This is a genomic window from Cytobacillus mangrovibacter, assembly GCF_042865275.1.
GTDB classification, from domain to species: domain Bacteria; phylum Bacillota; class Bacilli; order Bacillales; family Cytobacillaceae; genus Cytobacillus; species Cytobacillus mangrovibacter.
Genome location: NZ_JBIACJ010000009.1, coordinates 57,672 through 113,654, shown reverse-complemented (window position 1 = coordinate 113,654; position 55,983 = coordinate 57,672). Strand labels below are relative to the sequence as shown.

Sequence of the window (55,983 nt, the reverse complement as noted above, 5' to 3'; positions counted from 1 at the left end):
CTAATGGAAGTGAAGGTGTTCTATCACCTCTTTCAATAGCTCCAAGCATTTGAGGTGTTATTTTCAAATCTTTAGCAACAGTTGGACGAGATTTATCACCACGTAATTTAATTAAAGTTTTTCGTTCCAATTATGTCACCACCTTCCAGAAACATTTCGTTTCTTTGTATAAATCAAATATACAGAAACATTTTGTTTCTGTCAACGGTTTACAGAAACTTTTTGTGTCTATTATTTGAAACAGATAGTTTCTACTTTATAATGGACACAACGAGGTGAGTTATATGTTAGGAGAGAGAATCGCTAGTCTTAGGAAAAAGCGCAACCTTAGTCAATATGAATTGGCTGATCGATTAGGTTTTTCCAGAGGTAAACTAGCAAATTATGAACAGGGATCGAGGCAACCTGACTACGATACGTTAATTAAACTTGCTGATTTCTTTGAGGTTTCTACTGATTACCTTCTTAGAGGTAAAGAGTATGAAGAAAAAGTTGATGAGATCCTCGAAGATAAAGATACACAGATAGCAGCTCGTGATGGGGATATTTCAGATGATGAGGCTCTTGAATTATTAAAATTGCTTTTAGAGAGAGAAAAAGGTCGTAAGCCAGGGGATAAACAAAAGAGGAAATAACTTTATTCTTTAATGTCCGATATAAAGGGGATATAACGTGAATAAATTACGGAGCTGGTATTCAGAAAAGCTTAGTAGTAAAGCTAGATTATACTTGAAATGTGCAATGCTATTAATAGTTGCAATGATTTTTTATTCCATTGGTGAAAAATCTGCCTCTACAGAGTTGAGTAATGAAAAAGTGAAGTACAACGAACTAATGAATACTATAAACAAGAAACAAAACGAGTTATCGACTTTAGAAAAGAAAAAAGATGATTTAAATAGCGAAATTAAAGCAAAAACAAAGGAAAACACTACGATCGCCTCTGAAGTAAAAGAGAATAAAACGGCGTTTGATGAAGCAATGAAAATAATAGAAAACAAGATTGCTGCTTTAGAAGAAATTAAGACGCTTGAAAATCGAGCGAGCGCCAAAAAAACTGAAATTAATAATTTAAGTAACGATATAGAGAGTAAAAAAAGTGAATTAGCAAGTGTATCGGGCCAAATAAAAGAAAAACAAGGTGCACCTAAAAAATTAAGTGCCGGAACATTTATAGTTGGAAAGGATATCCCTGCAGGTCGCTATAAAGTTACCCCAGTAGGCAGAGGAAGTAATTTTGCTGTATATGATTCAACTGGTAACATTATTGAGAATACTATCATTAGCAGTATTCCAGATCATGGTGTTCCTGAGTTTATTGTTTATTTAGATGAGGTTAATATAATAAAGAACCATTCTCCCTTTCTATTTACTCCAATTGAATAAATCCTGAGCCTATTAATAGGCTTTTCTTTTACAGTCAAAACGAACATACGTTTGAAAGAAGGCGTTATTATGAAATATCAGATGACAACATTAGAAAATAAAATCCAAGAATTGTATTCATATCTTTCCATTAGCTCACCTGAGGATATTGAAATATACTGCATAGCAGAAAAATTAGATATTTGGATTCATTACTGGAGTCGGGGAAGTAAAATGCAATGTACAGATGGTTTATATAGTATTGTACTTGACGAAAGGAAAATCTTTAAAGAACAAAGGCAAGACTTTTTTCATGAATTAGGACATGTCATTAGACATGTAGGCAACCAAAATAAAATGTATGAACACTTTAAAAACCTACAGGAATACCAAGCTAATAACTTTATGTATCATTTCTGCGTTCCTACTTTCATGCTATTAAACTACAACCTTACTAATTATATGAATGTTAACGATGGAGTTGATTTCGTTTCAGATACATTCAATGTCACTAAGGGCTTTGCAAAGAAACGGTTAGTCCATTTTAGAAATCAATGGTCACAAGCAAAGTCAGATGAAGAACATAGACGATATATGGAATCACGTTATCCGAAAGCTGCACCCTATTCGGATGAGACAAATAATATCCTTGCCCTCGCGCTTGAAATGAAAGCAAAGAAAAGAAAGGAAGATCACCAATGCCAAAACAATATTTAGATTATCAGTATGTAGACGGAGAATTATCACCTTTTTATTATGTTTTAAAGTTGTTTAAGGGTGAAGTGAATTGGGATAAGCATGTGTTTTACTTCGATTTATTCCCTCCGATTAAATCAGAAGAGTACAGTGAAATAGACGAATCACTTATTAACTATTGCGTGCATGCTTCAGAATTAATTATAAATAAAGACTATCCAAACAAACTAGGCGTCAACCTTAAAGCTCTGAAAAAACGATTGGCATTTGACATTCATGATCCTAGTGTAATTGAACAATTTTTCCTCTATGCACCAGATGTAATATCTATTGTTGGTGAGTTTCCAACAGAGTACAAAATGGGATTTATGATAACTGTTTAATAGGGAAAAAGAGTAGTCTATTATTTTTTTACATCAGAACAGAACGTATATTCTTAAATGGAGGGATAAGTATGGGGTACATCGAACCACGAGGAAAAAATAGTTATCGTTTAAATGTAGTCATCGGGTATAAAGAAGATGGGAACAAACTTTATGAACGACAAACTGTAACAGCAAAAAGTCCGACAGAAGCTAGAAAAAAATTGACTTTATTTGAAGCTGAGGTCCTTAATGGTCAGTATTCGAAACCTGAAAACATTCGGTTAAACGAATTTTATAAGGAGTGGTTAGAAAAGTATGCCAACGAACCAAGCAATTTATCTCCTGATACCCGGCAAAATTATATTAGTATTCTTAAAGAAAGAATACTTCCAAACTACGGTCATATGAAGCTCGCTGATATTAAAACGATCCACATCGTAAATTTCGTAAATGATTTAAAAAAAGATGGAAAACGGTTAGATGGAAAAGAAGGAAAGCTTTCCTCTTCCACTATTAGGAATTGTTACAGAGCCTTTGATAATATACTTTCTAGAGCTGTGGAGTGGAAATTCATAAAGGAAAATCCTGCTGATACGGTTAAACTGCCAAAACCTAAATCTAAGAAATCAGAAGTTTACAATGTAGATGAATTGAGGCAAATATTCTCGTTACTTGAATCATATCCATTACACTGGAAAATACTTATCACACTTGCAATTACCACCGGTGCCAGACAAGGTGAAATTGCTGCACTTGAATGGAAACATATTAATACGGATAAGCATACTGTTCTCATTGAGCAAGCATTAACAGAAGTTATCGGTGAAGGTGTAAGGTTAAAATCCACAAAGAATGATAGAAATCGTATTGTGTCTTTTCCTGAATCCCTTAGTAAGATGTTAAAAACACTAAAAGCAAGGCGAAATGAGGAAACTTTAGCTATAAAAGATATTCAGGATGAGACTTGGAAAGATCATTACTTTATTTTTGCTAATGAGTTTGGAAAGCCCGTTCGTCCAGATAGTATCGGCCAATGGTGGAGTCGTTTTATCACTAAAAATAAAGTAAAGAAAATTAGATTTCATGATTTAAGGCATACTTCAGCTACAGTTCTAATTAATGAGGGTATTCATGCTAAAGTTATAAGTGAACGATTAGGACATGCCGACATTTCAACTACCATGAATATTTATGGCCATGTACTAGCAGAAGCTGATCAAGCTGCAGCAAGTCATTTTGATACCTTCCTTGAAAATAAGGCAAATAAATAAAGCCGCTCCCACATGGGAGCGAAGTGGGAGCGAATTCTATTATTTTTAAATTTTATTAACTTGGAAACATCATAGATAACTAGGTTTACCTGTTGTTAGAACTGTCTCTCCCATAAACCAACTTGTTGGTATTTTTATAGTCCATCCGACTCCTAAGCTGTAGGTCGTGAGTTCGAATCTCGCCTGGGACGTAAATTATAAACAGCCGCTAGCCCTTGGTATGTAAGGGATTTGCGGCTGTTTTATTTTAGAAACATTCGTTCTCTTCATCGCATATTTTTGAGTTTTGGGGTCGGTTTGGGGCCGGTTTTGAAAAATTGTATTTTACACTGCATTTCCGACTTGTTTTAAGACATTTAATATCAATAGAGACACTTGAATAAGCACATAACCCAATCCAGCATTTTGAATCAAAGTCCACGCTCTTTCAGCACTACCAAACATGAATAGAAAACACGCTCCTACGATTACAACACTGGCAACAGGAAATGCCAAAGCTACTAAAATATCAACTACTGGATCAAGTACATGAGCCAGTGCTGATAAAGTTTGTTCTCCCATCCATTCTTTTGCTGTAGCCGAATGATATTAGAGAAGCATTTAAACATTTCAATATGATTAAGGTTGATAGGAGAGTAACTCTCCTATCAAAAGTTTCGTAAATTATCGAACTATGTTTTAATCTTCTTCTTGGATGTCAAATTGCAACTTAGCAATTAATTTACTTAATCTCCCAATTCGTCCTTTTTGTTCCTTATGATTTTTTACAACAATCACAGAATAAGAAAAAGTTGCTTTTTCTAACTCTTCCAAACTGTTGTGATAGCCGTCGGCAACTCCATAACCTATAAGACTGAGTAAGAAATATTTCGTTCCGATTAAAGACCCTGGGTGAAGTTTAGTCACCAAATAAGTTCCTAATAATTCTCCTTTCTACTGGTCCTCAATGATGTCACCAATTTTGAATCTAGCCAAAACTGTCCCTCCTTTTCATTAACCGGGAAACTGCCTGCTTTTTTTTCAGTATTTATCTTCATGTTTCATTACCCTAATATTGGACAAACTATAATTAGCATTCTTAGAAAGGCTGATTACATGATTTTTATTTATAATGATTATGGAGGAACGCATACTACATCATTAGCTGCAGCACTTCATTTAAAAATAATCAAACCATCATCCTTCCCATTGTCCAAAGAAGAAATATTAGCTGTTCCTTATTTCAATAAATTGACAAAAAAAGACTTTGGAAAACTTATATTTCATGGTAAGGATCAAGAAGGGAACCCGGTTTATACAATAGGTAGAAAATCTCAAAACCTTGTAGTACCCTCTCTTGAAAGTCTAGGATTAATGTTATTTAAACATTTTAAAATTGAAGAGAAATTGATTCTTTCGAACACCTCACCAACAGTACCTAAAATAATGTCAGTTGGTGGTTTTTTCTCCCGTGGATTGAAAATAGATTCCATTGGAGTACCTTTATTAATAATAGGTGCAAAGCAATGTATAAAAGACATTTATGAATTGGTTGAAAACACCAAGCAAGTAGCTCTTACTTCAACAGAAGATCAAATAATAGTGTTGGAAAATAAACAATTTCAAAAATAAAGAGATTATGTTTGCCCATTTCGGATCACAAAACAATAAGCACCAATTTAAAATAAAATTTATTTTGAAGATTTAACACTGTTTATAAAAGCTGTTATTTTGCATAATACTGAACCTCTTGCATAAATTTATTATTAACATTCTCAAATAGGTAGCAAGTAAAGGGGAGATTTTATGAATAACTCTGATTCCAATTCAGAGCAAAATAACACATCCTCAGAACTTTCAAGTCTAAAACTCGCCCTAATTGCAGCTGCAATTACTACAATTGGAGATGGTATTGCAACAATAGCAGCATTAACAGCTATAGATGAGGCAAAAATAGCTGAGAAAAAAGATTCTAAAGCTCAAAAAGACTTAGATGAAAAGTTGCTAAAAATGCAAAGGCAAATTGATAGACTATCAAGAGAAATGTCAAAAATGAAACACATGCAACTTAAATAAAATATTAACTATCTAAAACACTGGGAGCGAAGGCTCCCTTATTTACTTTCTTACTCTTTTGTTCAAATTATGGACTCAACTGTTGATGTTTTACGAAAACTATACCAAGATGATTCTAAAGTGAAATAACAAGTGAAATTATTTCTGAGGTTTAAACTTTTGCTCTTCCAGCCACCGTAGATCGTGAGTTCGAATCTCTCCTGGGCGTAGAAAGGCAAAATGCCAACCCCTTATATATCAAGGGATTGGCATCTTTTTATTTTAGAATCATTCCTTCTCAAATACTTTTTCAAAATTTAAATGTGGTCAGTTTAGGAGCAGGTTTGAATTAATCTATTTTATCTCACTATCTACTCACTCTGTTGGATGGTTATTAAGAGTCATCTGAAAGTTCTCTATACCCTCCTATGGAACTAGACAAGTATGCTACAAAGTAAATAGTTAAAAAGATAAAAAAGTCATAAAATGTGCTCCAACCCTTTGACTCATATAGATCGATCATTTCAAAAAATTTCATTCCACCAAATGCAGCGAGTGCTGCAAATACAATCCCCTTTATAATTGGGTTTACTCTTGGTTTAATTTGAAGAAAAAACATGATTACAACTGGTGTTAATGAAAAATGATAGGGCAGAAACAACAATGGTGCTATGGTTGTAATGGATACTGGATAAGACCATAGACCTTTAGAGAGAGCCACAAGGTCGATAATGATTGATAATAATATCGATACAATTCCAGCCATAAATAGCCGGCCCTGAATGTCCCTTTTCCTAAATATGAGCCATAAAATCCAAGGAATAATAAATAATGAGACCCCAAGCCACCAGCGCCAAGTAAAAATGTAAGCATTGACTACTGCGTCAGAGAGTAGTGAATTAACTTCAGTTAATAGATCATAAGCTTCTTTTGATTGTTTGATTCCTTCTTCAATTGACATGCAGTGGTCCACCTTTTTCAAGTAATGACACTTTTATAAAAGATTTATTTTAGCATAGCTTAATTTCACCTTAATAAAGGTAGCTTTTCCCATTTGCTTTTCTATTATGTAACTGAGCTGAATCCCTTAATTTATTTTTGTGAAACGTTTTCATCTTCAGAACCGTCTATTAGTAAGTAACGCCTACTTTTAGAGTTAGAGGGGAAATATCAATGTTCTATCCAACTGTGGATAATAATAATAAAATACATGCTATTCAAAACCAAAACACCTGTGTTTGTGGTTTTAATTTTCGACAGGTCATTCCTGCCACACAGAAGAATTGTTTAAGATCTATCAAATTCAGAAATATAAGCTTAATTAATTGTAAAAGGTGTAAATCTATTCTTAGAGAGCATGCAGACCATTTTGATTGTTAATAAATATTTCTTTTTTAGCATAATTAAATTCCAATTGGGGTACCGTATTTATACCGAGCAAGGCCAATCCTCACTGCTAACTACATACATGATTAAGGTCCTTGCTCGGAACAAGTTCCTTGATTAGATTAAACAACACTCCTCCACTAGTTTTACAAAATCCCTTTATTACCGTACAAATATTCTCTTAATTTATATCCCCTTTAAGTTTTCAATCTACCTATTTTGACTACAATGAGTTATAATAATTAGCTGATGTTTTAATACTCTTAAAGGGGCTTCTGATATGAAGATTATTTGTTCGACGTTAAATGCTAAATACATTCATACAAATATTGCTATCCGTTATTTAAAGGCGTTTGCACAGCCTGAATTTGATGTTGAAATTGCAGAATATACGATTAAAGATCCGATTATGAATATTGTTACTGACCTAATCCGGAAAAAGCCTAATGTTATTGGCTTTAGCTGTTATATTTGGAATATTGAAGAGACGATTAAAGTGGTAAAAATGATTAAAAAGATTGACCCTTCTATTCAGGTCATAGTGGGAGGACCAGAGGTATCTTATGATGTGATCGAATGGATGGAAAACGTCAAAGAGTTCGATTTCATTGTAATTGGTGAAGGGGAAGAAACGTTCAAGCAAATGCTTATCGAGCTAAGCGGTGAAATGCAAATGGAAAATGTGCATGGCATTGCCTTTCGTAAAGATGATCAAATCAAAATCAATCCACAACGAAACAAGCTGGATCTTCGTGAGCTCCCCTCTCCTTTTAGATTTGAGGAGGATATTCCTCATCTGGGCAAAAGGGTTATTTATATTGAGACAAGCCGTGGCTGCCCATTTAGCTGCCAATTCTGCCTTTCTTCTATTGAAGTAGGTGTTCGATACTTCGACAGGGAGAAGGTAAAGGATGATATACGCTATTTAATGCAAAATGGAGCAAAAACGATCAAATTTGTTGATCGCACCTTTAATATTAGCCGAAGCTATGCCATGGAAATGTTCCGATTTCTCATTGATGAGCATTTGCCTGGTACAGTATTCCAGTTTGAAATCACTGCTGATATCATGAGGCCAGAGGTAATTGAATTTTTAAATGAAGAAGCACCTCCTGGATTATTCCGCTTTGAGATAGGTGTTCAATCGACGAATGATTTTACAAATGAGCTTGTCAAGAGAAAGCAAAACTTTGAGAAGCTGTCACGCACCGTTAGGATGGTAAAGGATGGTGGAAAAATTGATCAGCATCTTGATTTAATTGCTGGACTGCCTGAAGAGGATTATCATTCATTTAGAAAAACATTTAATGATGTTTTTGCGATGCGGCCAGAAGAATTGCAGTTAGGGTTTCTAAAATTATTAAGAGGGACAGGACTCCGACTAAGTGCCAAAGAACATCAATATATTTATATGGATCATTCACCATATGAAATGCTTGGTAATAATGTTTTATCATTTGATGACATTATCCGCATTAAACAGGTTGAAGATGTACTCGAAAAATATTGGAATGACCATCGAATGGATTTTACCGTCGAATACCTTGTAACGCACACATTCCCATCCCCATTTGATTTCTTTCAGGAATTCGGAAGTTATTGGGAAGAAAAAGGCTGGTCAAGAATCGGACATCAGCTAGAGGACCTATTCAAACGCCTCTACGAATTTCTCCAAATGAGGGGAACTGCTGATCTTGATGTCGTTGAAGGGCTTATGAAATATGATTATCTTTCAAGACAAAAATATAAACCAAGAAAACCTTGGTGGGAGCAAGCTTCAATTTACGATAAATCCGAAAGATCTGTCATTTATCAAAGGATAATTCAGCACCCTAATCAATTAGGCCAGGGTTTCGTCCAGCTTGGACTGACCGAAAAGGACTTATTCAAACACACTCTTATTGACAAACTTTCTTTCGATCTGGATAAATACTTTACAGAAGGAAAGATCGTAAAAAGAGAAACTACCATCCTATCCTATTTTGATTCGAGCACAGAAACAACCACAATTTATTCTGTTGTTGAGAATGCTTTATAACACAAGAAGCCGGCCTATACTAGCCGGCTTCTCGTATTAAGTTCTCCCTTTTCTTCCTTGCTTTGAATTTCGATTTGCTCCCTTCATCGGGTTCTCTCCTTGACTAAATTCAGTAGAAAATTCAGCTTCAGCTAAATTTTTCTTCGGTGTCTTACTATATTTCTCAGCAGCATCAAATTGTGCTTTTCTTTTGGCCATTTTGATTCCTCCTTACTTTATTACTATCCTATTTTTCACCTTTGCCATTTTTTCATTCACCATTTAAACTTCCTATTTTTTCTTAAATAAAATAAGCAATATTTCAAACACTATGGAAAAAAGGAATGAAGTAGTGATGAAAAATAAAAAGGAACTAATTAACAAAAATATGGATATTAATGAAACACTTCCACATCAAATTGAAGCGCCAAGTTTTAAAAATACTGGAATCAAAATGGAGCCTCCGTTTAAGAATTCACAAGGGGTAATAATTGGGGACAGCTTCTACGCATCCAAAAATTCTCCACTGGAAAACTGGAGTGATGAGATTGATCCAGCAATAATGGCTGGAGATGAATGGGTTCACCCAACAAATGATATTGGATGGAACACAGCGGAAAATAAAGCACTGTTAGAAAGCAAAAAACCACCACAAGCATACCCCTTTATGCATCCTACAAAAGATGTCAGCCGGGGAACAGATTGATTAGAGTTGACACATGGAAAATGTCCCATAGCATAAGGCTATGGGACATTTTTCATGGAGTGGGACACAAGTTTTGTGCAAGAGCTACAAAGTATTAGGTACCCCTTTTTCACCCAATAATAACTCTTTCCTTCGGATAATGATAGTTTGGCTTCTTTTCCTTCCCACCTATAATAAATAAAAAGGAAGTTAAACCAATTCGTCCAATAAACATCAAAATCATTAGAATACATTTGCCAAAATCGCTCAGATCAGCCGTGATCCCCATCGAAAGTCCAGTTGTTCCAAACGCAGAACAAACTTCAAAAAGAATTTCTATAAGCCCGTGCTGTCCATCAGAAATACTTAAAAGAATTACAGAAGTGAAACACATAATAGTGGCTAAGATCGTAATTACTAATGATTTCAAAATATCATTCTGGTCGAGTTCCCGATTAAATATTTTCACATCTCGATTGCCCTTGGCGAAGTGAAAAAGAAATAAAATATTAATCGCAAATGTCGTTGTCCTTATACCGCCACCAACAGAACTTGGAGACGCTCCAATAAACATGAGGAAACTCAAAACTAATTGTGTTGGTATGGTAAATTCACTAACATCCATTGTTGAAAGTCCGCCGCTTCTTGTTGTTGCTGCTTGGAAAAACGCATAAAAAAAGCTTTTATGCCATTCGATCCCTTTAAAATAATGTTGAAATTCAAAAAGAAGTAGAATGAGTGTCCCAAATATAAGAAGGGCTGCAAAGGTCAAAGTTGTAAGCTTTGTAAATAATGTAAAGCGAAAAGGAATTTCATGTTCATTCCTTTTTCTAAACAAGTACTCCTTCACTTCAATTAAAACAGGAAATCCAATTGCCCCAAGGGTGATCAGAATGACATTCATTAATTGGACAAAATAATCACCTGCAAATGGCACAAGCGAATTACCGGTAATATCCATCCCACCATTAGTAGTCGCACTAATGGAAGCGAATAATCCATGAAGAAAAGCCTCTTCCCAAGTAGGATAGTAATTTAAAAAATGAAACCCGAGGATGAGTGCTCCTATAAACTCAATAAGGAAAATAATTTTAATAATTTCTTTAATTAAATGGACAAGCCCCGCTAATGCAAATTGATTATGGTCAACCATGATTAGCCTTCGACTACGCAGTCCGATTTTACGGCCAAGAAGCATCCAGAAGAACGTACCAATAGCCATGATTCCGACTCCACCAAATTGCAGAATAGCCATAATAACAAAGTAGCCAAAAACACTATACGTTTCAGAAATATTAACTACAGTTAAACCCGTTACACTTACAGCACTGACTGCAGTGAAAACTGTATCAATAAAGGGGACTTTAATTCCTGGTTTATGAACAGCAGGAATGCTCAATAATAATACGGAAACCGTTATTGCTAATAGATAATAACCTGTAATCACTTGTGCAGGTGTTAATTTATCTAGCCAGTATCGAATTTTTTTCAACATGGAATACAATTCCTTTCAAACTTTTCATATCCCCTATCATATAGAATTAATCAAGAATTTGAAAGGAGAAAAATAAAAAAGATAGCCATGGTTTTTACTGGCTATCCTCATTCATTTATACGTAATCTGAAGGGTCAATAAAGAATGTATATCCTAAATAAACAATTAAACCAATTCCCATTGTTAAAAATCCCCAACCAAGAATGATTTGATCATTTACTAGGTAATTATTACATAGTTGAGACGTTGAATTAATGTACAACCAACCCATTAATATAAATGCTAGTGTGAAAATGATTATGATTGCATTTTTTCCTTTTTTACCGAGCTTTCCCCAACTATCTCTTAGCGGTAATCCAGCTAAAAAGGGTAGGGTTATAAACTTAAATATTTCCATGCTTACTAAATTCAAGGCCTCATCCATTGTTCGCGGCAGCATCCAATAAGCCATAATAATGATAAATAAAAGAATTCCTGGAATTCCATTGCTATTCCATTTCTCAAAGAAATGTGGAAACTTAACTTGGAAAAACTTCGCCATAAAAAAACCCGCAATGATTAGCAACGGCATTTGCATATGCATATGAATAATCATTACTGACTCCATTAAATTGGCAACTGGGGGAATAATTAAGAAAACAAACAATATTAGTCCTAAAGTAGACTGATTCATAATCATTTCACCCCTTTATTTAGAATACGACTAACTTTTTCAGCTGCTTCATCAACTTTTGTATAATCCATTACATCGATTAATTTGCCTTTTTTATTGACTAAATAGAAAGCTGAATTATGGGCAAAATTCCCTGTTCCATCAGGAATGACGATGACGCCAAACTCCTTAAGCAAGGAGTCTAATTCTTTTTGGTCTGGAATTCTTGCCATTCTCCAAGTTTCTCCGTCACTATTGAAAGCATCCTTATATCGATTTAATGTAGATGGATCGTCTCTGGCTGGATCAAAACTTATACTCAAAAAAACAATCTCTTCTCCAATATACTTAGGAGGCAGCAAATCATAAACTTGTGACATATTCAATTCTAATTGAGGACATACAGTAGCACAGGAAGTATACAAAAACGTAATAAATACATATTTATCTTTAAATTCTGAGATTGAATATTTTCTTCCATTGCTATCCTCAAGAGTCACATCAGGAAATTCAGGCTGGTTATCAATCAATTGATTCACTCTTGCGGTTTCCGCAGTAAAAGCCTGGAAGCCATCAGTACCAATGAAAAATAATACAACCCCGAATAATATAACAATAATAGATGCAATTGTATTATTTCGATTTTTGTTCATGGAGATCACTTCCTAAATCTATAGTAGCTAGCTGTATTTATCTATTCATTCTAACATAAAGAGATAGCTCAATACATCGAGCTATCTCTTTGTTTAAAAGGATCAAATTACCAAGTTTTGAATGGTGGTGATCCTGGTGGTGCATTGACGATAAAGTCTGTTAATGGAATGACATATGCCATCGCTACAACGATAATCATTAATACAACCCAAATTCCCCAACGCTCTGTCCAGTATCCAGTTTTTGGTGCGCCTGGCTCTTCTTCAGCAACAGGGAATTCTGTTTCACCTTTAGGAGCAAAGAACATCATATTGAATACCGCATAAACTTGAATGATTACACCAATCAGTAATAATGTACCACCGATTGCAGTTGCAGTTAAATATGGGTCCCATCCTAAAGATGCAGAGAAATCACCATATGAATTGTAAGATGTTCTACGTGGAGACCCTAGTAAACCAACTGTATGCATTGATCCAGACATTAAGATCATACCTATTGTCCATACTACTGTTTGAACGACACCTAATTTATTCATTTGTGGCGTTAATACACGTTTTGAAAGATACGGTACTAACCAATAACTGATTCCAAAGAATGTCATTACTACAGACATACCTAATGTTAAGTGGAAGTGCCCAACGATCCACATAGTGTTATGAACAACTTGGTCTAATTGGTTTGTTGTTTGAGCGATACCACCTGCTCCGGCTGGAATAAATGCAGCCATCGCGATGAATGGGGAAAGGAAACGTACATCTCCCCATGGAAGTTTCTTATACCAACCGATAAGTCCTTTTCCACCTTTTTTTCTAGCTGTTTTTTCAAATACTGCAAACATTGCATATGCTGTCATTAAAGATGGGAAACCAATTGCTAAACTCATAAATACGTGCATGAATTTAACTGATTCAGAAATACCAGGGTCAACGATTTGGTGGTGGAATCCACCAGTGATATTCATAATAACTAAAGCAATTACAACTACACGAGTTAACGTGTCACTCCAACGATGACCACCAATAATCTTCGGAACAATACAATACCATGCAGATACAGCTGTTAAATACCAGATGTTAACTGCTGTGTGACCAAATGCCCAGAATAGAGTACGAGCAACCATAACGTTGATTGTATCAACCCAACCAAGTGACCAAGGAATGATCATAAAGAGAACTTCTACTGCAACAAATGCTGTTGCACCAACTAATAATATAAATACTCCAGTAGCAAAGAAAGAGAAGATTGGAAGATGCTGACCTTTGTGAGCTTTTCTCCAGCTTGCAACTTGAATAAATCCACCTATACAAGCCATCCATATACCAAGAACAACAAATACTAGACCAAAGTAGAACACTGGGTGAGCTGCCATTGGTGGATAGAATGTATACATCACGGAAGCTTCATTCATTAAAACAGGAATTACTACTAGAACAACTCCGACAATTTTTAACCAAAAGCCGATCCAAGCGATTGTTCTAACCTTTGGAAGTAGCCCTCCTAAAGTATGAGACATTCCCGCATAGAAATAACCGATTGTAAATGTACCCGACAGTACAACTACTAACATTAATCCATGTGCTGTTAAAACTTGATAATAATTCAACCATGATGGTAGTTCTAAAAGTCCTCCACGGTTTAAACCTTGTAAAAATCCTAAAAGTCCACCTATTAATAGTGCAATAAAAGCAACAGATAAATATGATTTCGATAATTTTGCATCTTGTAGATTGACGCCAAGAACTTTATTAGCTTTTGTGTTTAAATTTGCTTTTTCATTTTGTGAGATGACTGTTTCCACAGAGCTTCCCTCCTTTATTTAACTGTAATTGTAGTACTCATTACTTGGTGACCTGCACCACAGTATTCATTACATAACACTAAATAATCACCAGGTTCATCAAATGTTTGTGTGATTTTTTGAACATACCCAGGCATTACCATTGCATTTACGTTTGTTCCAGCAATCTCGAAGCCGTGTACAACATCTTTAGAAGTTAAGATAAAGTGTACTTTTGCTCCAGCAGGAATCTCGATATTTGCAGGATTAAAACTAAAAATTTGAAGTGTCATAACTACTTCATATTCATTTTCACCAATTTGTTTAATACCAGGCTGATCAAATGGTGCAGTTTGATCTACTTTTTGTGGATCTATTCTTTCTTCATGACTCGGTGGTCCCATTTCTAGTGCAAATGTTTGATAACCAGCTGCAATCATAAAGGCCATAATCATACCAAAACTTAATGTTAACCATATCTTTTCAGAACGATGCATTTTTTTCCCCCCTAATATCTAGCCATGAATAGTCCGTATAAGACTACATAAGTAATAAGAATGACCAATCCAACCACACCTACGGAAAACATCGTCCCTTTATGAGTTTCCTCTTCAGTTGAAACGACTTCCGTTTTTGATTTATTTTTTAACTTTGTTTCCATTGAACTAATCCCCTCCTTGTTTGATATCTGTTCTCATTATAGGTGAAGGCATAATGACGAATAGTGCATAATATCACATCACAATTGTGATTTTAAAATTTTGTTCATAAATAGGTATATTATTTCACAAAATGTTCATGAGTCTCTCCATCTTCACAGCTACCGTAAATTTTCCATCAATAATAAACAGTATTTTTCCCAATAATACAGTTACAGGGGAAGATAAAACTCTGTAAGTATTCATTTAAGGAGTGGAATAACAATGGCAAGAAGTAGTAATAAACTTTTAGTTCCTGGAATTGAGCAATATTTAGATCAAGTGAAATATGAGATTGCCCAAGAATTTGGAGTTAATTTGGGCTCAGATACTGTTTCCCGTGCGAATGGGTCTGTTGGGGGAGAAATTACGAAAAGATTGGTCAAGCAAGCCCAATCTCAAATTGCTGGAAACCCTAATTCATAAAACTAAATACAATGGCAAAAAGTCCGGATAACTCCGGACTTTTATTTTTCAGCTTACGCTTAATATACAAATTTTAATTTAGCTTTTGATATTTCCGAACGGATAGAATGATCCACCTTAGCGTGAAACCAACTAACAAACCTGGGATTAGAAAAAGCATAGGCAGAAACACGGGACCGAATAAAATACCAAAGATTGTTAAACGTGTTGAATACATCAGCCCCACCGTGACAAAATAGGCACAGAAAACAAACGGAAGAAAGCTTAGCTCCTCCTTGTCATTCAATGCGATTCGATAAGCGTCCCACATCGCAAACATATACAAGCAAGGGTAAAACATTAACCATTGAAAATCAATAACCTGAATAGCTTCATTAATTTCTCCCATAAAGCTATACATTATCGCAGAATTAAAATTGCTTAACATATTTATAATAAATTCAAGCACAACAAAAAGGATTCCTTTCAACAATTGGCCTGATAATAACTGACTGAATCCAGGCAATGCGATACTCCATAAAACGGCTTCAAGTTTACTAATAGGTTTCATCCATCATCACCAGCTATACATCATCATTATTATCCAATTTATTTACCTGTTTAAGCAAAAGGCGAATTTCCAATTAAATAACATATTTTATATTATTTCTTTAAATGATAATAAAAAACCCTCATCCACTGGACAAAGGGAAATATTTTTTTTTAAAAGAAAAAAGTGTATAAGCAGCTATTAAGCAGCTGCCTTTACACTTTTAGTAATTGTAAAGCCTGTCATTCCATAACCGATCGTTAATAAAGGCGATAATAAGCAGAAAAAGGTGAATGGTAAGTAGTCCATTGTTGATACACCCAATACGCCCGTTAGAAATACACCGCAAATGCTCCAGGGTACTAATGGATTAATAACTGTTCCGGCATCCTCGAGAACACGGGAAAGGTTTTTTCGCTCCAATCCTGCCTTATCATAAGATTCTTGATATGCATTTCCGGTTAATAAGATAGAAAGGTATTGCTCGCCCAATAGAAAATTAATTCCTATCGCTGTCCCAGCAGTAGCTGCTATTAGAGTCGCTGCCTTATTCAAATGCCTCTTCATCCCTTCTAAAAGTGCAGGAAGTATCCCAAGTTTAAAAAGCAAACCGCCCATTGAAAGGGCCAACAGAACTAAAGAAATGGAAAACAACATACTTTCTATCCCACCCCTTGATAAAAGGGAATCGACTTCCTCTAGTCCACTATTCGATTGAAACCCGGAAAATAAAAGATTCATCATCTTATCAATGCCAAAGTCCTTTTGAACAACGAAACCAATGATAAGGGCTGACAGAACACCGATTGACAGAGTAATAATAGCCGATATTTTTTTAATAGCAAGAACTGTTAATAAAATAAATGGAATAAGAGAGTACCAATGCACATACTCAAGTTCTACTAGCTTTTCTTTTAGCAGATTGATATTTTCGAAATTTGAAGAAGCTTCCTCAGGTGATAGAATAGCGAAAAGAATGAAAGAAATGACAAATGCAGGCCCTGTTGTCCAAATCATATTTTTAATATGTTCAAAAATATCAACTTTAACAATCATCGATGCCAGACTAGTTGTGTCTGACAGAGGTGACATTTTATCACCGAAAAAGGCACCAGAAATAACGGCTCCTGCTGTGATTGCTTCTGATAATCCAAGTGCTGAACCTACACTCATAAAAGCAACACCTATCGTTGCAGCCGTCGTAAGAGAGCTTCCTATACTCAGACCTATAATTGATGAAACAAAAAAAGCAATTGCATAAAAAAATCTTCCATCCACTACCTCTAATGCTATAAATATAAAAGTAGGTATTGTACCACTTGCCATCCAACTACTTATTAACATGCCAATAAAGAAGAAAATAAACACAGCACCTAGTCCTGACTTTGCTCCATCTATCAACCCTTCTTCTAATTCCTTTATTGTTACTTTCTTAATTAATCCATAAGACAATAAGAAAATAATTGCTAACATAATGGGAACATGTGGGACGACTCCAGCAAAAATGATAGCATAGCTAATGCCACCTAATATAATAATAGTAATAATTAGTGCTTCCAAGGGCTTAATAGTTAATATTGATTGATCATGCTGCATAGCCTTTTCCTCCTTTTTGCTGTAAATACTGTATCTAGTTAACTATTCTAGATAATATAGTTTCTGTTTTGCTTAGACGCTTTTTAGCGTTAAAGCGAAATAACATGATATTACTATATTATTTTAAAGAAAGAATGTCAAGAACAAATGCGCAAGCGCCTTGATCACCCCCGACAAGCACAAGACGAGCCTCACGGAAAGGTGTCCTTTACCTTTCTGGGAGGATTGGCTTGTGACCTCGAGGGGGTAGGCGCTGGAGCTGGATGCAGACAAACTAGTCGCAAAGTTATCCACAACTTCCAAATTTATAATTTCCTAGACAATAAAAAAAACGGCTCCTTTTCTAGGGAACCGTTCTTCCTATTAGTGCTCTGAATCCATTGGATTATATAATTTAACTTCTGGATTTTTTTCTTGAAACCATCTAAGTGCAAAATCATTTTCAAATAAAAATACTTTCTTCTCAAATCGGTCGTGAACAAGGAGACTTCGGGAACTAGATAGGTTTTCACTGACATCATCTCCCTCGACCCAGCGAACTATTTTGGAACCTATACGTTCCATATACACTTCAGTATTGTATTCATTTTTCATTCGATGTTCAAACACTTCAAATTGAAGCTGTCCGACTGCACCCAGCAATAGTTCCTCTGTCTTTACAGTCTTATAAAGCTGAATGGCTCCTTCTTGAACAAGCTGCTGAATTCCTTTATGGAAGTGCTTTTGCTTCATCACATTTTTTGCAGAAACGCGAACAAAAAGTTCAGGCGTAAACTGTGGAAGACGGTCAAATTGAAAACTGTCTTTCCCTGATGTTAGTGTATCCCCAATTTGGTAAGTACCCGGGTCATAGATACCAATAATATCACCGCTGACAGCAAGGTCGACTGTACTTCTATCATCAGCCATAAATTGTGTAGATTGAGCAAGCTTAATTTGTTTACCTGTTCTTGGAATATTTACAGTCATGCCGCGTTCAAATTGACCGGAACAGATTCTCAAGAACGCAATCCGATCTCTATGAGCAGGATTCATGTTTGCTTGAATTTTAAAAATAAATCCTGAAAAATCATCAGACAGCGGATTAATTTCTCCAGCTGTTGAATTTCTCGGCTGTGGCGGTGGTGCAAATTGTAAATAGGATTCTAAAAAGGTTTGAACCCCAAAGTTTGTTAAGGCACTTCCAAAGAAAACAGGTGTTAATTTCCCTTGAATGATTCTCTCTTTAGAGAATTCGTTTCCTGCTTCATTCAGGAGCATAATTTCTTCAAGGGTCTGCTCGTACAAGCCTGAATCCTTTAGACTATGTTCCCCTTCGATTTCACCTTCATCATTTAAAGTAACAAATCGCTGGTCTTCATCCACACGAAATTGTTCAATTCGGTTATTATAACGGTCATATATGCCAAGGAATTCTTTTCCCATCCCTATTGGCCAGTTCATCGGATAGGATTCAATGCCCATTACTTCTTCAAGTTCAGCAAGCAGCTCTAAAGGGGACCTTCCTTGTCGATCCAATTTATTGATAAAGGTAAAAATCGGTATGCCACGCATTCGACAAACTTTAAATAGCTTGAGCGTCTGCTCCTCGATCCCTTTTGCTGAGTCAATAATCATTACTGCACTATCTACAGCAGTTAAAGTTCTGTACGTATCTTCACTGAAGTCTTGGTGACCAGGTGTATCCAGAATATTTACACGTGCTCCGTTATAGTCAAACTGCATCACACTAGAGGTTACTGAGATCCCACGTTGTTTCTCGATTTCCATCCAATCACTTGTCGCATATTTGCCTGTTTTCTTTCCTTTAACCGTTCCGGCATCACGAATCGCACCACCGAATAGGAGTAATTTCTCTGTTAACGTTGTTTTACCGGCATCCGGGTGGGAGATAATCGCAAATGTCCGGCGCGCTAATACTTCTTCTTCAAATTTCTTTGCCATGTTATTTCCTCGCTGACTCTCTAATTTCATACCTTTCATTTTATCGTTCAGAAAAACAGAATGCAATCCTCCATTTACATATCGTATTTCTTTTTTTCATATTAAGAGATATTTATTTATAGATATTGGGTGAATACAAAAAGACTGAGTGTTGTCAGCACCCAGTCAAAGTATCTCTACTGCCGCATATGAAAACGGCTAGTCAATAAATATTGAGGTTTTTCAAGTAAGAAGTAACACAGGAACCGTCCCCATGTTTCTAATCATTTAAGATCTCCATATCACTAATAATTTCATCATAAGGGACGTCAATGCCGTTATAGCCCTTCACGATTTTTCCTTCTCCATTAATTAAGAAGATTTTTGTGCTATGGATAAATTGGTCTGTTCCTTCTTCTTTTTCGGCAAGTGTCTTGAAATTCTTAGCGATTGCCTTAATTTCGTCCTCTGAATAACCGGTTAGGAAATTCCATGTGGAATAGTCTGCTTCATATCGGTCTCCATATTCCTTTAGAATTTCTGACTTATCCCTCTCCGGATCAACGGAAAAAGAAATGATATTGAACTTTACCTTTTCCTCTTTAAGTTTCTTCTGGAGTTTTGCCATATTGGCTGTCATCGGCGGACAAACTGTCGTACATTGTGTGAACACAAAATTAGCTAACCATGCTTTACCTATTAAATCTTCGCGGCTCACTTCTTCATTGGCTTGGTTCACAGCACTGAAATTCTGCAGCTCCCATTCATACTCTCCTTGAAAAATTGGTTTTTCGGAGCAGCTGACAAGTAAGAGCAGACATGACATAATAATGGCATACAGTTTCACTTTATTACTTGCTTTCATATGTTTTATACCCCTTCTCCCTCACTAGTTTCTCTATTCTAGAGAAATCTAAACTTTTTTCTTGAATTTTACAGTGATAGAGAGCACATATGAAATAGACTTTCATGTCAAAATAAGTACTTTTACTTGATGTAGAAATCAATTAATGTATTCGTTACGAAATGTTAATAATATCTTTAACAATTGTCTAATGGGAGGATGAACCCTATGCCGAATACAAATGAGCATGAAAAAGGTTATAAGTTGTTTGAGTCTAAAGCTAAGAAATACGCTGACAATCCTAAAGAAACTGTCGGTTTACTCAAAAAGTCTGCGCAAAAGGCAAAAAAAAATAAAACATCCTTATCAGGGGTTTGGGAGAAATTTCAACTTCTTATGGAATTAGTCAAGTCCTGGTCAAATGGGGAATACCGTGATATTTCTAAGAAAACAATTGTTTTCATGATTGCTTCCATTTTGTACTTTGTTTCACCAATTGATGTCATACCTGATTTCTTAATTGGGATCGGCATTGTTGATGATGCGGCAGTGATTACATTTGCACTTAAACAATTATCAGGTGAACTTGATAAATTCAAAGCATGGAAACTTAAACAGCCAATTCAAGCAGAGTAAAAATGTCAGCTGACTGCATCAGCCCTTAAGAGATATAAAAAAGCAGCTTCCATTCCAAAAGAATGGAGCTGCTTATATTATTTCGCGAAGCGGTGCTTGCCAATTTCTACTGTGACCGTTTTGGATCTTAACCATGTACTGCTTGTTTGGTCAGGGTTAAAGAAGAAGACAGATCCATTTCCTTTACCTTTAAGAACTAATGCCTCCATAGCTGCCTTTTTGGAACTTTTATCAGCAGGTTCATTAATAGAGCCATTATCAACTGGTTGAAATTGTCTTTTTTCGTAGATAACCCCTTTAATTGTGTCCGGAAAGCGATCATCCTTCACACGGTTCAAAATAACTTGAGCAACAGCAACCTTTCCTTCATACGGCTCACCCTTTGCTTCCGCATGAACGAGTCTCGCTAAGAGATCCTGCTCTGATTTCGTTATCGATTTAGGCAAAATAAGCTTTTCTCCAGTGTGGACCTTTTCCGTTTTTTTATGATTAATCTTCTTTAATTCTAAAACTGAAACCCCGTGCTCCATTCCGATTTCATAAAGTGAATCTCCTTTTTCCACCGTATATATGTCAACAGAATCTAATAATTCAGCATAAGTGTAATTATCATCAGAAAGAACAAAATGGAACGAGAGCATCATGAAGCCCGCAAAAATAGCTGCAAGTTTTTTCATTATATCTCCTCCTTTTTTTGAAAAGAAAAAAGCACCCAGCTTATCATTCAATAAACAAAGATGCTACGTCATCTGGCTGTGTGCCTTTAGTGTATACATAAGCGATATACATAACCTTATCATAGAATAGTAATGACCTCTACCCACAATAATATCCATAGAAATAGAGGAAAATATTAGATTTGTACTACTTTACTTAAACATTTAGCACATTTTTCTAGTCAAATGAAACATATCTGTTATAATGGGTTAGGAATAAAAAATGCTTTAGCATAATTGAATAGGCAGAATTGTAGGGGAACCATATTGGTTGAGATTTCATCTGAAAACGATGATAACCCTTAGAACCTGATCTGGTTGATACCAGCGGAGGGAACATATTCTAAAACAAATAATGTTTAGTTTATATGCGCCCAGGTTCCTGCCTAGGGCGTTTTTTATTATGCAAAATTTCCAGATAATCTGGAGAGCATAAGTATAAATCACCAGGAGGTTCAAAAGATGAAGAAATGGCTAGCCATAATTTGCTCTACCCTATTGCTCGCTGGCTGCGGCAATAACAATGATGAAGCTAAACCTGCTAAGGACGAAGGGCAGACTAAAGATGAATTGAAGAAGGTTTCGGTTGTTCTTGATTGGACACCAAATACCAATCATACAGGCCTTTATGTTGCCAAAGATAAAGGATTCTTTGAAGAAGAAGGACTGGATGTTGAAATTATTATGCCAGGTGAAGCTGGCGCGGATCAGCTTACTGCTTCTGGCAAGGCTGACTTTGGGGTAAGTTATCAAGAAAGTATTACTCAAGCACGAGTACAAGGAGTCCCTCTTGTCTCGGTAGCTGCGGTCATTCAGCATAATACATCTGGCTTTGCTTCACCAGAAGAAAAAAAGATTCTATCACCAAAAGACTTTGCTGGGAAAACATATGGGGGATGGGGTTCACCTGTTGAGCAATCTGTCTTAGACTCCTTAATGAAAATAGAAAAGGCGAATGTTGAAGATGTATCCATCGTAAACATGGGGGATGCTGACTTTTTTACAGCGGTTAAGCGAGATATTGACTTTGCATGGATTTATTATGGTTGGACAGGCATTGAAGCTGAACTCCGCGGGGAAAAGATCAATATGGTCTATTTAACGGATTATAGTAAAAAGCTTGACTATTATACACCTGTACTTGCAACAAATGAAAAGATGATTGAGAACAATCCAGAAACTGTGAAGGCTTTTGTCAAGGCTGTCTCTAAAGGATACCAGTTCACCATCGACAATCCTCAAGAAGCAGCAGACATCTTACTAAAAGCAGCACCAGACCTTGATGAAGAGCTTGTGAAAAAAAGCCAAGAGTGGCTTGCACCTTATTACCAGGATGATGCACCTAGATGGGGTGAACAAAAACTAGAAGTATGGAAGAACTATGCTGATTGGATGTTTGAAAATAATTTACTTGATAAGGAATTAGAGGCAGAAAAAGCATTCACAAATGAATTTTTACCAGAGTGAGGAGAACAAGAAAATGGCTAATGCATTAGTTAGTATTCAAATCATACCTAAAACAAAAAATGGAGAAGATGTGATTCCATATGTGGATGAAGCGATTCGTGTGATTGAAGAATCCGGTGTTAAATATGAGGTACATCCATTAGAAACAACAATGGAAGGTGAATTGACGCATCTATTACAAATCATTGCTGAAATGAATGAGAAAATGATTGCAAAAGGAAGCCGAAATGTCATTTCTCAAGTAAAGATTCTGTATCAGCCATCAGGAATTGAAATGGATCAATTGACGGAGAAATATCGTTCATGAGGAATTATTTATTAAAAGGATGGAGACCTGCATTGGTTCTCCTCCTTTTGTTCATTATTTGGGAAATGGCTGTTTCAATGGCAGAGATTCCAAATTGGCTGCTTCCCCCGCCTTCTGAGATATTTAAAGAAGCAATAGCTGGATGGGGGAATTTCGGCCCTCACCTGCAATCAACCATTCAATTATCATTACTTGGATTTGTCATCGGATCAAGCATTGGATTAATAACTGCCATCATTCTTCATCTAATCCCGTTTGTTAGAGAATCAATCTACCCTTTATTAATTTTATCTCAGAATATCCCGATCATTGTCCTTGCTCCACTATTGGTCATTTGGTTTGGATTTGGGTTATTGCCGAAGTTGATTGTTATCACACTTATTTGCTTTTTTCCGATTACTGTTGCCGCTCTTGATGGCTTTAGACAAACGCCAAATGAGCTAAAGCATTATATGATGATGGCTGGTGCTAATCGAAGACAGCTTTTTTGGAAGCTAGAGCTTCCGTATTCTTTACCTGCATTATTTTCCGGTTTAAAAATATCTGCTACATACAGTGTAATGGGAGCAGTCATCTCAGAATGGCTTGGCGCCAAATCTGGAGTGGGTGTCTATATGACACTTGCTTCTTCATCCTTTCGAACAGATCGTGTATTTGTCGCCATTCTCTTTATTATGATTATAAGCCTATTATTATTTGCACTGATTTTACTTGCTGAACGCATACTTGTCCGTTGGAAATCAAAGGAGGCTGACAACAAGTGACTTTACTATCCATCGAGAATGTTTCTAAGCGCTTCGGGCAAAACGAGGTAATCCACAATCTAAGCTTGCAGGTGAAACAAGGAGAATTTGTATCCATCCTTGGACCGTCTGGGAGTGGAAAAAGTACGATATTTAATTTAATTGGTGGGCTGTTATCTCCTGATGAAGGAACAATCCGATTACAGAATGAAAAGATTAATGGCAAGCGCGGATCAGTCAGCTATATGCCGCAGACCCCTTCATTACTGCCATGGCGGACCATTTTGCAAAATGTCATCCTTGGTCAAGAATTACAGGGAGAAACCAATCGTGAGAGAGCTCAGGAAATGATTCAAAAGGCAGGCCTAGGGGATTATATTCATTCCTATCCCCATGAATTATCTGGAGGGATGAAGCAGAGGGTCGCATTTATTCGAGCTCTTTTAAGCCCACAGCCGATCATTCTGCTTGATGAGCCTTTTTCCGCACTTGACGAACTAACAAGGCTAGACATGCAAAAGTGGCTCTTGGATATTTGGGAGACACATCGACCAACCATACTTTTTGTCACTCATAATATTGAAGAAGCACTTTTCCTTTCTGACCGTATCTTTGTTCTTGCTAATCGGCCAGCACATGTTATTTCAGAGCTCACTGTTCCCTTTAGCAGACCAAGAAACGAAGAGCTATTACTTGAGGACCGCTTTTTAGAAAGCAAAAGAACTGTCCACTTCGCGTTAAAAGGAAGTGAGAGTAATTGAGAAAAATGATCGATTCACATATACATCTTGATCATTATAAAGATAACGAGATTCGTGACATGATCTCAAGTTCATCATTTATTCACTCTCTTATTACTGTATCGTTTAACTTGGAATCTGCCCAAAGAAACCTGACGCTCTCTGAACAATATCCGAAGGTAAAACCTGCCTTTGGTTTTCATCCGGAACAGCCTTTACCAACCGATGAGGAGCTGAAAACACTTATTGACTGGATTGAGTTCCATAAAGAAAAAGCAGTTGCCATAGGTGAAGTGGGGCTACCCTATTATTTTCGACAGGAGTCAGCAACCACCTCTTTTTCACTTCAAGGGTATATAGAATTGCTTGAGACCTTTATCATATTGGCCAAAAGATGGGATAAACCTATCGTGCTGCACGCTGTCTACGATGATGCTCCTATCGTCTGTGACCTTTTAGAAAAACATTCTGTTCAAAAAGCACATTTTCACTGGTTTAAAGGAGATAGCCTAACCGTTAATCGTATAATTAATAATGGTTATTTCATCTCTTTCACACCTGATATTGTTTATGAAAAGGAAATTCAGGAACTGGCAAAAGGTTATCCAATTGATCAAATGATGGTTGAAACAGATGGGCCATGGCCATTTGAAGGACCGTTTCAAGACCAACTCACCCATCCACATATGATGAGTGAGTCAATTGCAATGATTTCCAAGCTTAAAGAAATGCCAATACAAGATGTATATCATCATCTCCTGCATAATACAAAAAGCTTTTACTGCATTTAATTCAAAAAACCAAAAAGAAGCAGGATTTTCTCCTGCTTCTTTTCTATATTCCGTTATCTAAAACAAGCTGCGCCAACAATGATAAGAAGGATGAAAAGGACAACGATTAATGCAAAACCGCCGCCGTAGCCAGCTCCTCCTACATTTCCACAGCAACCGCCACCATAACCAAAGCCGCCGTAACCATACATATAGTTTCTCCTCCTTGCAAAATTAAATTAATTTCTTCCTATTTATTAATATCCGTAACCGCCGCCGTAACCCCAAGAAGCACCAATAATAATTAATAGGATAAACAATACTACAAGTAGAGCGAAGCCTCCACCGTAACCCACGCCTCCGCATTCATTTCCCATGTTCAAATACCTCCTTTGTTTGTTTCCATATATCCTATTCATTTACCCTAAATTGTGCGATAGACGAATGCACAATTTTAGGTGATATCCCTACATAAGAAAGAGGTCCTTATAGGAAAGGACCCCATTCTTATGGACATTATACAGATTTCCACCTTCATTTTTATTCAAAAAATGGGCTATTTTTTACTTAAATCAGAATGAATACCAGATTATTCCCCATTATTATCCACTTTCTTATTTTCCTGCAGTTCCACCGCTAACTTGTCTAAGCTTTCACGAATATTGGATTTACCTGAGAAGTTTCCTAATAGCTCTTTAACATCAATGCCTGAAGACGCTTTTAAACTTTCTTGCATAGTTGACATAAGGTTCGTCGCGTAGCTCGTTACTTTATTCGCTCCGCCGTTCTTGCTGTCACTGCCTGTATCAACAACAGTAATCTTATCAATATTGGATAAAGGACTTGCCACTTGCTTCGCATACTCAGGAAGCATTTTTAAGACCATATCCATAATTGCTGCTTGACCATACTGTTCGAATGCTTCGGCGATTTTCCGCTTCGCTTCGGCTTCAGCAAGACCTTTCAGACGGATAATATCTGCCTCAGATTCACCCTGAGCACGCTGTGAATCTGCTTTTGCTAGACCATCTGCTCTTACACGCTCAGCCTCAGCTTTCGCCTGTGCTTCGATTCGATATTTATTCGCATCTGCTTCTGCAAATTGCTTTTTCTTTTCTGCTTCAGCTGCTTGCTCAACCGCATAACGATCGGCATCTGCCTTTTTCTTCACTTCGGAATCGTATTGGCGTTCTCTTCTTAGAATTTCTTTTTCTTCAAGTTCAATTTGCTTTTGACGCTCAATAATCTTAATTTGCATTTCTTGTTCTGTTACTTCCTGCTTAGCACGAGCAGTTTCAAGATCATAGGCTTGGTCCGCACGAGCTTTTGCAATATCCTGATCCTTACGATAATCGGCCATCTTCATTTTGTTTTCTTTCTCTGCTTCAGCAATTTCTGTCGCTCTTTCAAGCTCAGCTTTTTGTGCTTCTTTATCAGCCTCCGCACGCTTTATACGTGTTTCTTTTTCTGCCTCAGCTGTGGCAATATCGGCATCTCTCTTAACTTGAGCAATTCTTGGCTTACCTAATGAATCAAGGTATCCATTTTTATCACGAACATCTTTAATGGTAAAAGAAACAATGATTAGACCCATCTTAGCAAGATCCTGTGATGCAACCCTTTGAACTTCTTGTGAGAATTTATCCCTGTTTTTGTAGATTTCTTCGACAGTCATTGAACCAAGGATTGATCTTAAATGTCCTTCAAGAACTTCTTTCGCTTCATTTTCACGATCTTCTTTTCTTTTTCCAAGAAATTGTTCTGCAGCTGTTGCAATTTCACCAATTGAACCGCCGATTTTGATAATTGCCGTTCCATCTGCCATCACTGGAACACCTTGCTCGGTATAAACCTCTGGAGTAGAAACCTCCAGTTTGCTAGATAATAGACTTAAAGGTTCAGCCTGCTGGAATACAGGAAGCACGAATGTTCCTCCACCTCTAATAATCTTTATCTTATTTCCAGATTCATCCACATGGACATTTTTGCTGCCTAGATAGCTGCCAGTTACAATTAGTGCCTCATCGGGACCTGCTGTTCTATATTTTGTAATGAAGACTCCCAATAAAGCAATTATTAAAAAAGCAACAATTCCTACTACAATCCAAATCGTAAGCATTTTCCTTCCCCCAATCTAATATTCATTCCGTGGCACAACGTATAGAACTCCATCCTTCACATCGATGACAAGAACTTTTCTACCTTCTTCGATGATTGTATTATCAAAGCTAGCAGCAGGCTTAGATATCCTTCCACTTATGCTTTCAATCAGAATTTCTCCAAATCCGTCCTTAGGTATCGGAATGATAACCGATGCAATTCTTCCTTTTAATGAATCTTCTGTGTAAACAAGTGATTCTTCCGTATTTGCCAATGGAATAAGTACAAAAACATTTAATAATGTATCTAAAATAAGTGAAGCGATTGCAGCAATAACAATAATGATAAGACTATTCATCCCTGTCAAGGATTCTAATAAATAGCCGATTGCTGACAAAAAGGTTAAAAATGCGAGTACAAGCACAGGATTAAGAAATCCTGTTGCTTCAGATAACCCTTCTACCATGTCCCCAAAAAATAAGTAAAGGATGATTAAACTGCCGGAAATAACTAATGTGTATAAATAAAGTGTTTGAATAGGTATATCAAATAACTCCATACTTCACACCCCCTTTTACGATTTTTGCTATTTCTGGCTTACTTTGTATACGAATGAAGAACTGGAAATGTTTCAAAATTCCAATAAAAAAACGCACGAAGAACAATTTGTTCCCCGTACGTCTTTGAAAACTACTTCATTTAATTAAGAAGTCCGTTATTATCTATGAATGCCAAGCGCCAACTGTGCATAGCGGGACATCTTGTCTTTTGTCCAAGGTGGACTCCAAACTACATCTACTTCCACCTTACTTATTTCTTCTATATTATCTAGGATTGCGCTTTTTACATTACTAACAATTTGGCCAGCCATCGGGCATCCCATTGAAGTCATCGTCATAACTACGTGTACATCATTCTCTTCATTTATATTTACTTCATATACTAATCCTAGATTTACTACATCTATGCCTAATTCTGGATCAATAACTAACTCAAGTTCTTCAAAAATTTTATCCTTTAGTTCGTTACTCATAGGTTTTCCTCCTAAAAATGGTGACTTCATACTTCAATTGATATTTATTATCATTATAGAAAATAAAAAAAGATAAAGTAGTGAATCACATCACACTTTATCTTTAATAAAAATCGGCTAGTTCGATTAAGTATACATTCTTGGGTAGAGGTTGATTTCCGCTCCAGGATGCTCGCTTTCCGCGGGGTGGGCGCTGAGCCTCCTCGGAGCAATCGCTCCTGCGGGGTCTCACCTGTCCCACTACTCCCGCAGGACGTTGAATAGGCTTCTTGAATGGACACCGCACGAGGAAATGCGGATGCATTTTCGAGGAGTCTCGCACCTTCCGCTCCAATCAACAACTTTTTTGTAAACTCTCCCCCATTATGCAACCAACCTATTCAAAAACTACAATCTTTTAGAAAACAGCCATTAAGTTAAACGATATCTGGTAAATTGCGATAAATATTTGGGGTTCAGTCGGCTATGCTGTGAGATGAGATAGGCCGATTGGGTTGAGTTTTCTTTTCTTAATGTATTAAGAGCCTCTATCATTCCGTCAGCCGTTTCAATTCCAATTCCGTGTCCGAAATATAACCCACTGCCTAAGAATACCGTATTTTCTCCTGTCCAAACAGGATGGGCAAAATCTGGATTATAAAAATAGACTACATCCCCTGGGATAAAGTCCCTTCCCTCTTTTGTAATAATGCTTAAATCCTGATCATAATTCCAATCCCAAACAAGAAGTCTTTGGAATAAAGTATTGAAATAACTTGTAGCAATTGAATCAAGAACTGCTTTATAAAATATGACTACAATCGCCGTTGAACATTCAAATGCATATTCTTCTCCATTATTAAAAATATCCTTTATGGCATCTGACGGCAAGACAGCCGGATCAAGTAAATATCCATACTTTGTTTTCTTCCAGATTTTCGGATTGAATTTAGAAGTATTAAATGGGGCAAATGATACTTTGCTATCATGAAGCTGTCTTGCAGCTGAGATAATATTTGCCCGTAATTGGATATCAAATAACAATTCATGAAGAGAATCGTACGAATGTATTAATGGACTGTTCTCTAATGCGAGGTAAATTTCCCGTTGCACACCTTGAAAGCGGTCAATAGGCGGTTTCTGACCATAATTAGTAATAACAATCATCTTATTCCCAACCTTCCTAAGGTTCTTCATTTACCTTATGGGGTTTGGAAGCAGAGGGTTCCAGATTTGGCCTATTTTCATTCCAAGTTGTGCCTATTTGAATTAATAGCTTTACAAAAACATACCTTAAGTGCTACCTTAATAAAATAAATTGATTTTATTAAAAGGTGAGAAAATGAATAAAGAGATTATTAAATTTATACGTGAGAGCTATAATATGACACAACGTGATTTTGCCAAAATTGTAAGTTGCAGTTTTTCGCTAATCGCCTTAGTAGAAATTGGAAAAAGACGAGTAACATCCAATTTAGAAAATAAGATTAAAGTTGCCTTTGACCTGGATGAGCAGCAGCTGCAGTCGATAGCGTCCCTAGTTTCAGAATTCAGTAAGGGGATACCACCTTTTATGTGATACCCTTCCAAGCCTCTAAACCCATCAATTACCTATACAAGTAGCTGCTCATGACCAGCTGCAGATGCTTAGGCACTATTTTTGTGATTCCACAACATTACGACCCCCTTAAGGCTAAAGGCCATCGATGAATCAGGATTCCTATAATCGGTTAAATTAATAGCGAGCAATTAGCTAATTGCTCAAATAATCGTGGTGGGAGTGATCATCATGGCAAGAAACAAACTTTTGGTACCCGGTTCTGAAAATGTATTGGAGCAAATGAAACAAGAGATTGCGGGAGAGTTTGGCGTTCAGCTTGGTGCTGACACGACCGCACGAGCAAATGGTTCTGTCGGTGGCGAAATGACCAAGCGTCTAGTAGCCATGGCCGAGGAGCAGCTTAGAAATCAACAAAGCTAATCATGATGATTTCTAGAAAAAGACCCTTTTCAGGGTCTTTTTCACTTTATTTCACCACTGCTTTTGGTCAGCTTCTACTAATAGCTTCGCAAGTATCTTCGTTCCGTAAATCAATGCTTCTTTTTGGAATGTCATTTTCGGATGATGCAATCCAGGCTGAAGACCACAGCCTAATCCAATCATTGTAGCTGATAGATTCGGATTCTTTAACGTGTAAAAATGAAAATCCTCCGCTCCAGGTGATTGACAAATAGGCTGTAGATTCCCTTCACCAAGGATTGAAGCAACTGCTTTTTCGGCAAGAGTAATTGCTGCTTGATTCTTTATGGCAGCTGGCGAATACTCCTCAACACTTACATGAATATTCGTTTCTGTCAGCTCCGCAATCTTCTGAATCGTCTTCTCCGCTTTTGTTATTAACTTTTCCATTGTTTCGTTTGTCTCAGCTCTTAAATCAAATGTAAATTTCGCTGATTCTGGAATCAAATTGGAGGCCTCTCCACCGTATAGCTCAGTTATTTTAATCGAATAGGGATGAGGGTCCTTTAACCGGATCTGCCTAATTGCCTGTACTAATATGGCAGCCGCTTCAAGTGGGTTATTCCCTTCTTCTGGTCTTGCAGCATGTGCCTGTACACCTTTAATTATTCCTTTAATACTTGCTGTCGACCCATGGATAATCACAGGAGAAGCCATTTGATAAGGAACCTCAAAACTAGGGCGCAAATGGACCCCGCCTAAGAATTTCACATTTCTTAATGCGCCTTCTTCAATCATTTTCAGTGCGCCTTCTGCTTTTTCCTCAGCAGGCTGAAAGATAAAGCGGACTGTATGTTTCAGTTGAAGTTGCGATTTAGCAAGCGCAAGAGCTGCAAATAGCACCATTGTACTGTGGGCATCATGTCCGCAGGAATGATTGGCTCTTACTATTCCATCCACTTCTTGCACTAATGCATCCATGTCTGCACGAAGGGCGATCACTTCTGACTTTTCCCCCTTAAATTCAGCCACAAGTCCATAATGATCCTTAAATGTTTGAACAGTTAAACCAGCGTCCATTAGCTTTTCTTTTATATAATTTGAGGTTTTTTCCTCATGCCAGCTTGGTTCTGCCAATTGATGCAGCTCATTAAATAAGTGAAAAATTTGTTCTCTCTGTTGCTCAATAAATGAAATAGGATCCAATCTGATAAACCTCCCTCAAAACAAAATAATCAATGAATTTAAAAAACATTATGATTGAATGATATACAAAAATGAAAATTATTGAAAGAAAAATGATATATTTAAGTAAATGCGAGGAGGGATCCTATGATTGCAAGGTGGCTAATCATTAATATCTTGACCGTTTTCATTATTATTCTGTGGAGTTTGTTTCAAGGATTTGATTCAAACTATATATTATTAGGAAAAATTATTGCACAGGCAGCTTTTATTTTGTTTTTAATTAATATCAATATGTATTTTGTGTTCCTCCTCATCCGCAAGAGCCACATAAGGAATGTAAAAGTAAATCTTGCAAAGATTTCAAAAAAAATGATGAAGTATCATGTTCCTATAGCCATTACAGCCACTATTTTGATTATAATCCACGCAGCTGTAATGATTATTGCCCACTTTGAACAGCTCTGGAAGGCGAAAACAGTCAGTGGTGCTGTCACAATCGGAATACTTCTTATCCTTTTATATAGTGGATTATTGCGGAGATGGAAGGCTTCGGGTAAAAGAAGAAGGTTTCATTATGTAATGGCTTTTATCTTTTTCGGATTTGTGTTGTTCCATGTCTTTATTTAAGGTTAGGGATACGAAACAGTTTGACATATAAAACCATCACTCTATGATAAAATAGAAGTTGAATTAAAAAGCAATTCACTATGATTTATTTGAAGGAGATGTTTAAAAGGTGAATAATGACTTAATCAAACGATTGACTACCTATGTAAAAGTAGACACTCAGTCCAACGCAGACAGTGAAACATGTCCCACTACTACTGGACAGCTGACTTTAGCTAACATGCTAGTCGATGAATTAAAATCAATTGGCATGGAAGAAGTAACGATGGATGCAAATGGGTATGTAATGGCAACCCTTCCTGCCAATACAGATAAAAAGATTCCAACAATCGGGTTCCTTGCACATTTGGATACGGCAACAGATTTTACTGGTACAAATGTTTCGCCGCAAATTATTGAAAACTATGATGGAAACGATATTATTTTAAATAAAGATTTACATATCTTGCTCTCACCAAAAGATTTCCCCCAATTACATAATTATAAGGAACATACCTTAATTACAACTGATGGGACTACTCTTCTTGGTGCAGACAATAAAGCAGGAATTGCTGAAATAATGACAGCAATGGCATATTTAATTAATCATCCAGAGATAAAGCATGGAAAAATTAGAGTTGCCTTTACACCTGATGAAGAAATCGGCAGAGGACCACAAAAATTTGATGTCGCTGCTTTCCAGGCAAAATATGCCTATACAGTAGATGGTGGGCCGCTCGGAGAACTCGAGTATGAAAGCTTTAATGCCGCTTCTGCTAAGATTACAATAAAGGGAAACAATATTCATCCGGGAACAGCTAAAGGAAAAATGGTGAACTCCGGGAAAATAGCAATGGAATTTAACAAGAGACTTCCAGCTGAAGAAGCACCTGAATATACTGAAGGTTATGAGGGATTCTACCATCTTTCTTCTATTAATGGGGATGTCGAGCAGACTGTGCTTAATTATATTATTCGTGATTTTGATAAGGCAAACTTTGATGGCCGTAAAATGAAAATGAAACAAATTGTTGATGAATTGAAAGAAATATACGGTCAAGACAATATCATTCTAGAATTGAAGGATCAGTATTATAATATGAAGGAAAAAATCGAACCAGTGAAGGAGATTGTTGATATTGCTTATGAAGCAATGACGCAATTAGGCATTTCTCCAATTGTCAAGCCAATCCGCGGTGGAACAGACGGTTCTCAACTTTCCTATATGGGACTTCCAACACCTAATATTTTTACAGGCGGCGAAAACTACCATGGAAAGTTCGAATTTATCTCCGTTAATAATATGGTGAAAGCAACGAACGTGATCATAAATATCATTCGAATTTTTGAGGAAAAAGAGAATTGCAAATAAATCTGTTCATTTTGCAAAATTAATTTGTTTTTCGCAAATATAATAGCTGAAATTGTACAAAAAAGAACCCGTGTATATTGCTTTACACGGGTTCTTTCCAATATATCATTTTCAAAGAATTAATAAGCTAAGCTGAATAATCCTTTAATATGCGATAAATAGCGAACATGACTCGCTTCTTTCATAAGTGTTGCTGGAAGTCCTTTAAGTGCTGTATTGTTTGCCCCAATAGATGCAACAGCATCTTTGCGTCCAAGGCTAGCAAGTGTACCAGAATTCACTGGTGCGAAAGATTCGAATGCTTTATCTTGAAGGTATGCATACAGATTATAACCAACAAGCTCTCCCATTTGCCATGCATTTTGAGCAGTTGGCGCGTACGGACGGCCACCTTCTGCAGGGAATGCAACAGCACTGTCCCCAACGACGAATACATCTTCATGTGAACTTGACTGAAGGAATTCATTAACAGTTGCACGGCCGCGATCACAAGTAAGACCAGACTCTTCAACGATTGGAAGTGCCTGAACGCCACCCGTCCATACGAATGTATTCGCAACAATTTTCGTTCCATCTTTCAAATCAATCTCATTGCCGCTTACATTTGTTACAGGCAGTCCTGTTAAGAATTCAACCCCACGCGCTTCAAGGCTTGCAGTTGCACGTTCAATTAGATGATCTGGTAAAACTGGAAGAATTTTCGGACCAGCTTCAACAAGCTTGATCTTTAATTCTTTTGGATCTACGCCATAGTTTTTAGCGATTTTCGGCATATTATCAGCAATTTCACCGACTAATTCTACGCCAGTTAAACCGCCGCCGCCGATAACAATCGTTGCATCTGCTTCATTTTTTGTTTTTGCGTACTCACGAATTTTGCCTTCGATATGATTGAAAATACGATTGGCATCATCGACAGATTTAAGAACCATGCTATTTTCTTCAAGTCCTGGGATACCGAAATAGCCTGTTTTACTACCTAATGAAACAACAAGCGCATCATAAGTAAGAGTAGAACCATCAGATAAATTCACTTTCTTGTTATCTACTGAAAACGATTCAACTTTAGCAATTTTCAAATCAATGTCTTTTCCTTTGAAAAGCTTCTCTAATGGCATTGAGATTGCCTGTTCAGAAATCGTTCCACCTGCAAGACGGTGAAGTTCAGTAATAATTTGGTGTGTTGGATACTGATTTACTACTGTAACATAAGCTTCTTTACTATCTAAATATTTACGAACAGTTAAAGCGGAAAGAAGGCCGCCGTAACCTGCACCTAGAATAACAATATGTTTAGTCATTATTTTTCCACGTCCTTACTTTGTTGTATAGAAAGAATTATTTTTGACTGCTGCGTTCAGAAGAAACTTCAAGATAGGCTGTTATGAAACGGAAAAGTTTCTGCGCTTGTGGATCTTTAATCATTTTTAATAGACCGAAAAGGCCAATAACATCGTGACTCTCTTCTGCACGGTCTTTTGCTTCAATTGCAGTTGCAGCAATACTTTTCACAGAATCTTTAACCGGATCTACCATTTCTTTAATTGCGCCAACAGTATCACTCTTTAATACGTCATCAGTAGCAACTGATTGTGCAAAGTCATAGGACTTGTTTAATACATTAATAAGTTCAGTTAGTTTTGGCAACTGCTCAACTAAGGCTGTTAAGGATTCTTGCACTTCTGGCTTTAATAGCTGATCAAGAATATCAAGTTTTTCTTGAGTGGAAGACATTTCGAAAAATTCTTGTTCAGGCTTTGTTTGTGTAAGCGTAGCTGTCATTTTTCTATTCCCCTTTGCATTAATAAATAGTTTGAAAATAAAAAACTGAAAGGAAATTGTGACTTGTATGATATTTCACAAAGTAATTCAAAAAAAATTCACTTGCCAACTTCTCTCCAGTTACCCCTTAACTACTATACTCCTATCCTCTCAGAATTTCAATTATATATTTATGATAAAAAAATACTATTCCAGAATAATGGAATAGTATTTTAAGGTTACTATTTGTCTATTTACAAATAACTTTTATTGTCCTCTTCAACCGTTATTCTTGGTCTTCTTGTTGCTGGCATATGAATGCCAACAAAAGCTCGTGCTTCATAAACAATCCCAAACAAAGCAGTTCCAATGGCTAAATGAAGGACTGCCCAAGGAATATCAAGATAACTAACAATTGTTAATACACCAATAATCAATTGGATGATAACAGCAAATACTGCCATTAAAAGGCGATTTTGCAGAGCAGCACCCCAATTTTTTGAAAAGGCCCAAAAAACTAATAAGAAAAGATATATCGTTGAAACGACCGCAAGAACTCTATGTAATGTTTGAAAGATTCCTGGTATCGTACTTGGCAGTAGCGAATCGCCACATCCCAGCCACCCACATGCCAACCCATATGATTCATGTTTTATAAAGGCACCAAATGCCAGAGTTAAGATCAGAAGAACGATGATTACGTTCAGGTGAGTAAGAATAGTCTTTCGTTTTCTAGCATTTAAAGTCGTTGACTGTATTTTATACTTTGAATCCATTTTGTTGAAACTTCTCCATAACCAAATGAGGCTCGCTAGGAAAATCATAGCAATGATTAAATGAGCAGACACGATAAGTGACGGCAAATCAAGAACAACAACAACAGCTCCTAAGAGAATCTGCACAGTTAATAAGAAGATCATTCCCCACGCTACCGAACGAATACGTCTATCTAATTGAGCTCGAAGGATTTTAACAAATAATACGATGGCCATTACACCAAGAATAGCGCCAATCACCCTATGAGCAAATTCAATTAGTGTATCTCCTTGCAAAATAGGGATCACACTTCCGTTGCATAATGGCCACTCTGGTCCACACCCCATTCCAGATTCAGAAGAAGCGACATATCCTCCAAAGACAATTAAAGCATATGTAAGTAGAATCGTGAAAAATGCAATTCGTGCTAATTTCAATCTCCACACCCCTTTTTATAAATATTTCGAATTTTATTTCTATTTTAACAAATAGAAATCTAGTTTTCGGTGATATGAATCACAAACTTAATCAAACTGATTAAGTTTTTACAAAAAAAGGGATTATACAATAAGAGTTTTCAAAAAAAGATCATTGTATGATGATACTTGTCACTGATTATTTTCATTATTTCCGTATAGTTAAGATACACTTAGATAATTCAAATGAAAAGGATGATTACTAGATGCCATTTTATAAAGTGATAACACCCTATTATGATCACATTTTCCCCATGAACGATAAAACAAAGCAATTTCTTGCAGCAAACCTAAAAAAAGGTGGAAAAGTATTAGATGTTGGAGCAGGAACAGGAAATATGGCATTATCTCTTGCTAATGATGGATTCGCTGTTACTGCCACTGAACCAGAAGAAATGATGGCTGGACAGATTCTTGTAAAAGCAGAGGAAGGTAAAACACAAATAAATGTCACAACAAAATCGATGCAGCAGCTAGAGGATTTCCCTGAAGGATTCGACGGAATTTATTGCATTGGCAACACTCTTGCCCATTTAAATACGTTGGAGGAATTCAGTCAATTTTTCCAGCAGTCTTATAAGAAATTAAATGAGAATGGGACACTCATTTTTCAAATTGTGAACTTTGAAAAAGTGTTAGCAAATCAGGACTTTCATTTTCCAGTAATTAAGAAAGATGAATTTGAGTTTCAGCGCAGCTATGACCTGCAAAATGGAAAGATTCTGTTTACAACGACCTTACTTGTAGATGGGAAATCACAGTCAAACACTATTCCTTTATACCCAGCAACTGCTGCCGAACTGCTCCCACTTCTTGAAAGAGCTGGATTTGAACAAATTAATACATTTGGAAACTTTAATGAGGCACCTTATTCCATTCAATCACCAGCATTAATTGTCACAGCAGCAAAATAATTGAGTGTCAGGCAGCTGCTGGATCAAGAAAAGCTGCATTCCTTTTTTAGAATGCAGCTTTTGGGAATTCTGTTATAAACTAACCATCTTAATTCATAGGCTTTGATACAGTTTGATCCGTATGAACTCCCCCATGGCTCGGCACACGCAGTAAAAGAGCACCACCGATTATAAATAAAATAACTAGACTAAAAACACCGCTATTCGTATTTCCAGTGATTTGAGCAGTCGCACCAACTAGAACGGGGCCAGCAATTGCGGCAAACTTTCCAAATATATTATAAAATCCAAAAAACTCATTCGAAGATTCCTTTGGTACAAGCTTAGCAAAATAGGCACGACTTAAAGCTTGAACTCCACCTTGAACGGTTCCAACAAGCATAGCAAGAACCCAAAAATCTATTGCTGTTTTCAAGAAATAGGCATATATACAAATTCCTATATATACAAGAATACCCGTCATGATCATTTTCTTATCACTAAATTTTTGTCCTAGCTTCCCAAATAGCACAGTAAAAGGGGCAGCAATCACTTGAGTGGCAAATAAAACAACTAGTAGGGTTGTAGACCCAATCCCTATATCAGATCCATATGCAGTTGCCATTGTAAAGATCGTGTGAACACCGTCAATATAAAAGAAATACGCTAACAAGAACAGAAATAACGCACGATAGGCTTTAATATTTTTAATTGTTACAAATAGCTTTTTAAAACTTGTAGCTACTGGGTTGGGAACGCGTTCTTCATAATATTTTTGCTCCACATTTTTCAACATTGGCATCGTAAAGAGTCCCCACCATAATGCAGTGATAACAAATGCAATCTGGCTGGCAACACCAACAGACAAAGGAATAATGTTCTGCTGGGCCATTATAATAATAGCAATTGAAATAACAAATGGAATGGTACTTCCGATATACCCTAATGCAAATCCATTGGCAGAAATCCGGTTCATTCGTTCATTACTCGTGACATCGACAAGAAATGCATCATAAAAGATATTTGCCCCTGCAAAACCAATGGAGGTCACAACAAAACAAATTAATAAGACCAGCCATTGCTCAGTTGGTACAATTGCAAGCAATAAAGTGAAGATGACTCCTAATGAGGCAAAAAAAGTAAAAAACCTCTTTTTAAAGCCTCTAAAATCAGCAATTGTACCTAATAATGGGGCTAGGATCGAGACGATGAGTGTAGCAAATGAATTGGCATATCCCCAATATGCTGTAGATGTGGCAGCTGAAATTCCTGCCTCTGTTGCAGCAGACTTAAAATATAAAGGAAAAATAGCAGTTACGATGACAATAGAATAAGCTGAGTTTGCCCAATCATAAAAAACCCAACTGCGTTCGGGTTTGGACATCTTTCTCATTAAACGCCCCCCTTTAGTGACCTATAATATTGATTCTGCATTGATGATTTGGTCAATCACTTTCCCATCTGTTTGACCTAAGTTCAAACCTAGCAATCTAGCTAATGTTGGTCCGATATCGACAAGGCGCATAGAAGAAATAACCTCATTAGGGAGAATTCCTTTTCCAGAAGCAAGAAAGAAAGTTGTATAATCTGGTTTTTCTGGTGAGTACCCATGACAAGCAAGCATATATTTATTATTTTTCCAAACATCTTCATGTGAAATATGCTTCAAATATTCACCATGATGATGTTCAAGAAAATAATACCCCTTGCGTGCTTCTATCATATAGGCACAAGTAGCATCAGCTCCTTTCCTGCCAGCCTCTTCTCCTGACATTACTTTCTCTATTCCATTGTCAGGGTCAACCATTAATTCATCTAGAATCTCCTTCACAGCCTCTTTTGTTTCCAAATCGTTTGGATCCTTCAAATAAATATAGGCTGAACCATCACATCCATTACAGTATGCTTTCCAGTCTTTTATTTTCCCATTTAAATCAACAGTCATTAAATTCTTCTCGCGAAAAACAATATTTAAGTGAATCGCTTTATTTACATCTAATGCACTATGATCTCCAAGGATTACAATGGTTGTTTCCTCAGCCTTGCCACTTTCTTCAAGCGCATCCAATATTCGTCCAAGTCTTTGATCATGACGATAAATAGCCCCTGTTGCTTCATTTGAAAATACACCATAATTATGTCTCATCGTATCTAAATCAGTAAAATGAACAAGCAATAAATTAGGCTTTTTTATTTTTATCGTGTGCACAGTTGATTCTAAAACAAAGTCATCTAGTTCTGGCTGGTTTAATCCATTCCTCAAGTGTCCAAAACGTCTGTTAAGCTCCCATTGATAGGAAGGCGTACCGCTCATTAATGAAACAAAGATTTGATTTTGCCACGGCCGATTCGGAAAAATTTCCGGCAGATTGTACTGAATACTTTTAGCCTTCCCAGTAACTGGCCATAGAAGTGCGGCAATAGTCAGGCCGGCCTTATATGCTTCTTCATACAATGTTGTGCCCTTAATCGAACGACGAAACCAATTCCAATCTGGTGATGATACACCTGGCTGCAATAAAGTATTATTTACTACTCCATGACGGTTAGGATAATTCCCTGTCACAATCGTTGCATGACAAGGATAAGTAACCGAAGGATATATCGTTTCCACATTTCTAGCATAAGAGCCCTTTTGAAAAACCCGCTGAAAATTAGGAAGTGTATGAATGTACGAGAAATCTAATGCAGATAAACAATCAAACGAAATAACGATCATATTTTTAGTTAAACCTGTCACAACCATGATCCTCCACTTGTAACTCTTTCCATTTATTTTACCATTATATATGAGAGAGTCCTATGAATATATTATTTATTTATTATGAATTTTGTAAAAAACAATAATAAAAAGGACCTCTTACAGTATGAGGTCCTCGTAAAACAATATGAGTTAAACAATTTTATTTCTTCGAAGTTCTGTCTTTAAATAGGTCATAAATTCATTTGCCTTCTTCTCTGGTGCTTTCGTCATCAAACTAACAATAATAAAAAGCAAAGTAGAAATAACAATTCCCCAAATACCTGAAGCAAGTCCAAGCGGTTTTAGTTTGGCTAGTTCAAAAATAATGACGATCATCCCACTTACAATTACACTAGCAATAACTCCAGCGGCTGTTCCTCTTTTCCAAAAAAAAGCACCAATAATAGCTGGTACAGCAACAAGTAAACCAGCAGAGGAAGCAACTGACAAGACAGCAATTAAATTCACATTAAATTGCGCAAATGCATAGGCCAAAACTGCAATAATTGGAATTATAATTTTCCCAACAAGCAGTTGACTTTTATCACTTGAATCTTTCTTAATATTTCCATATACATCTCTTGCAAATAGTGAAGATAATGTAAGTAGAATGGAATCAATCGTTGAAATCGCTGCAGCCATAATCCCAACCATAACAATAGCTCCAAGAATTGGTGGAACTAGTTCAGAGGATAATATTTTGGGAGTTGCTAAATCGGCATTGGCCAAATCCGGGAATAAAGCCATAGCAGAAAAACCCCATACAACAGAGACAATCGTATAAATAAAACCAAATATTAAGAAGCCCATCAGCATCGTTCTTAAGCTTTTTAATGATGCAGGCATGAACAATCTTTGACTTACTTGTGGATTAGATAAGCTAAAGAAAAACCACGGAATCGTTAATCCCAAGAAGGTCAAAAAGCTAAAGAATCCATTTCCAGGAACCGTCAATAATTCAGGCTTACTTGTTTCAATTGTCTGGAAAAACCCTCCCAAACCACCTAATCCATTAATGATAAGAATAACGACTAAAGTTGCAGAAATAATCATGAATAAGGCTTGCAATGAATCCGTCCATGCAACTGATCTGATTCCAGCAATATAGGAAAAAACAACGGCAAGAACTGTAGCTATGATCACACCTGTTGTAAACGGAATTGCATTATTCGTCATCCCCTGTAACAGATAGCCAACTCCTGCAAGTTGAACAGCGCTGTACGGAATTAAGAAAAGGCAGCTAAAAATAGAAACAACCATTGCAACCTTTTTATTATTATAACGATCACCTAACATCTCTGTTGGTGTTACATATCCATATTTCTTTCCTACTAACCAAAATCTTGGACCAAAAAAAGCAACTAATGAGACACCCATAAAATAGATAATTTCAAAACCAAATGCACCGACTCCGCCTTTATAAGTTAGACCAGCTAATCCAACTAGCATAAAAGCACTATAAGTTGTCGCACTGTAACTTAACGCAGATACGAATCCACCTAACTTGCGATCCCCTAAAAAGTAACTGACCATATTTGTTTGTTTTTCACTTTTTGATAAATAAGCAACAATTAATGAAATAATGATATAAATGGCAATTGTCCACCAAACCATATTTGTACTCACTTTTATTCACCCCATTTCCTTGATATACAATAATTGATTACTATAATGACGAGGGCAAGTATAGTCCACAATAAAAAGCTTCCATACCATGCCGCTACGTTTGTAAGTAAAGTATATGGGAGAATATAACCTAGCAAGATAATAACAAGAATAATAAGCGCCCATTTTAATTCTTTAGATTTCAAAAGATCACCTCCATCATTCTATAAGTTAAAAGGATATGGCATTCAACAAACTTATTATACATTAGAATATACATGTGTAAAGACACTATTTTATAAATATAAATAGCTCTAACTCCTTTATTCGGAAATAGAGCATACTTATTTTCTGTTTATTCTTGCCATTTTATTCAAATCTACTTTTAAAAGGGGCTTTGCTCATAAACAAAAAGGGCTGTTCATTCCCTCTTAAAGGAATGACAGCCCTTTTTCAATTATAGCCGCACTGGAATTACACGAGTACTGGCGCTATTTTCTTTGCTATTGCTTTTACCTGCTCCATTCCCTCAGAAATGATTGCTTCTGCGCGGTCTGGATATTGATTGTGGCCTTCAATAATTACTTCTTCTATTTGTTGAATGCCAAAAAGATTCATAATTTGCTTTACATAATTTACGCACATTTCAAGTGGTGCCATTTGTGGTGTTGAGTAATCTCCGCCACGCGCATTTAATATGATCACTTTCTTCTCTGGAACTAGTCCAACTGGGCCATTTGCTGTATACTTAAAAGTTACTCCTGCGCGGTAAATATAATCAATGAAAGTTTGTAACGGTGCTGGAATGGTTTGATTCCATAATGGGAATGCAAATACAACTGTATCTGCTGCCATAAATGCATCCATCACTTTTGTTGAAGCTGCAACAATACGCTGCTCAATATCAGTTAATTCTTCACCTTGAGCAGATTTCCCCATTGCACTGAAGAAATCCTGGCCGAAATATGGCATATCCTCAGCGAAAACATCAAATGTATTTAGTTCAATACCAGATACGTTTCTAGCTTCCTCCATGAAGACTTCATACATTTTACTTGAAACGCCCTCTGCTGCAGGACGGTTATTTGCTTTAACAACTAAAACGTTCATATTATATATATCTCCTTACTATTAAACATTCTTTTTACCTCGAATTAAAATATGTTTAATTCGAGGCATGTTGATATACTACAATACTATTTAAATATCGTCAACTAATTAGATTGACGGTATTTAAATAGTATCCCATAACAATTTATTCTTTAATCTCCAACCCCATTAACCTTGAAAAACCGATTGCTTGTTCCGTTGTAACTTTGCATCCATCCAGTTCTTCTATTGAAACTATTATTTGATTAAAGCTACAGCTGCTTAGATCGACGCCATTGAGCGGGGTTCGAGTAAAATTGGCTTCGTTTAAATCACATAGGTTAAAATCCACTTTATTGAATTTGCACTCATAATAATCAGCATTTCGAAGTGAACAGGAGTCATACTTCACCTGTTTAAAATCGGCATATCCGAATGAACTTAAATTAGCGTTACAATCTTGAAAAAGGACGTTGCCAAGAGTGGCTTCAGAAAGATTAAGACCCAGTATCTTGGAGTTTTTAAATTCGACTCTATGTATAATTCCATCACTGAAATCAGTATTGGAAAGATTGCATTTATCGAAAATAACATCAATAAGTTCTATATGTCTAAATGATACATCGATAAATGTAACATTTTTAAAAATAACTTGTTCAAAGCATACTTTATTCATTTCTTCACCGATAATTGAACAATCACTAATTATGCACATATTTAAATACGAATCTTTCATTTCATGAAAATCAGCAGGTGGTAAACTTTGTGGCATCCTTGGCTGCTGAATTTTTATCTTAATTGACATACTACGCACTTCCTTTAGTTATTTGATTCTGGGATAGTATCGCAAGTGGGAGAATAGGTAGACGGGGATAAGTAAAAGGGAACAATTATATGAATACAAGATTCCTAGGCCGATCTTCAGGTATATTGGAGTTCGGCCTTTATTCATTGCATTACATTTCTTTCAAAAGGGATCTTTGTATTTTTCGTATAACGTCTCCTCTGCTGATCACTCCAACCACTCGATTTTTCTGATCGACAACTGGAAGCTTCTTAAAGTGATGTTTTGATAGCAGTGTGACTGCATGCTCAATTTCATCCTCAGGAGAAACAGTAATTATCCCTTTAGTTTTTGCAATTTTGATGATTTCCTTTTCAGATAGATCACTCAAACGGCTTTGTAAATTTTCTTCCCCTAAGTAGTCCATATAGAAAACAAAATCATAAATACGCCGTTCAATTGGTTTAATCGATCTCAAAATGTCTCCATCGGATACCATTCCAAGTAAATACCCATCATCATCACAAATTGGCAAGCCGCCAACCTTTCGTTCGACAAATATTGTCATTACTGCTTTAATGCTGTCGTTCGGATGGGCAATGATAACATCTTCAATCATGAATTCTTTAACCTTCATGGCTTATCACCTCATAATAGTAGATACAAAAAAGTATAACCATTTTTCAGTATTAATAATTAGAATTCTCCATTAAAGTATTTCATGCAGGATTATTAATGTCAATATTTATATGAACCCGAATTCACTTTCACTTATCTTCTGCCCCTGCATGCTTGTTTCCTTCAATATCTGCTAAATTCCGAATAATATCTGGCGGGAAGACTAGTCGACAAATAACCTTTGCCATTTCTAAAAAATCAAGCTGCCTTCCAGAATGCTCTGTTTTTTCCGGACTATTTTCGACCATTATCATAATTGCCCATGTGACAGTATCTAAGTCCAAATCCTTCCATGTTAGACCTGCTTTCTTCGCCTGTTGTAAACTTGAAAGAATTCTTGTATGCATTTTCCTTCTTGCCTCCAAAAGGATCATTGATAATTCCCGGTCCTTTGGCAATAACTCAGGTAATACACGATGAATTCCCATCGTCTCCAAAGACTTAGTATAGTTTTCAAGAAGAGAGGCTAATAATTGTTCTGGATTCTGATGCATCCAATTAGGTTCAGGTGGCATTAATTTATCTAGTTTGTCTTCAAGCAGTGACAATAATAGCTGCCGTTTATCAGAAAAATACCGATAAAATGTGCCTGTCGCTACCCCTGCATGGGACGCAATATCTTTTGTAGTTGTTTGTTCATACCCTTTTTCAATAAATAAACTACGGCCGCTTTCAAGCAGTGCACTTCTTTTTTGCTGTGCTCGTTCTTGCTTCGGAATAATAGGAAATGCTCCAACAAAGGTTCTTTCATCACTACTGGTCATTAAATCACCTCTCTCATATCATATCATATTAAAAACATGAACTTTAGTTCACTTTATAATTGACAGTCAATTATACAAATGCAATAATTGAACCAAAGTTCATATTTTAACCACTCATCTTACTTAGTATTCCGATCTCACAATAGATAGGGGAATGTTGAAAATGTCCATAAGCCGTATAGCAAATGAAGGAGATAAAGTCATTTTTAATCGTAATAATCTTTCTATTAATGGGGAAGTTGTAAAAGTGAAAGAATCAAGTGTCATTGTTCATATCAGTCATTCTGATGCAGAACGAATGAGAATTGATACACCTTATACAACTGTATCACACAGGAATTATACACTAGTAAATCCTAGTATTTAACTTACTCTTCAAAGTCTCCCTTCCAAGATGGAGAATCTTCTTTTATTAATTAACGCAAATAACGTATGTGAGCGATACCTAGTTAGCGTATCGTTCACATACGTTATTCAGACTTTCTATTATCCCCTTTTTAGCATCTGTTCATATACTTTAGCTGCAGCAATTGTATCCATATAAGACACACCTACAGATTTATACAGGGTAATTTCCTCAGGGCTTTGACGCCCCTGCTTTAGACCAGTTACTAATTCAGCAATTTCCCCAGTAAGCTGATCCCAAGACCATAAAGATGCGTTCACAGGTTGAATGAGATCTCCTGATTCATGTTGAACTCCTTCTAATGTATCCACCCAAACTTGATCCGCCTTCCTTAATGTATCCGCACCAAATTCTTTCATATCAGGTCGATAAGCACCTATTGCATTTATGTGAACACCAGGTTTTAGAACATCTCCATCAAATAATGATTCCTCAGATTTCGTACTTAAAACAAGAATATCTGCTTTAGAGGCAGCTTCATTAGCATCCTCGCAAACAACTATTTTCCCTGTCCATTCTTGAAACCTTTCAATTTCCTCTTTAAACGCTATTGCCTTTTCTTTTGTTCGGTTCCAAAGAAATATTTCCTTAATTGGTCTAACCTCGAGCATTGCCTTAAGCTGACCTCTTGCCTGTGCACCACAGCCTAAAATAGAAAGACAACTCGCATCCTCTTTCGCCAAATATTGTGTGGCAACACCTGCGGCAGCTCCTGTGCGCATAACGGTTAGGCCGCTTGCCTCAATAATTGCAACATGTTCCCCATTTCTTGTTTCAGTTAATAAGATGATTCCCTGCAACGAAGGTAGACTAGTACCTGAATTATTTGGGAATACACTTACAACCTTAACCGTTTCATACTCTAAATCTTCTATATAGGAAGGCATGAATAGTGTATTGGAATTCAATTCAGCATGATGCAATATTGTTCGCACCGGTGAATATGTTTTCTTGTTATTGTATAGACGAAATCCTTCCTTCATATCTTCTATACAATCTTTCATCGTATAAAATCGTTCAATATCATGCTCTTTAATGAATTTCATTACAATAGCTTCCCTCCTTGATCACAAAACCTATTAAAATTTACTTCGCATTTTCTTGCAAACTTCTTCACCGAATTCTTCAGTTGTTGCTTTGCCTCCTAAATCTGGTGTGACAATACCTTCTTCTAAAACATCCTGAAGGGAATCCATCATAATAGCAGATAGATTAGATTCACCAAAGTGATCGAGCATCATACTGGCACACCAGATGGCAGCCGTCGGATTGGCGATTCCTTTACCCGCGATATCAGGTGCTGAACCATGGACTGGTTCGAACATCGAAGGGAACTTTTTCTCAGGATTAATGTTTGCTGATGGAGCGATACCCATACCCCCAACAATTGCAGCACCCAAGTCAGTAAGAATATCTCCAAATAAATTAGAAGCGACAACTACATCAAATACATCTGGTTTTGTTACAAAAAACGAACTTAGCGCATCAATATGAACAATATCCGTTTTCACTTCTGGGTAATCCATGTTTATCTTTCGAACATACTCATCCCAGAATGGCATGGTATGATTGATTCCATTCGATTTAGTTGCAGCCGTCAAAAACTTCTCTGTTCCTTGATTGGCCAGATCAAATGCATACTTCAAGACTCTCTCCGTTCCATACCTCGTAAAGACACTGTTCTGAATAGCCATATCCATATCAGTGCCTTCATACATTCGTCCGCCAATACTGGAATATTCCCCTTCATTGTTTTCCCGAATAACAGTAAAATTTAAATCATCAACACCGCGGTTCGCAAGTGGCGACTGGATTCCCCGCAGTAATTTAACTGGTCGAATATTGATATATTGCTGGAATTGCCTCCGAATGGGAAGCAGCAGCCCCCAAAGGGAAACATGATCGGGAACTCCAGGATATCCAACAGCTCCTAAATAAATAGAATCAAAGTCTTTAAGTATATCTAACCCATCATCAGGCATCATTTTGCCATGTTTGAGATAGTATTCGCAGCTCCAGTCAAAATGTTTGTACTCGATGGAGATGCCTCCATCAAGTTCACATAGCGTATCTAATACTTTTTTGCCTTCCCTAATGACATCGACGCCTATTCCATCTCCGGGAATTAATGCAATTGAATAATGTCTCATTGTTTTAGCTCCTAATCTTCTTCATTTATCACTTACTGAGTTCCCAATGTATTCGGGTACCTTCCCATTAAGCAACTGGATAACATTCCTTGCTACAGTAGTTGCCATGATATAGTTACATTCAACAGTTGTTCCACCCACATGCGGGGTCACGATCACATTCGGACAGGTTAGGATTGGATGATCCTTTGGCGGAGGTTCTGGATCGAATACATCTAAGGCAGCTCCTGCCATTTTTCCTTGTTTCAATGCCTCATATAAATCCTCATGATTAATGATCCCGCCCCGAGCAGTATTAATCAGGTAAGCAGACGGCTTCATTAAATTGAAATGATGTTGGTTAATAAATCCCTTTGTATGTTCTGATAATGGTATGTGAAGTGATACGAAATCCGAGTTTTGAAAAATAGAATCTAAATCAGTTGTCACATGAATACCCAACTCATTGGCGAATCCATGTTTTTGTTCATCATATTTCCTCACCCAAACTGTGACATCCATTTCCAGCCCATTCTTTAGTCTTTTTGCTACTTCCTTTGAAATACTTCCGAAACCTATTAAACCCGCTTTTTTCCCTTTTAATTCATACGTTTTCAGACTCATGCGAGAATTGTAGTTGCCATTACTCATCTCTTTATGAAAGGGGATAAGTGTTTTACTTAATGCCATTAATAAAGTAATGGCATGCTCTGCTGTAGATACACTATTTACAGAAGGGGCATGGAGGACAGGAATCCCCTTCTCTGTAGCATATTGGACATCAATATTGTCAAGACCGACTCCGGCTCCTGAGATTACCTTTAAGTGGGGTGCAGCGTCTATGATCTCTTTCGTGATCTTTGCAGGTGCACGAAGAACAATTCCATCAACATCTTTAACCAATTCACAAAGGGCAATCGGATCAATCGTATCGGTACGAATAACATTCGCACCTTCCGCAAGAATTTTCTCACCCTCCATGTGATACATAGAGAGAATTTGTAATATCTTTGGTTTTGGCAAATTGAATCCCTCCGTTAAATTCTTAAATTTTCGACAATTACAGTTTGACCTTGGCCACCGCCGATACATAATGTAACAAGTCCATATCGACTTCCTCTTCGTTCCATTTCTTTCATAAGCTTAGTCATTAATATAGCACCTGTCCCCCCAATCGGGTGACCTAATGCAATTGCACCGCCATTAACATTTAATTTCTTGCTATCAATCTTTAATTCTTTCATAACGGCAAGTGATTGTGCTGCAAAAGCTTCATTTAGTTCAATTAAATCTATATCATTTAAGGTTAGACCTGCTTTTTTTAATGCTTTAATTGTAGATGGCACAGGTCCTATCCCCATAATTTCTGGTGATACTCCTGCCGATGCCTGGGAAACAAATCGAAGTCTCGGCTTAAGTCCCCTTCTATTCGCCTCTTCCTCAGACATGACAATGAGTGCACTAGCCCCATCATTTCTTCCACTGGCATTTCCTGCTGTTACAGTCCCATCCTTCTTAAAAACAGCCTTTAATTGACCGAGCTTTTCCACTGAGGTAAGCCTTGGGTGCTCATCCCGATCAAAACGAATAGTTTCTTTTCTTTTCTTGATCTCAACAGGAGTAATTTCTTCTTCGAAATGGCCATTTGATATAGCTGATGCAGCTTTCTCCTGGCTCTCTTGCGCGAATTCATCCTGCTCCTCCCGGCTAATATGATATTTCTCAGCAAGATTTTCCGCAGTCATCCCCATCGTTAAATGTCCATATACATTGATAGGCTGTGCTCTTGGCTGACTTTCTGTATTTGAATCAACGATTTCAGCATTACCTGCTCCGTATCCATATCGCGCATTTCTTAAGTAATAGGGGGCATTACTCATACTTTCCGCACCACCGGCAAGGATGATCTCATTATCTCCACACATAATATCCTGTACTGCATTGGCAATGGCCTGTAATCCTGAGGCGCATTGGCGGTGAACAGTATAGCCTGGTACTTCAATTGGGATCTCTGCTTTAAGTGCTGCTAGTCTTGCAAGGTTTGGCAGATCAGCACTTTGCTTTGCATGTCCCCATATCACTTCATCAATATCTCTGCCCTCAATACCTGTTCTGCTCAAAATTTCTTTCATAACAACTTCTGATAATGTATCTGCCTCAATATCCTTTAAAGCGCCTCCCATTTTCCCAATGGCTGTTCGGACCCCATCAACAATGACAACATTCCTCATATTCCTGCCGCATCCCCCTTCTAATTAAACGAACTCTCTTCTTAACTCACCAGCAATAATATTCTTTTGAATTTGACTTGTTCCTTCATAAATCTTTGTGATTCGGGCATCTCGGTAAAATCGTTCAATTGGGTAATCCTTCATATAACCAATTCCCCCATGAATTTGAACAGCCAAGTCAGCTACTTTGTTATATACTTCAGAACCGTAAAGCTTGGCAATGGCTGCTTCTTTAACAACACGCATCTTCTGATCACTCATCCAAGCCACTCGGTATGTGATCGATCTAAGTACTTCAATTTCCATCGCCATTTCAGCAAGCATATGCTGGACAGCCTGCTGCTCATAAATCGGTTTTCCGAATTGCTCTCTTTGCATCGCATAATCCATACTCATCTCTAAAAGTTTTTCACTTGAGCCTAAGTTTCTTGCGGCAAGTCCCGCCCGTCCATTCGCAAGAATTTTCAGAGCATTAATATAGCCCTTGCCTTCCTCACCTAGGACATTTTCTTCAGGAACTTCCATTTCATCGAAAAATAGCTCGGCAGAATGTGACCCGCGCAAACCCATTTTTCTTTCTACCGCACCTAGCTTAAAACCTGGAAAATCCTTTTCAACAATAAAGGAGGTGATTCCTTTCGCCCCTTTTGAAGGATCTGTTACTGCCATAACGGTAAATACATTGCCACAAACAGCGTTAGTAATATAATGTTTGGAGCCATTAATAATATAACGATCTCCTTTTTTTACTGCAGTTGTTTTCAGATTAGCCGCATTAGATCCTGCACTTGGTTCTGTTAAGGCAAATGCACCAATCCATTCACCACTAGCCATTTTTGGCAAGTATTTATCTTTTTGCTGATCTGTTCCTAGCTCGACAATCCCAACAGAGCCAATTCCTGTGTGTGCACCAATTAATGTTGTAAATCCGTTATGCGTCTTTCCGATTTCTTCATAAATTGCGCATTTACCAACCATATCTAAGCCAAGCCCACCATATTCTTCAGGAATCCCTAAACCAAATAAGCCAAGTTCTTTAGACATATGGACGATTCTTTCAGGGATTTCGTCTTGTTCCTCAATTTCCATTGCTACTTTCTCTACTTCTTCTTGAACAAAGTCCTTTACTACTTTACGCAGCATTTCAATATCCTCTGAAAATTTAAAGTCCATTTTTCTCTCCTCCTATTATTTCCCTGTAAATTCAGGTGCTCTTTTTTCTAAAAAGGCTTGAGTTCCTTCATATTTGTCTTCTGAACCCATCAGAATGGTTTGAGCGAACTTCTCTAGCAAAAGAGCGGTTCCCATATCTATATCAGCCCCTTGATGGATGACTGTCTTCGCAAGCCTTACTGCTAAAGGTCCCTTTTTCAAAATCTTATCAGCCATTTCTTTTGCCTCTGCCATAAGCTCATCCGATGCAACAGCCTTGCTTATTAAACCAATACTCTCAGCTTTCTCAGCTGTGAGAATATCGCCAGTTAAGATCATTTCGATTGCTTTTCCTTTTCCGACTAATCGTGATAATCGCTGTGTACCGCCTGCACCAGGAATAATCGCCAAGTTTAATTCTGGCAAGCCAAGTTTGGCGTGTTTAGCTGCAATACGAATATCGCAAGCTAATGCGAGTTCCAGTCCACCACCAAGAGCATATCCGTTAATGGCAGCAATTGTTGCCTTTTCATATTCTTCAATTTTGCGATAAACAGCTGTCATATTAGGCTGTAGTGCTTCTAGCATCGTCCGTTTTTGCAGCTGGGCAATATCAGCACCTGCCGCAAATGACTTCTCTCCCGAGCCTCTAAAAATAACGACTAATACCTGATCATTATTTCGCCATTCTTCTAGTACTGTTTCAATTTCTTTCAGTGTGTCAAGATTCAATGCATTTCGTACTTCTGGGCGATCGATCATGATTGTCCCTACGCGGTTATTTATTTCTGTTTTAATATATTGATAGTCCAATTATTTACTCCTCCCTTATACAGTCATACTTTTAAGATTTTCGGAGATTTTAAATCTTGCACCTGTTGTATTTCTTATTTCTTCAATGGTAGTATCTTCCGCGATTTCTTCTAAAGTCATTTCTCCATCCTGTATCGTAAATACGCCCTTTTCAGTAACGACCATTTCAGCCGAACGAATGCCACTGCTCGGATAGGTAAGTTCTTTTACAAGTTTAGGTGTTAAATCCTTTGATAGATGAGTAATCGCAATGATGATTTTCTTAGCTCCTGGAATGAGATCCATCGCTCCGCCTACTCCAAGAATGTCTGTACCAGGAATGGCCCAATTGGCAATTTCTCCTCTTTCACTGACCTGCAAGGCTCCCAATACAGCCACATCTATATGCCCCCCACGAATCATGACGAATGAATCTGAAGACGAAAATATGGACGCGCCTGGGTCAAGAATAACTGGGTGCTTACTTGCACTAATGCAATCCATATCAATTTCATCCTTTGGTGGTGTAGGACCCATCCCAAGCATTCCATTTTCAGATTGCAGAAAAACTTGCTGATTAGGGTCTAAATAATCCGGGATTAAAGTCGGGATCCCGACCCCAAGATTGACGACAGATCCTCCCTTTAGCTCCTTGCTAATTCTCTTGGCAATTCTGACCTTAATATCCTGTAGATTTTTCAATATATACACCCCCTGACTTCTCATATCTGCTTTCTACAATCAGATCTACATAATTATGCGGGGTGACAATTTTTTCTGGATCTAATTCACCGACTTCAACAATTTCATCCACTTCAGCAATCACGATATCAGCTGCGGTAGCCATCATCGGATTAAAATTTCTTGCTGACTTTGTATAGATGAGATTCCCTAAACGGTCTGCTTTCCACGCCTTTATTAAGGCAACCTTCGCTCGAATTCCTTCAATTAATATATAGCGTTCATTGTTAAAAATTTTCTCTTCTTTACCGATGGCCAATTCAGTTCCAACCGCGGTTTTTATATAAAACCCAGCAATGCCAGCTCCTCCTGCCCGAATGGCTTCAGCAAGTGTCCCTTGAGGAATCAATTCAATTTCTAGTTCTCCTTTTTTCCAAGCCTTTACGGCATCTCGATTGGAGGTGAAATAAGATCCAACAGCCTTCTTCAAATGTCCTGTTGGAAGTAGTTTTCCTAGACCTTTACCAGCTTCGCCAAGATTATTACTGATAACAGTTAAATTCCTTGCCTCTGTTTGCCTTGCAATCGTATCAATTAATGTGAACGGCGTTCCACAAAGTCCGAAACCACCGACCAATAATGTGTCACCATCTTGAATTTCCCCAATTGCCTCTTCGGGACTTTTCACTTTATCTTTATAAACGGAATAAACCATTATCTTTCCTCCCTTCAAGCTGTTTCGTTATTTGAAATGGCGTTTCATTAATTGATCAAATGAAAAACCTATTTCAGTTCATAGGCTGTTTTACTTTCGCTTTCTAATTTTTAAAGACAATACCCGCATTTTCTCGATATTTCATTGGCAATAAATTGCAGCTGGCTAATCATTTCACTTTTCTTTTCTTCGGAAAAATTGTCACCAGGTATGACGACTGTCAAGGATGCAATGACAGTTGCCGTGTGATTCTTAATTGGAACAGACATGCCTAATGTTCCTGGGACAAATTCACCATAGCTGACTGAGTATCCGTTTGCTTTAATGTCATCTAGCAGGGAGCGTAATTCATCAATGCTTTTCACCGTTGATTCGGTGAAAGGGGCAATCTTCATTTCATTCAAAATCTGTTCTCTTTCACTTTCTTTCATAAATGCCAGCAATAATCGAGGGGCAGAACCAGCATATAATGGGGTTCTTAGTCCTATTCTTGTAAACAGCTTAACAGGCTGGTCTGTTTCGACCCTCTCCACATATACAGCTTCCTTCCGATCAAGAATGACAAGATGGACGACTTCATTCATTTCATTCCGCAATCGCTCCATATAGGGAAGGGCGATTTTTCGCAGTTCCATTCCTTCGGCTACAATGTTTCCTAATTCAAATAAGCGAAGTCCTAGCATGTAGTCCTTATCATCAGGATTATGATCATTTCTTGTTAGGAATCCCTCTTCTTCTAGAGATTTCAATAATCGGTAAGCAGTAGGTTTTGTTAGTCCGGAATATCTGGCAATATCAGCTAGTGATAATTTAGGTGTTTCTAAGGAGAAATATTGCAGAAGTCTTAATGCTTTAATGACACTTTGATTCATGGGAATCCCTCATGTCTAATGTTTACTTTTTTAATACAGGTTCTGTTTGATAGGAATAAAAGCCTTGACCCGACTTTCGACCAAGTCTTCCTGCTTTCACATATTTGATTAGTAATGGACAAGGACGATACTTTTCACCAAGCGTTTGATATAAATATTCCATATTTCTTAGTCGTGTATCTAAACCAACTAAATCAGCCAGCTCAAGAGGTCCCATCGGATGATTTAATCCTAGCTTCATCGCTTTGTCGATGTCTTCTGCGGAAGCAACGCCTTCCATTAACATATTCATTGCTTCATTACCAATCAAGCAGTTCATCCGGCTTGTGACAAATCCAGGAAATTCATTGACTTCCACCGTTTCTTTTCCTAATCTTGCACCCACTGCTTTTGCTAATTGGACTGTTTCATCAGAAGTATCAAGGCCTCGAATAATTTCGATTAATTTCATCTTATGCACGGGGTTGAAAAAATGCATGGCAATACATTTATCAGGTCTGTTTGTTTGAGAGGCTATTTCTGTAGGACTTAACGTTGATGTGTTAGAAGCTAGGATCGTATGACTTTGACAATGCTTATCGAGTGTTTTAAAAATATCCATTTTCAAGGTTATATTTTCATAAACAGCCTCAATAACGATATCCGCTTGTTCCGCTGCTTTCTCTAAAAAAGTAGTGTACGTGATATTGGCAAGAGCTTCATCGACGATTGCTGGATCAATGAACCCTCGTGATGCGCTTTTTTTCATTTCATCAGCAATATAACTTTTTGCTTGAACAAGACTCTCATCTTTTACATCATGCAAGGTAACATGGAATCCGCTTAAAGCTGCCGTATAGGCAATTCCTCTTCCCATCGTTCCCGAGCCAATTACCGAAAGATATTTCATATTTCTAACTCCTCTCTAAGATAAGTTACTCTATTGCCTCCATTATCGTTGTTGAACACTCTATTAATCTATGTGCATTTTCTACAAAAATATGCAGGGGTAAGCGGTGGATATTTATATAGTTTGGAATTTTGATAATGAGGCAGACTGACTTTTACATACTACTTTATGAGCAGATGCTTATAAATATTTCTTATGAGGAATAAGTAAAGCCCCTGAAAAATTAATTTACAGGGGCACCGTAGATATTTATGCATTCACTTCTGACTTTTCCTCTTTCATCAATTCAGTAATAATGATATTTCGCTTGGCCATTTCTTCAATATATTCTTTACCAGGTACGATTTGCTCTGGAGGATGGACTCCTTTTTTGACAATGGTTCCGTTTCCGATCATTTGTGCCACTACAGAAATTGTATTGGCAGTTGCCCTTGCCATAGCTGTTACTTGATTTTCTCTATCCTTAAAGGTTGTCATTTCATACTCATACGTTGTTTTTACCCCATTCTTTTCCCCTGAAACAATAACACGAAG

General features: G+C 37.1%; 67 protein-coding genes and 1 riboswitch (2 of these 68 running past the window's edge). Of the genes, 22 read left to right on the top strand and 45 right to left on the bottom strand.

The genetic code is table 11. The features are described from left to right. Window positions 1–130, bottom strand: the 5' portion of a protein-coding gene (locus ACFYKT_RS16465) for a helix-turn-helix transcriptional regulator (protein ID WP_389221849.1). Its footprint begins 95 nt before the window's first position; only the first 130 of its 225 coding nucleotides appear in the window; it begins with the start codon at window positions 128–130; its stop codon lies beyond the left edge, outside the window. Window positions 131–284: 154 nt separating this feature from the next. Here ACFYKT_RS16465 and ACFYKT_RS16460 point away from each other — a divergent pair, with 154 nt between their 5' ends. From ACFYKT_RS16460 to ACFYKT_RS16440, 5 genes are all read left to right on the top strand, one after another. Beyond that, window positions 285–635, top strand: coding sequence for a helix-turn-helix domain-containing protein (locus ACFYKT_RS16460; RefSeq protein ID WP_389221847.1), 351 nt, complete (start codon window positions 285–287; stop codon window positions 633–635). Between the two features lie 37 nt (window positions 636–672). Continuing rightward, window positions 673–1,386: a hypothetical protein gene (locus ACFYKT_RS16455; protein ID WP_389221845.1), complete on the top strand. Its 714-nt coding sequence runs from the start codon at window positions 673–675 to the stop codon at window positions 1,384–1,386. Window positions 1,387–1,455: 69 nt separating this feature from the next. Continuing rightward, window positions 1,456–2,082 (top strand): ImmA/IrrE family metallo-endopeptidase, encoded by a 627-nt coding sequence (locus ACFYKT_RS16450; protein ID WP_389221843.1) that lies wholly within the window; start codon window positions 1,456–1,458, stop codon window positions 2,080–2,082. After that, a complete protein-coding gene (locus ACFYKT_RS16445) occupies window positions 2,064–2,444 on the top strand; it encodes a hypothetical protein (RefSeq protein WP_389221842.1) in 381 nt (126 codons plus the stop codon). The genes ACFYKT_RS16450 and ACFYKT_RS16445 overlap by 19 nt, the downstream gene beginning before the upstream one ends. Window positions 2,445–2,515: 71 nt before the next feature. Beyond that, window positions 2,516–3,697, top strand: coding sequence for a tyrosine-type recombinase/integrase (locus ACFYKT_RS16440; RefSeq protein ID WP_389221840.1), 1,182 nt, complete (start codon window positions 2,516–2,518; stop codon window positions 3,695–3,697). Between the two features lie 324 nt (window positions 3,698–4,021). Here ACFYKT_RS16440 and ACFYKT_RS16435 read toward each other — a convergent pair whose 3' ends face one another. Further along, complete coding sequence (locus tag ACFYKT_RS16435; RefSeq protein ID WP_389221838.1) at window positions 4,022–4,258, bottom strand: hypothetical protein; 237 nt, start codon at window positions 4,256–4,258, stop codon at window positions 4,022–4,024. Window positions 4,259–4,375: 117 nt separating this feature from the next. Further along, complete coding sequence (locus ACFYKT_RS16430) at window positions 4,376–4,603, bottom strand: hypothetical protein (protein ID WP_389221836.1); 228 nt, start codon at window positions 4,601–4,603, stop codon at window positions 4,376–4,378. Window positions 4,604–4,792: 189 nt separating this feature from the next. Here ACFYKT_RS16430 and ACFYKT_RS16425 point away from each other — a divergent pair, with 189 nt between their 5' ends. Both ACFYKT_RS16425 and ACFYKT_RS16420 read left to right on the top strand, forming a co-directional pair. After that, window positions 4,793–5,308: a DUF3189 family protein gene (locus ACFYKT_RS16425; protein ID WP_389221834.1), complete on the top strand. Its 516-nt coding sequence runs from the start codon at window positions 4,793–4,795 to the stop codon at window positions 5,306–5,308. Between the two features lie 174 nt (window positions 5,309–5,482). Further along, on the top strand, window positions 5,483–5,752 hold the full coding sequence (locus tag ACFYKT_RS16420; protein WP_389221832.1) for a hypothetical protein: 270 nt from the start codon (window positions 5,483–5,485) through the stop codon (window positions 5,750–5,752). 373 nt (window positions 5,753–6,125) lie between these two features. Here the strand turns inward: ACFYKT_RS16420 and ACFYKT_RS16415 are convergent, their stop codons facing one another. Beyond that, window positions 6,126–6,692, bottom strand: coding sequence for a CBO0543 family protein (locus ACFYKT_RS16415; RefSeq protein WP_389221830.1), 567 nt, complete (start codon window positions 6,690–6,692; stop codon window positions 6,126–6,128). 705 nt (window positions 6,693–7,397) lie between these two features. On the opposite strand from ACFYKT_RS16415, the gene ACFYKT_RS16410 reads away from it, so the two are divergent. Further along, window positions 7,398–9,155 (top strand): B12-binding domain-containing radical SAM protein, encoded by a 1,758-nt coding sequence (locus ACFYKT_RS16410; protein ID WP_389221828.1) that lies wholly within the window; start codon window positions 7,398–7,400, stop codon window positions 9,153–9,155. Window positions 9,156–9,191: 36 nt separating this feature from the next. Here the strand turns inward: ACFYKT_RS16410 and ACFYKT_RS16405 are convergent, their stop codons facing one another. Further along, window positions 9,192–9,353, bottom strand: a complete 162-nt coding sequence (locus ACFYKT_RS16405; RefSeq protein WP_389221826.1) for a hypothetical protein — start codon at window positions 9,351–9,353, stop codon at window positions 9,192–9,194. Window positions 9,354–9,489: 136 nt separating this feature from the next. Between ACFYKT_RS16405 and ACFYKT_RS16400 the strand changes: the two genes are divergently transcribed. Beyond that, entirely contained in the window at window positions 9,490–9,840 is a 351-nt protein-coding gene (locus tag ACFYKT_RS16400; protein WP_389221824.1) for a DUF3905 domain-containing protein, read from the top strand. Window positions 9,841–9,949: 109 nt separating this feature from the next. On the opposite strand, the gene ACFYKT_RS16395 is transcribed toward ACFYKT_RS16400, so the two are convergent. The 6 genes from ACFYKT_RS16395 to ACFYKT_RS16370 all read right to left on the bottom strand — a co-directional run bounded on the left by ACFYKT_RS16395 (window position 9,950) and on the right by ACFYKT_RS16370 (window position 15,061). Then, window positions 9,950–11,314, bottom strand: coding sequence for a TrkH family potassium uptake protein (locus ACFYKT_RS16395; protein WP_389221822.1), 1,365 nt, complete (start codon window positions 11,312–11,314; stop codon window positions 9,950–9,952). A gap of 115 nt (window positions 11,315–11,429) precedes the next feature. After that, window positions 11,430–11,987: a hypothetical protein gene (locus tag ACFYKT_RS16390; RefSeq protein WP_389221820.1), complete on the bottom strand. Its 558-nt coding sequence runs from the start codon at window positions 11,985–11,987 to the stop codon at window positions 11,430–11,432. A 2-nt stretch (window positions 11,988–11,989) separates the two neighbouring features. Next, window positions 11,990–12,619 carry an SCO family protein gene (locus tag ACFYKT_RS16385; RefSeq protein WP_389221818.1) on the bottom strand — a complete coding sequence of 210 codons (630 nt, stop codon included), beginning with the start codon at window positions 12,617–12,619 and terminating at the stop codon, window positions 11,990–11,992. A gap of 107 nt (window positions 12,620–12,726) precedes the next feature. Continuing rightward, a complete protein-coding gene (locus tag ACFYKT_RS16380; RefSeq protein WP_389221816.1) occupies window positions 12,727–14,421 on the bottom strand; it encodes a cbb3-type cytochrome c oxidase subunit I in 1,695 nt (564 codons plus the stop codon). Between the two features lie 14 nt (window positions 14,422–14,435). Beyond that, the gene (locus ACFYKT_RS16375; protein WP_389221814.1) at window positions 14,436–14,897 is read right to left on the bottom strand and encodes a cytochrome c oxidase subunit II; all 462 of its coding nucleotides are present in this window, start codon (window positions 14,895–14,897) and stop codon (window positions 14,436–14,438) included. Between the two features lie 11 nt (window positions 14,898–14,908). After that, window positions 14,909–15,061 carry a hypothetical protein gene (locus tag ACFYKT_RS16370; protein WP_389221812.1) on the bottom strand — a complete coding sequence of 51 codons (153 nt, stop codon included), beginning with the start codon at window positions 15,059–15,061 and terminating at the stop codon, window positions 14,909–14,911. Between the two features lie 262 nt (window positions 15,062–15,323). Between ACFYKT_RS16370 and ACFYKT_RS16365 the strand changes: the two genes are divergently transcribed. Then, window positions 15,324–15,524: a small, acid-soluble spore protein, alpha/beta type gene (locus ACFYKT_RS16365; RefSeq protein ID WP_389221810.1), complete on the top strand. Its 201-nt coding sequence runs from the start codon at window positions 15,324–15,326 to the stop codon at window positions 15,522–15,524. A gap of 73 nt (window positions 15,525–15,597) precedes the next feature. Here the strand turns inward: ACFYKT_RS16365 and ACFYKT_RS16360 are convergent, their stop codons facing one another. From ACFYKT_RS16360 to ACFYKT_RS16345, 4 genes are all read right to left on the bottom strand, one after another. Further along, on the bottom strand, window positions 15,598–16,074 hold the full coding sequence (locus tag ACFYKT_RS16360; RefSeq protein ID WP_389221808.1) for a hypothetical protein: 477 nt from the start codon (window positions 16,072–16,074) through the stop codon (window positions 15,598–15,600). Between the two features lie 180 nt (window positions 16,075–16,254). Continuing rightward, window positions 16,255–17,649 (bottom strand): Na+/H+ antiporter NhaC, encoded by a 1,395-nt coding sequence (gene nhaC / locus ACFYKT_RS16355; RefSeq protein ID WP_389221806.1) that lies wholly within the window; start codon window positions 17,647–17,649, stop codon window positions 16,255–16,257. A gap of 363 nt (window positions 17,650–18,012) precedes the next feature. Next, complete coding sequence (locus ACFYKT_RS16350) at window positions 18,013–19,593, bottom strand: peptide chain release factor 3 (protein WP_389221805.1); 1,581 nt, start codon at window positions 19,591–19,593, stop codon at window positions 18,013–18,015. 259 nt (window positions 19,594–19,852) lie between these two features. Beyond that, window positions 19,853–20,437, bottom strand: a complete 585-nt coding sequence (locus ACFYKT_RS16345; RefSeq protein WP_389221803.1) for an SCO family protein — start codon at window positions 20,435–20,437, stop codon at window positions 19,853–19,855. Between the two features lie 207 nt (window positions 20,438–20,644). Between ACFYKT_RS16345 and ACFYKT_RS16340 the strand changes: the two genes are divergently transcribed. Further along, a complete protein-coding gene (locus tag ACFYKT_RS16340; protein WP_389221801.1) occupies window positions 20,645–21,052 on the top strand; it encodes a YkvA family protein in 408 nt (135 codons plus the stop codon). A gap of 77 nt (window positions 21,053–21,129) precedes the next feature. Here the strand turns inward: ACFYKT_RS16340 and ACFYKT_RS16335 are convergent, their stop codons facing one another. After that, window positions 21,130–21,729: a cell wall hydrolase gene (locus ACFYKT_RS16335; RefSeq protein ID WP_389221799.1), complete on the bottom strand. Its 600-nt coding sequence runs from the start codon at window positions 21,727–21,729 to the stop codon at window positions 21,130–21,132. Between the two features lie 284 nt (window positions 21,730–22,013). Next, window positions 22,014–22,121, top strand: a riboswitch (TPP riboswitch). Window positions 22,122–22,230: 109 nt separating this feature from the next. Here ACFYKT_RS16335 and ACFYKT_RS16330 point away from each other — a divergent pair. From ACFYKT_RS16330 to ACFYKT_RS16310, 5 genes are read left to right on the top strand one after another with little or no spacing between them, the layout of a single operon-like run. Next, window positions 22,231–23,235, top strand: a complete 1,005-nt coding sequence (locus ACFYKT_RS16330) for an ABC transporter substrate-binding protein (RefSeq protein ID WP_389221797.1) — start codon at window positions 22,231–22,233, stop codon at window positions 23,233–23,235. A gap of 13 nt (window positions 23,236–23,248) precedes the next feature. After that, the gene (locus ACFYKT_RS16325) at window positions 23,249–23,542 is read left to right on the top strand and encodes a thiamine-binding protein (RefSeq protein ID WP_389221795.1); all 294 of its coding nucleotides are present in this window, start codon (window positions 23,249–23,251) and stop codon (window positions 23,540–23,542) included. Next, a complete protein-coding gene (locus ACFYKT_RS16320) occupies window positions 23,539–24,306 on the top strand; it encodes an ABC transporter permease (RefSeq protein WP_389221793.1) in 768 nt (255 codons plus the stop codon). The genes ACFYKT_RS16325 and ACFYKT_RS16320 overlap by 4 nt, the downstream gene beginning before the upstream one ends. After that, entirely contained in the window at window positions 24,303–25,046 is a 744-nt protein-coding gene (locus ACFYKT_RS16315; RefSeq protein ID WP_389221791.1) for an ABC transporter ATP-binding protein, read from the top strand. Before ACFYKT_RS16320 ends, ACFYKT_RS16315 begins: the two co-directional genes overlap by 4 nt. Beyond that, window positions 25,043–25,816 (top strand): TatD family hydrolase, encoded by a 774-nt coding sequence (locus ACFYKT_RS16310; RefSeq protein WP_389221789.1) that lies wholly within the window; start codon window positions 25,043–25,045, stop codon window positions 25,814–25,816. The genes ACFYKT_RS16315 and ACFYKT_RS16310 overlap by 4 nt, the downstream gene beginning before the upstream one ends. A gap of 53 nt (window positions 25,817–25,869) precedes the next feature. Here ACFYKT_RS16310 and ACFYKT_RS16305 read toward each other — a convergent pair whose 3' ends face one another. The 6 genes from ACFYKT_RS16305 to ACFYKT_RS16280 all read right to left on the bottom strand — a co-directional run bounded on the left by ACFYKT_RS16305 (window position 25,870) and on the right by ACFYKT_RS16280 (window position 30,074). Next, window positions 25,870–26,007 (bottom strand): YjcZ family sporulation protein, encoded by a 138-nt coding sequence (locus ACFYKT_RS16305; protein ID WP_389221787.1) that lies wholly within the window; start codon window positions 26,005–26,007, stop codon window positions 25,870–25,872. Between the two features lie 45 nt (window positions 26,008–26,052). Continuing rightward, window positions 26,053–26,172, bottom strand: a complete 120-nt coding sequence (locus ACFYKT_RS16300; RefSeq protein ID WP_083953865.1) for a YjcZ family sporulation protein — start codon at window positions 26,170–26,172, stop codon at window positions 26,053–26,055. A gap of 212 nt (window positions 26,173–26,384) precedes the next feature. After that, window positions 26,385–27,914: a flotillin family protein gene (locus ACFYKT_RS16295; RefSeq protein WP_389221785.1), complete on the bottom strand. Its 1,530-nt coding sequence runs from the start codon at window positions 27,912–27,914 to the stop codon at window positions 26,385–26,387. Window positions 27,915–27,929: 15 nt separating this feature from the next. After that, window positions 27,930–28,454: a hypothetical protein gene (locus ACFYKT_RS16290; RefSeq protein ID WP_389221783.1), complete on the bottom strand. Its 525-nt coding sequence runs from the start codon at window positions 28,452–28,454 to the stop codon at window positions 27,930–27,932. Between the two features lie 159 nt (window positions 28,455–28,613). Then, entirely contained in the window at window positions 28,614–28,928 is a 315-nt protein-coding gene (locus tag ACFYKT_RS16285; protein ID WP_389221781.1) for a metal-sulfur cluster assembly factor, read from the bottom strand. Between the two features lie 411 nt (window positions 28,929–29,339). Further along, window positions 29,340–30,074, bottom strand: a complete 735-nt coding sequence (locus tag ACFYKT_RS16280) for a protein-glutamine gamma-glutamyltransferase (protein WP_389221779.1) — start codon at window positions 30,072–30,074, stop codon at window positions 29,340–29,342. A 217-nt stretch (window positions 30,075–30,291) separates the two neighbouring features. On the opposite strand from ACFYKT_RS16280, the gene ACFYKT_RS16275 reads away from it, so the two are divergent. Continuing rightward, window positions 30,292–30,486: an XRE family transcriptional regulator gene (locus ACFYKT_RS16275; RefSeq protein ID WP_389221777.1), complete on the top strand. Its 195-nt coding sequence runs from the start codon at window positions 30,292–30,294 to the stop codon at window positions 30,484–30,486. A 210-nt stretch (window positions 30,487–30,696) separates the two neighbouring features. After that, entirely contained in the window at window positions 30,697–30,888 is a 192-nt protein-coding gene (locus ACFYKT_RS16270) for a small, acid-soluble spore protein, alpha/beta type (RefSeq protein ID WP_389221775.1), read from the top strand. 51 nt (window positions 30,889–30,939) lie between these two features. On the opposite strand, the gene ACFYKT_RS16265 is transcribed toward ACFYKT_RS16270, so the two are convergent. Further along, window positions 30,940–32,073: an amidohydrolase gene (locus ACFYKT_RS16265; protein ID WP_389221773.1), complete on the bottom strand. Its 1,134-nt coding sequence runs from the start codon at window positions 32,071–32,073 to the stop codon at window positions 30,940–30,942. Window positions 32,074–32,199: 126 nt separating this feature from the next. Here ACFYKT_RS16265 and ACFYKT_RS16260 point away from each other — a divergent pair, with 126 nt between their 5' ends. Both ACFYKT_RS16260 and pepT read left to right on the top strand, forming a co-directional pair. Beyond that, window positions 32,200–32,682, top strand: coding sequence for a hypothetical protein (locus ACFYKT_RS16260; protein WP_389221771.1), 483 nt, complete (start codon window positions 32,200–32,202; stop codon window positions 32,680–32,682). A gap of 109 nt (window positions 32,683–32,791) precedes the next feature. Beyond that, complete coding sequence (pepT, locus tag ACFYKT_RS16255) at window positions 32,792–34,033, top strand: peptidase T (RefSeq protein ID WP_389221769.1); 1,242 nt, start codon at window positions 32,792–32,794, stop codon at window positions 34,031–34,033. 119 nt (window positions 34,034–34,152) lie between these two features. On the opposite strand, the gene ACFYKT_RS16250 is transcribed toward pepT, so the two are convergent. From ACFYKT_RS16250 to ACFYKT_RS16240, 3 genes are all read right to left on the bottom strand, one after another. Continuing rightward, window positions 34,153–35,334 (bottom strand): NAD(P)/FAD-dependent oxidoreductase, encoded by a 1,182-nt coding sequence (locus ACFYKT_RS16250; protein WP_389221767.1) that lies wholly within the window; start codon window positions 35,332–35,334, stop codon window positions 34,153–34,155. Between the two features lie 37 nt (window positions 35,335–35,371). Then, on the bottom strand, window positions 35,372–35,815 hold the full coding sequence (locus ACFYKT_RS16245) for a DUF1641 domain-containing protein (RefSeq protein ID WP_389221765.1): 444 nt from the start codon (window positions 35,813–35,815) through the stop codon (window positions 35,372–35,374). Window positions 35,816–36,048: 233 nt separating this feature from the next. After that, on the bottom strand, window positions 36,049–36,987 hold the full coding sequence (locus ACFYKT_RS16240) for a COX15/CtaA family protein (protein WP_389221763.1): 939 nt from the start codon (window positions 36,985–36,987) through the stop codon (window positions 36,049–36,051). 245 nt (window positions 36,988–37,232) lie between these two features. Between ACFYKT_RS16240 and ACFYKT_RS16235 the strand changes: the two genes are divergently transcribed. Beyond that, window positions 37,233–37,940 (top strand): class I SAM-dependent methyltransferase, encoded by a 708-nt coding sequence (locus ACFYKT_RS16235; RefSeq protein ID WP_389221761.1) that lies wholly within the window; start codon window positions 37,233–37,235, stop codon window positions 37,938–37,940. An 88-nt stretch (window positions 37,941–38,028) separates the two neighbouring features. On the opposite strand, the gene ACFYKT_RS16230 is transcribed toward ACFYKT_RS16235, so the two are convergent. From ACFYKT_RS16230 to ACFYKT_RS16195, 8 genes are all read right to left on the bottom strand, one after another. Then, entirely contained in the window at window positions 38,029–39,312 is a 1,284-nt protein-coding gene (locus ACFYKT_RS16230) for an MFS transporter (RefSeq protein WP_389221759.1), read from the bottom strand. A 21-nt stretch (window positions 39,313–39,333) separates the two neighbouring features. Next, window positions 39,334–40,659 (bottom strand): alkaline phosphatase family protein, encoded by a 1,326-nt coding sequence (locus tag ACFYKT_RS16225; protein WP_389221757.1) that lies wholly within the window; start codon window positions 40,657–40,659, stop codon window positions 39,334–39,336. A gap of 153 nt (window positions 40,660–40,812) precedes the next feature. Beyond that, window positions 40,813–42,288, bottom strand: a complete 1,476-nt coding sequence (locus ACFYKT_RS16220) for a sodium:solute symporter family protein (RefSeq protein WP_389221755.1) — start codon at window positions 42,286–42,288, stop codon at window positions 40,813–40,815. Between the two features lie 2 nt (window positions 42,289–42,290). Next, a complete protein-coding gene (locus ACFYKT_RS16215) occupies window positions 42,291–42,473 on the bottom strand; it encodes a hypothetical protein (RefSeq protein WP_389221753.1) in 183 nt (60 codons plus the stop codon). Between the two features lie 268 nt (window positions 42,474–42,741). Beyond that, window positions 42,742–43,377, bottom strand: a complete 636-nt coding sequence (locus ACFYKT_RS16210; RefSeq protein ID WP_389221751.1) for an FMN-dependent NADH-azoreductase — start codon at window positions 43,375–43,377, stop codon at window positions 42,742–42,744. A 145-nt stretch (window positions 43,378–43,522) separates the two neighbouring features. Next, window positions 43,523–44,161 (bottom strand): pentapeptide repeat-containing protein, encoded by a 639-nt coding sequence (locus tag ACFYKT_RS16205; protein ID WP_389221749.1) that lies wholly within the window; start codon window positions 44,159–44,161, stop codon window positions 43,523–43,525. Between the two features lie 151 nt (window positions 44,162–44,312). Next, window positions 44,313–44,777, bottom strand: a complete 465-nt coding sequence (locus tag ACFYKT_RS16200; RefSeq protein ID WP_389221747.1) for a CBS domain-containing protein — start codon at window positions 44,775–44,777, stop codon at window positions 44,313–44,315. Window positions 44,778–44,907: 130 nt separating this feature from the next. After that, on the bottom strand, window positions 44,908–45,582 hold the full coding sequence (locus ACFYKT_RS16195) for a TetR/AcrR family transcriptional regulator (RefSeq protein WP_389221745.1): 675 nt from the start codon (window positions 45,580–45,582) through the stop codon (window positions 44,908–44,910). A gap of 163 nt (window positions 45,583–45,745) precedes the next feature. Here ACFYKT_RS16195 and ACFYKT_RS16190 point away from each other — a divergent pair, with 163 nt between their 5' ends. Beyond that, a complete protein-coding gene (locus ACFYKT_RS16190; RefSeq protein WP_389221743.1) occupies window positions 45,746–45,949 on the top strand; it encodes a DUF2187 family protein in 204 nt (67 codons plus the stop codon). A gap of 119 nt (window positions 45,950–46,068) precedes the next feature. Here ACFYKT_RS16190 and ACFYKT_RS16185 read toward each other — a convergent pair whose 3' ends face one another. The 11 genes from ACFYKT_RS16185 to ACFYKT_RS16135 form a co-directional block, all read right to left on the bottom strand. After that, window positions 46,069–47,034, bottom strand: coding sequence for an ornithine cyclodeaminase family protein (locus ACFYKT_RS16185; RefSeq protein ID WP_389221741.1), 966 nt, complete (start codon window positions 47,032–47,034; stop codon window positions 46,069–46,071). Window positions 47,035–47,067: 33 nt separating this feature from the next. Beyond that, window positions 47,068–48,138: a tartrate dehydrogenase gene (locus ACFYKT_RS16180; RefSeq protein WP_389221739.1), complete on the bottom strand. Its 1,071-nt coding sequence runs from the start codon at window positions 48,136–48,138 to the stop codon at window positions 47,068–47,070. Between the two features lie 21 nt (window positions 48,139–48,159). Continuing rightward, entirely contained in the window at window positions 48,160–49,140 is a 981-nt protein-coding gene (locus ACFYKT_RS16175; RefSeq protein ID WP_389221737.1) for a hydroxyacid dehydrogenase, read from the bottom strand. Between the two features lie 14 nt (window positions 49,141–49,154). After that, window positions 49,155–50,348 carry a thiolase family protein gene (locus ACFYKT_RS16170; RefSeq protein WP_389221732.1) on the bottom strand — a complete coding sequence of 398 codons (1,194 nt, stop codon included), beginning with the start codon at window positions 50,346–50,348 and terminating at the stop codon, window positions 49,155–49,157. Between the two features lie 24 nt (window positions 50,349–50,372). Then, the gene (locus ACFYKT_RS16165; RefSeq protein ID WP_389221730.1) at window positions 50,373–51,521 is read right to left on the bottom strand and encodes an acyl-CoA dehydrogenase family protein; all 1,149 of its coding nucleotides are present in this window, start codon (window positions 51,519–51,521) and stop codon (window positions 50,373–50,375) included. A gap of 15 nt (window positions 51,522–51,536) precedes the next feature. Continuing rightward, window positions 51,537–52,313: an enoyl-CoA hydratase/isomerase family protein gene (locus tag ACFYKT_RS16160; RefSeq protein ID WP_389221728.1), complete on the bottom strand. Its 777-nt coding sequence runs from the start codon at window positions 52,311–52,313 to the stop codon at window positions 51,537–51,539. A 15-nt stretch (window positions 52,314–52,328) separates the two neighbouring features. Further along, window positions 52,329–52,994, bottom strand: coding sequence for a 3-oxoacid CoA-transferase subunit B (locus tag ACFYKT_RS16155; RefSeq protein ID WP_389221726.1), 666 nt, complete (start codon window positions 52,992–52,994; stop codon window positions 52,329–52,331). Next, window positions 52,972–53,688 carry a CoA transferase subunit A gene (locus tag ACFYKT_RS16150; protein ID WP_389221724.1) on the bottom strand — a complete coding sequence of 239 codons (717 nt, stop codon included), beginning with the start codon at window positions 53,686–53,688 and terminating at the stop codon, window positions 52,972–52,974. The genes ACFYKT_RS16155 and ACFYKT_RS16150 overlap by 23 nt, the downstream gene beginning before the upstream one ends. Window positions 53,689–53,798: 110 nt before the next feature. Beyond that, a complete protein-coding gene (locus ACFYKT_RS16145) occupies window positions 53,799–54,560 on the bottom strand; it encodes an IclR family transcriptional regulator (protein ID WP_389221722.1) in 762 nt (253 codons plus the stop codon). 22 nt (window positions 54,561–54,582) lie between these two features. Further along, on the bottom strand, window positions 54,583–55,449 hold the full coding sequence (locus ACFYKT_RS16140) for a 3-hydroxyacyl-CoA dehydrogenase (RefSeq protein ID WP_389221720.1): 867 nt from the start codon (window positions 55,447–55,449) through the stop codon (window positions 54,583–54,585). A gap of 249 nt (window positions 55,450–55,698) precedes the next feature. Further along, window positions 55,699–55,983, bottom strand: the final stretch of a protein-coding gene (locus ACFYKT_RS16135) for a saccharopine dehydrogenase family protein (RefSeq protein WP_389221718.1). It continues 888 nt past the right edge of the window; only the last 285 of its 1,173 coding nucleotides appear in the window; its start codon lies off the right edge, out of view — the gene reads right to left on this strand; it ends in the stop codon at window positions 55,699–55,701.

Bases quoted from the DNA above. Each gene is read 5' to 3' on its own strand.
- ACFYKT_RS16425 (WP_389221834.1), top strand. From the start codon at position 4,793: ATGATTTTTATTTATAATGATTATGGAGGAACGCATACTACATCATTA.
- ACFYKT_RS16230 (WP_389221759.1), bottom strand. From the start codon at position 39,312: ATGAGAAAGATGTCCAAACCCGAACGCAGTTGGGTTTTTTATGATTGG.
- ACFYKT_RS16450 (WP_389221843.1), top strand. From the start codon at position 1,456: ATGAAATATCAGATGACAACATTAGAAAATAAAATCCAAGAATTGTAT.
- ACFYKT_RS16290 (WP_389221783.1), bottom strand. From the start codon at position 28,454: ATGGAGTTATTTGATATACCTATTCAAACACTTTATTTATACACATTA.
- ACFYKT_RS16370 (WP_389221812.1), bottom strand. From the start codon at position 15,061: ATGGAAACAAAGTTAAAAAATAAATCAAAAACGGAAGTCGTTTCAACT.
- ACFYKT_RS16150 (WP_389221724.1), bottom strand. From the start codon at position 53,688: ATGGTTTATTCCGTTTATAAAGATAAAGTGAAAAGTCCCGAAGAGGCA.
- ACFYKT_RS16140 (WP_389221720.1), bottom strand. From the start codon at position 55,449: ATGAAATATCTTTCGGTAATTGGCTCGGGAACGATGGGAAGAGGAATT.
- ACFYKT_RS16435 (WP_389221838.1), bottom strand. From the start codon at position 4,258: ATGGGAGAACAAACTTTATCAGCACTGGCTCATGTACTTGATCCAGTA.
- ACFYKT_RS16245 (WP_389221765.1), bottom strand. From the start codon at position 35,815: ATGACAGCTACGCTTACACAAACAAAGCCTGAACAAGAATTTTTCGAA.
- ACFYKT_RS16445 (WP_389221842.1), top strand. From the start codon at position 2,064: ATGCCAAAACAATATTTAGATTATCAGTATGTAGACGGAGAATTATCA.
- ACFYKT_RS16270 (WP_389221775.1), top strand. From the start codon at position 30,697: ATGGCAAGAAACAAACTTTTGGTACCCGGTTCTGAAAATGTATTGGAG.
- ACFYKT_RS16190 (WP_389221743.1), top strand. From the start codon at position 45,746: ATGTCCATAAGCCGTATAGCAAATGAAGGAGATAAAGTCATTTTTAAT.
- ACFYKT_RS16275 (WP_389221777.1), top strand. From the start codon at position 30,292: ATGACACAACGTGATTTTGCCAAAATTGTAAGTTGCAGTTTTTCGCTA.
- ACFYKT_RS16460 (WP_389221847.1), top strand. From the start codon at position 285: ATGTTAGGAGAGAGAATCGCTAGTCTTAGGAAAAAGCGCAACCTTAGT.
- ACFYKT_RS16420 (WP_389221832.1), top strand. From the start codon at position 5,483: ATGAATAACTCTGATTCCAATTCAGAGCAAAATAACACATCCTCAGAA.
- ACFYKT_RS16410 (WP_389221828.1), top strand. From the start codon at position 7,398: ATGAAGATTATTTGTTCGACGTTAAATGCTAAATACATTCATACAAAT.
- ACFYKT_RS16165 (WP_389221730.1), bottom strand. From the start codon at position 51,521: ATGGACTTTAAATTTTCAGAGGATATTGAAATGCTGCGTAAAGTAGTA.
- ACFYKT_RS16305 (WP_389221787.1), bottom strand. From the start codon at position 26,007: ATGTATGGTTACGGCGGCTTTGGTTATGGTGGCGGTTGCTGTGGAAAT.
- ACFYKT_RS16300 (WP_083953865.1), bottom strand. From the start codon at position 26,172: ATGGGAAATGAATGCGGAGGCGTGGGTTACGGTGGAGGCTTCGCTCTA.
- ACFYKT_RS16205 (WP_389221749.1), bottom strand. From the start codon at position 44,161: ATGTCAATTAAGATAAAAATTCAGCAGCCAAGGATGCCACAAAGTTTA.
- ACFYKT_RS16390 (WP_389221820.1), bottom strand. From the start codon at position 11,987: ATGAATCAGTCTACTTTAGGACTAATATTGTTTGTTTTCTTAATTATT.
- ACFYKT_RS16325 (WP_389221795.1), top strand. From the start codon at position 23,249: ATGGCTAATGCATTAGTTAGTATTCAAATCATACCTAAAACAAAAAAT.
- ACFYKT_RS16345 (WP_389221803.1), bottom strand. From the start codon at position 20,437: ATGAAAGCAAGTAATAAAGTGAAACTGTATGCCATTATTATGTCATGT.
- ACFYKT_RS16330 (WP_389221797.1), top strand. From the start codon at position 22,231: ATGAAGAAATGGCTAGCCATAATTTGCTCTACCCTATTGCTCGCTGGC.
- ACFYKT_RS16375 (WP_389221814.1), bottom strand. From the start codon at position 14,897: ATGCATCGTTCTGAAAAGATATGGTTAACATTAAGTTTTGGTATGATT.
- ACFYKT_RS16385 (WP_389221818.1), bottom strand. From the start codon at position 12,619: ATGAACAAAAATCGAAATAATACAATTGCATCTATTATTGTTATATTA.
- ACFYKT_RS16235 (WP_389221761.1), top strand. From the start codon at position 37,233: ATGCCATTTTATAAAGTGATAACACCCTATTATGATCACATTTTCCCC.
- ACFYKT_RS16440 (WP_389221840.1), top strand. From the start codon at position 2,516: ATGGGGTACATCGAACCACGAGGAAAAAATAGTTATCGTTTAAATGTA.
- ACFYKT_RS16405 (WP_389221826.1), bottom strand. From the start codon at position 9,353: ATGGCCAAAAGAAAAGCACAATTTGATGCTGCTGAGAAATATAGTAAG.
- ACFYKT_RS16260 (WP_389221771.1), top strand. From the start codon at position 32,200: ATGATTGCAAGGTGGCTAATCATTAATATCTTGACCGTTTTCATTATT.
- ACFYKT_RS16250 (WP_389221767.1), bottom strand. From the start codon at position 35,334: ATGACTAAACATATTGTTATTCTAGGTGCAGGTTACGGCGGCCTTCTT.
- ACFYKT_RS16340 (WP_389221801.1), top strand. From the start codon at position 20,645: ATGCCGAATACAAATGAGCATGAAAAAGGTTATAAGTTGTTTGAGTCT.
- ACFYKT_RS16180 (WP_389221739.1), bottom strand. From the start codon at position 48,138: ATGAGACATTATTCAATTGCATTAATTCCCGGAGATGGAATAGGCGTC.
- ACFYKT_RS16195 (WP_389221745.1), bottom strand. From the start codon at position 45,582: ATGACCAGTAGTGATGAAAGAACCTTTGTTGGAGCATTTCCTATTATT.
- ACFYKT_RS16360 (WP_389221808.1), bottom strand. From the start codon at position 16,074: ATGAAACCTATTAGTAAACTTGAAGCCGTTTTATGGAGTATCGCATTG.
- ACFYKT_RS16200 (WP_389221747.1), bottom strand. From the start codon at position 44,777: ATGAAGGTTAAAGAATTCATGATTGAAGATGTTATCATTGCCCATCCG.
- ACFYKT_RS16365 (WP_389221810.1), top strand. From the start codon at position 15,324: ATGGCAAGAAGTAGTAATAAACTTTTAGTTCCTGGAATTGAGCAATAT.
- ACFYKT_RS16395 (WP_389221822.1), bottom strand. From the start codon at position 11,314: ATGTTGAAAAAAATTCGATACTGGCTAGATAAATTAACACCTGCACAA.
- ACFYKT_RS16415 (WP_389221830.1), bottom strand. From the start codon at position 6,692: ATGTCAATTGAAGAAGGAATCAAACAATCAAAAGAAGCTTATGATCTA.
- ACFYKT_RS16350 (WP_389221805.1), bottom strand. From the start codon at position 19,593: ATGGCAAAGAAATTTGAAGAAGAAGTATTAGCGCGCCGGACATTTGCG.
- ACFYKT_RS16285 (WP_389221781.1), bottom strand. From the start codon at position 28,928: ATGAGTAACGAACTAAAGGATAAAATTTTTGAAGAACTTGAGTTAGTT.
- ACFYKT_RS16335 (WP_389221799.1), bottom strand. From the start codon at position 21,729: ATGAAAAAACTTGCAGCTATTTTTGCGGGCTTCATGATGCTCTCGTTC.
- ACFYKT_RS16210 (WP_389221751.1), bottom strand. From the start codon at position 43,377: ATGAACGTTTTAGTTGTTAAAGCAAATAACCGTCCTGCAGCAGAGGGC.
- ACFYKT_RS16185 (WP_389221741.1), bottom strand. From the start codon at position 47,034: ATGAAATTCATTAAAGAGCATGATATTGAACGATTTTATACGATGAAA.
- ACFYKT_RS16170 (WP_389221732.1), bottom strand. From the start codon at position 50,348: ATGAGGAATGTTGTCATTGTTGATGGGGTCCGAACAGCCATTGGGAAA.
- ACFYKT_RS16280 (WP_389221779.1), bottom strand. From the start codon at position 30,074: ATGATTGTTATTACTAATTATGGTCAGAAACCGCCTATTGACCGCTTT.
- ACFYKT_RS16145 (WP_389221722.1), bottom strand. From the start codon at position 54,560: ATGAATCAAAGTGTCATTAAAGCATTAAGACTTCTGCAATATTTCTCC.
- ACFYKT_RS16400 (WP_389221824.1), top strand. From the start codon at position 9,490: ATGAAAAATAAAAAGGAACTAATTAACAAAAATATGGATATTAATGAA.
- ACFYKT_RS16295 (WP_389221785.1), bottom strand. From the start codon at position 27,914: ATGCTTACGATTTGGATTGTAGTAGGAATTGTTGCTTTTTTAATAATT.
- ACFYKT_RS16320 (WP_389221793.1), top strand. From the start codon at position 23,539: ATGAGGAATTATTTATTAAAAGGATGGAGACCTGCATTGGTTCTCCTC.
- nhaC (WP_389221806.1), bottom strand. From the start codon at position 17,649: ATGCAGCATGATCAATCAATATTAACTATTAAGCCCTTGGAAGCACTA.